The 57,671-nt window shown below is 45.4% G+C and carries 46 protein-coding genes (2 of these 46 cut by a window edge); 38 read left to right on the top strand and 8 right to left on the bottom strand.

The genetic code is table 11. The features are described from left to right. Positions 1–2,020: the 3' portion of a TIM-barrel domain-containing protein gene (locus GC093_RS15250; RefSeq protein WP_512699092.1), read on the top strand. Its footprint begins 221 nt before the window's first position; only the last 2,020 of its 2,241 coding nucleotides appear in the window; the start codon falls outside the window, past its left edge; its stop codon occupies positions 2,018–2,020. 86 nt (positions 2,021–2,106) lie between these two features. Here GC093_RS15250 and isdG read toward each other — a convergent pair whose 3' ends face one another. The 4 genes from isdG to GC093_RS15230 are packed head-to-tail and all read right to left on the bottom strand — an operon-like array spanning position 2,107 to position 5,215. Further along, on the bottom strand, positions 2,107–2,442 hold the full coding sequence (gene isdG / locus GC093_RS15245) for a heme oxygenase (protein WP_171652743.1): 336 nt from the start codon (positions 2,440–2,442) through the stop codon (positions 2,107–2,109). A 1-nt stretch (position 2,443) separates the two neighbouring features. Continuing rightward, a complete protein-coding gene (locus tag GC093_RS15240; RefSeq protein ID WP_171652742.1) occupies positions 2,444–3,235 on the bottom strand; it encodes an ABC transporter ATP-binding protein in 792 nt (263 codons plus the stop codon). Further along, positions 3,235–4,230 carry a FecCD family ABC transporter permease gene (locus GC093_RS15235; RefSeq protein ID WP_171652741.1) on the bottom strand — a complete coding sequence of 332 codons (996 nt, stop codon included), beginning with the start codon at positions 4,228–4,230 and terminating at the stop codon, positions 3,235–3,237. The genes GC093_RS15240 and GC093_RS15235 overlap by 1 nt, the downstream gene beginning before the upstream one ends. A 7-nt stretch (positions 4,231–4,237) precedes the next feature. Next, positions 4,238–5,215 (bottom strand): ABC transporter substrate-binding protein, encoded by a 978-nt coding sequence (locus tag GC093_RS15230; protein WP_171652740.1) that lies wholly within the window; start codon positions 5,213–5,215, stop codon positions 4,238–4,240. 466 nt (positions 5,216–5,681) lie between these two features. Here GC093_RS15230 and isdC point away from each other — a divergent pair, with 466 nt between their 5' ends. The 8 genes from isdC (at position 5,682) to GC093_RS15190 (ending at position 18,893) form a co-directional block, all read left to right on the top strand. Further along, on the top strand, positions 5,682–6,443 hold the full coding sequence (gene isdC / locus GC093_RS15225; RefSeq protein ID WP_171652739.1) for a heme uptake protein IsdC: 762 nt from the start codon (positions 5,682–5,684) through the stop codon (positions 6,441–6,443). Positions 6,444–6,528: 85 nt separating this feature from the next. After that, positions 6,529–13,086 carry an NEAT domain-containing protein gene (locus GC093_RS15220; protein ID WP_216624646.1) on the top strand — a complete coding sequence of 2,186 codons (6,558 nt, stop codon included), beginning with the start codon at positions 6,529–6,531 and terminating at the stop codon, positions 13,084–13,086. Positions 13,087–13,217: 131 nt separating this feature from the next. Further along, the gene (gene isdE / locus GC093_RS15215; RefSeq protein ID WP_171652798.1) at positions 13,218–14,105 is read left to right on the top strand and encodes a heme ABC transporter substrate-binding protein IsdE; all 888 of its coding nucleotides are present in this window, start codon (positions 13,218–13,220) and stop codon (positions 14,103–14,105) included. Positions 14,106–14,170: 65 nt separating this feature from the next. Continuing rightward, on the top strand, positions 14,171–15,154 hold the full coding sequence (locus tag GC093_RS15210; protein WP_171652737.1) for a FecCD family ABC transporter permease: 984 nt from the start codon (positions 14,171–14,173) through the stop codon (positions 15,152–15,154). Further along, positions 15,144–15,914, top strand: a complete 771-nt coding sequence (locus tag GC093_RS15205) for an ABC transporter ATP-binding protein (RefSeq protein ID WP_171652736.1) — start codon at positions 15,144–15,146, stop codon at positions 15,912–15,914. Before GC093_RS15210 ends, GC093_RS15205 begins: the two co-directional genes overlap by 11 nt. Positions 15,915–15,926: 12 nt before the next feature. Further along, entirely contained in the window at positions 15,927–16,865 is a 939-nt protein-coding gene (gene srtB, locus GC093_RS15200) for a class B sortase (protein ID WP_376768654.1), read from the top strand. 14 nt (positions 16,866–16,879) lie between these two features. Beyond that, the gene (locus GC093_RS15195; protein WP_171652735.1) at positions 16,880–18,070 is read left to right on the top strand and encodes an S-layer homology domain-containing protein; all 1,191 of its coding nucleotides are present in this window, start codon (positions 16,880–16,882) and stop codon (positions 18,068–18,070) included. Positions 18,071–18,287: 217 nt separating this feature from the next. Further along, the gene (locus tag GC093_RS15190) at positions 18,288–18,893 is read left to right on the top strand and encodes a hypothetical protein (RefSeq protein ID WP_171652734.1); all 606 of its coding nucleotides are present in this window, start codon (positions 18,288–18,290) and stop codon (positions 18,891–18,893) included. A gap of 170 nt (positions 18,894–19,063) precedes the next feature. On the opposite strand, the gene GC093_RS15185 is transcribed toward GC093_RS15190, so the two are convergent. Next, positions 19,064–19,450 (bottom strand): ArsR/SmtB family transcription factor, encoded by a 387-nt coding sequence (locus GC093_RS15185; RefSeq protein WP_171652796.1) that lies wholly within the window; start codon positions 19,448–19,450, stop codon positions 19,064–19,066. A 1-nt stretch (position 19,451) separates the two neighbouring features. Then, positions 19,452–19,877: an SRPBCC family protein gene (locus GC093_RS15180; protein WP_171652733.1), complete on the bottom strand. Its 426-nt coding sequence runs from the start codon at positions 19,875–19,877 to the stop codon at positions 19,452–19,454. 218 nt (positions 19,878–20,095) lie between these two features. Between GC093_RS15180 and GC093_RS15175 the strand changes: the two genes are divergently transcribed. From GC093_RS15175 to GC093_RS15090, 18 genes are all read left to right on the top strand, one after another. Further along, complete coding sequence (locus GC093_RS15175) at positions 20,096–20,347, top strand: DUF7667 family protein (protein ID WP_171652732.1); 252 nt, start codon at positions 20,096–20,098, stop codon at positions 20,345–20,347. Between the two features lie 211 nt (positions 20,348–20,558). Further along, positions 20,559–22,502 carry an ATP-dependent DNA helicase gene (locus tag GC093_RS15170; protein ID WP_171652731.1) on the top strand — a complete coding sequence of 648 codons (1,944 nt, stop codon included), beginning with the start codon at positions 20,559–20,561 and terminating at the stop codon, positions 22,500–22,502. A 240-nt stretch (positions 22,503–22,742) separates the two neighbouring features. Next, a complete protein-coding gene (locus GC093_RS15165; RefSeq protein WP_171652730.1) occupies positions 22,743–24,548 on the top strand; it encodes a sensor histidine kinase in 1,806 nt (601 codons plus the stop codon). Beyond that, the gene (locus GC093_RS15160; protein WP_171652729.1) at positions 24,523–26,205 is read left to right on the top strand and encodes a response regulator; all 1,683 of its coding nucleotides are present in this window, start codon (positions 24,523–24,525) and stop codon (positions 26,203–26,205) included. Before GC093_RS15165 ends, GC093_RS15160 begins: the two co-directional genes overlap by 26 nt. Positions 26,206–26,347: 142 nt before the next feature. Then, positions 26,348–28,060, top strand: a complete 1,713-nt coding sequence (locus GC093_RS15155) for a type 2 periplasmic-binding domain-containing protein (protein ID WP_171652728.1) — start codon at positions 26,348–26,350, stop codon at positions 28,058–28,060. Between the two features lie 97 nt (positions 28,061–28,157). After that, complete coding sequence (locus tag GC093_RS15150; protein WP_171652727.1) at positions 28,158–29,054, top strand: ABC transporter permease; 897 nt, start codon at positions 28,158–28,160, stop codon at positions 29,052–29,054. A 16-nt stretch (positions 29,055–29,070) separates the two neighbouring features. Next, positions 29,071–29,955, top strand: coding sequence for a carbohydrate ABC transporter permease (locus GC093_RS15145; RefSeq protein ID WP_171652726.1), 885 nt, complete (start codon positions 29,071–29,073; stop codon positions 29,953–29,955). A gap of 50 nt (positions 29,956–30,005) precedes the next feature. Continuing rightward, positions 30,006–31,094: an amidohydrolase family protein gene (locus tag GC093_RS15140; RefSeq protein ID WP_171652725.1), complete on the top strand. Its 1,089-nt coding sequence runs from the start codon at positions 30,006–30,008 to the stop codon at positions 31,092–31,094. Then, complete coding sequence (locus GC093_RS15135; protein ID WP_171652724.1) at positions 31,091–31,447, top strand: Rieske (2Fe-2S) protein; 357 nt, start codon at positions 31,091–31,093, stop codon at positions 31,445–31,447. The genes GC093_RS15140 and GC093_RS15135 overlap by 4 nt, the downstream gene beginning before the upstream one ends. Before the next feature lie 20 nt (positions 31,448–31,467). Continuing rightward, positions 31,468–32,544, top strand: a complete 1,077-nt coding sequence (locus GC093_RS15130; protein ID WP_246314414.1) for an amidohydrolase family protein — start codon at positions 31,468–31,470, stop codon at positions 32,542–32,544. Next, entirely contained in the window at positions 32,541–32,891 is a 351-nt protein-coding gene (locus GC093_RS15125) for a Rieske (2Fe-2S) protein (RefSeq protein WP_171652722.1), read from the top strand. The genes GC093_RS15130 and GC093_RS15125 overlap by 4 nt, the downstream gene beginning before the upstream one ends. 41 nt (positions 32,892–32,932) lie before the next feature. After that, a complete protein-coding gene (locus GC093_RS15120) occupies positions 32,933–34,441 on the top strand; it encodes a glycoside hydrolase family 88 protein (RefSeq protein WP_171652721.1) in 1,509 nt (502 codons plus the stop codon). Between the two features lie 274 nt (positions 34,442–34,715). Then, entirely contained in the window at positions 34,716–35,615 is a 900-nt protein-coding gene (locus GC093_RS15115) for a PEP/pyruvate-binding domain-containing protein (protein WP_171652720.1), read from the top strand. A 119-nt stretch (positions 35,616–35,734) separates the two neighbouring features. Continuing rightward, on the top strand, positions 35,735–37,363 hold the full coding sequence (locus GC093_RS15110; protein ID WP_171652719.1) for a PEP-utilizing enzyme: 1,629 nt from the start codon (positions 35,735–35,737) through the stop codon (positions 37,361–37,363). Beyond that, positions 37,350–38,672 carry an MFS transporter gene (locus GC093_RS15105; RefSeq protein WP_246314411.1) on the top strand — a complete coding sequence of 441 codons (1,323 nt, stop codon included), beginning with the start codon at positions 37,350–37,352 and terminating at the stop codon, positions 38,670–38,672. Before GC093_RS15110 ends, GC093_RS15105 begins: the two co-directional genes overlap by 14 nt. A 339-nt stretch (positions 38,673–39,011) precedes the next feature. After that, a complete protein-coding gene (locus GC093_RS15100; RefSeq protein ID WP_171652718.1) occupies positions 39,012–41,555 on the top strand; it encodes a winged helix-turn-helix domain-containing protein in 2,544 nt (847 codons plus the stop codon). A 405-nt stretch (positions 41,556–41,960) separates the two neighbouring features. Then, positions 41,961–42,437: a GNAT family N-acetyltransferase gene (locus GC093_RS15095; protein ID WP_171652717.1), complete on the top strand. Its 477-nt coding sequence runs from the start codon at positions 41,961–41,963 to the stop codon at positions 42,435–42,437. 226 nt (positions 42,438–42,663) lie between these two features. Further along, positions 42,664–42,846, top strand: coding sequence for a DUF3934 family protein (locus GC093_RS15090; RefSeq protein ID WP_171652716.1), 183 nt, complete (start codon positions 42,664–42,666; stop codon positions 42,844–42,846). A gap of 809 nt (positions 42,847–43,655) precedes the next feature. On the opposite strand, the gene GC093_RS15085 is transcribed toward GC093_RS15090, so the two are convergent. After that, the gene (locus GC093_RS15085) at positions 43,656–43,862 is read right to left on the bottom strand and encodes a DUF2536 family protein (protein WP_171652715.1); all 207 of its coding nucleotides are present in this window, start codon (positions 43,860–43,862) and stop codon (positions 43,656–43,658) included. Between the two features lie 280 nt (positions 43,863–44,142). Here GC093_RS15085 and GC093_RS15080 point away from each other — a divergent pair, with 280 nt between their 5' ends. The 11 genes from GC093_RS15080 (at position 44,143) to pruA (ending at position 57,034) form a co-directional block, all read left to right on the top strand. Beyond that, entirely contained in the window at positions 44,143–44,784 is a 642-nt protein-coding gene (locus GC093_RS15080; RefSeq protein WP_171652714.1) for a GntR family transcriptional regulator, read from the top strand. A gap of 157 nt (positions 44,785–44,941) precedes the next feature. Then, complete coding sequence (locus GC093_RS15075) at positions 44,942–45,838, top strand: DUF1932 domain-containing protein (protein ID WP_171652713.1); 897 nt, start codon at positions 44,942–44,944, stop codon at positions 45,836–45,838. 27 nt (positions 45,839–45,865) lie between these two features. Then, positions 45,866–46,918 carry a tripartite tricarboxylate transporter substrate binding protein gene (locus tag GC093_RS15070; RefSeq protein ID WP_171652712.1) on the top strand — a complete coding sequence of 351 codons (1,053 nt, stop codon included), beginning with the start codon at positions 45,866–45,868 and terminating at the stop codon, positions 46,916–46,918. A gap of 15 nt (positions 46,919–46,933) precedes the next feature. Then, positions 46,934–47,392 carry a tripartite tricarboxylate transporter TctB family protein gene (locus tag GC093_RS15065; protein WP_171652711.1) on the top strand — a complete coding sequence of 153 codons (459 nt, stop codon included), beginning with the start codon at positions 46,934–46,936 and terminating at the stop codon, positions 47,390–47,392. A 24-nt stretch (positions 47,393–47,416) separates the two neighbouring features. Further along, positions 47,417–48,943, top strand: coding sequence for a tripartite tricarboxylate transporter permease (locus GC093_RS15060; RefSeq protein WP_171652710.1), 1,527 nt, complete (start codon positions 47,417–47,419; stop codon positions 48,941–48,943). Positions 48,944–49,057: 114 nt separating this feature from the next. Beyond that, complete coding sequence (locus GC093_RS15055; protein ID WP_171652709.1) at positions 49,058–49,945, top strand: DUF6282 family protein; 888 nt, start codon at positions 49,058–49,060, stop codon at positions 49,943–49,945. 19 nt (positions 49,946–49,964) lie between these two features. Continuing rightward, complete coding sequence (locus GC093_RS15050; RefSeq protein WP_171652708.1) at positions 49,965–50,696, top strand: PIG-L deacetylase family protein; 732 nt, start codon at positions 49,965–49,967, stop codon at positions 50,694–50,696. After that, a complete protein-coding gene (locus GC093_RS15045; protein WP_171652707.1) occupies positions 50,696–51,400 on the top strand; it encodes a 4-carboxy-4-hydroxy-2-oxoadipate aldolase/oxaloacetate decarboxylase in 705 nt (234 codons plus the stop codon). The genes GC093_RS15050 and GC093_RS15045 overlap by 1 nt, the downstream gene beginning before the upstream one ends. Positions 51,401–51,554: 154 nt before the next feature. Beyond that, the gene (locus GC093_RS15040; RefSeq protein WP_171652706.1) at positions 51,555–54,041 is read left to right on the top strand and encodes a WG repeat-containing protein; all 2,487 of its coding nucleotides are present in this window, start codon (positions 51,555–51,557) and stop codon (positions 54,039–54,041) included. 238 nt (positions 54,042–54,279) lie between these two features. After that, the gene (locus tag GC093_RS15035) at positions 54,280–55,479 is read left to right on the top strand and encodes an ornithine--oxo-acid transaminase (RefSeq protein ID WP_171652794.1); all 1,200 of its coding nucleotides are present in this window, start codon (positions 54,280–54,282) and stop codon (positions 55,477–55,479) included. Positions 55,480–55,483: 4 nt separating this feature from the next. After that, complete coding sequence (pruA, locus tag GC093_RS15030; protein ID WP_171652705.1) at positions 55,484–57,034, top strand: L-glutamate gamma-semialdehyde dehydrogenase; 1,551 nt, start codon at positions 55,484–55,486, stop codon at positions 57,032–57,034. A gap of 582 nt (positions 57,035–57,616) precedes the next feature. On the opposite strand, the gene GC093_RS15025 is transcribed toward pruA, so the two are convergent. Beyond that, on the bottom strand, positions 57,617–57,671 hold the 3' end of the coding sequence (locus GC093_RS15025) for a hypothetical protein (RefSeq protein ID WP_171652704.1). Its footprint extends 104 nt past the window's final position; the window shows 55 of its 159 coding nt (coding positions 105–159); the start codon falls outside the window, past its right edge — the gene reads right to left on this strand; its stop codon occupies positions 57,617–57,619.

Here is a 57,671-nt window from a genome sequence, read left to right as displayed (position 1 = left end):
TGAGGCTTTGGAGCAAATGCAGGGGGCGACGCTTCCTTTTGCCATGAGTGATATCGAATTAGAAGCTACAGGCTCCTCGCGTATTTTACGTCTTCCCCTTCAGGAGGATGAAAAGCTTTACGGTCTGGGCTTGCATTTTATGAAAATGAACCATCGGGGGAGGACACGGTTTTTACGTGTTAACAGCGACCCCAAGCAAGACACTGGAGAGACGCATGCACCAGTTCCCTTTCTGGTTACAGACCAAGGCTATGGGTTGCTTGTCAACACATCCCGAATCGTAACGGTACACTGCGGTTCAACCGTCAAATTGAATGAAACGGTCTCGGAGAGGGTCAAGGACCGGAATAATGATAGAAGAAACTGGAAGGCTACTCCTTTGTCGGACTGCATGGAAGTCGTATTGCCCCAGGAAGGCGCTGAGCTGTACCTTATCGGGGGACCTACCGTGATGGATGCAGTCCGTAGGTATAATTTGTTATGTGGCGGCGGGACGCTTCCTCCCAAATGGGGTCTTGGTTTTTGGCATCGGGTTCCTACCCTGTATACCGACAAAGAGGTTCAGGAGGAAGCGATGGAATTCCGTAATCGTGACTTTCCTTGCGATGTTATTGGATTGGAGCCTGGCTGGCACAGTAAAAGCTATCCTGTCACCTATGAATGGGCAAAGGAACGATTCCCTGAACCTAAGAAAACGTTAGATGCGTTGACGGAGGCCGGATTTCGTGTGAATTTGTGGGAGCATCCGTATGTTTCACCGGAGTCCAAGCTCTATGAACCCTTAGAGCCTCTCTCGGGCAGCTACTCGGTATGGGGAGGGCTTGCACCGGATTATTCATTGCCTGAGGCGCAGCGATTATATCAGGAGCAGCATCTGCAAGAGCATGTTAGTCTTGGTGTCTCGGGATATAAGCAAGACGAATGCGACGGTAGTGAACTAACCGGTAACTCTTGGATGTTTCCCTCTCATACACAGTTTCCTTCTGGACATGACGGAGAACAAATGAGGCAGATGTATGGTCTGTTATTTCAGAAAATGACAGATGACTTATTCAGGAGTCAGAATCGCCGTACATACGGGTTGGTGAGAGCATCTAATGCTGGCGCTTCATCCATGCCTTATGTGCTGTACTCTGATTTGTATGATCATAAACAGTTCATCCGTGCACTGTGTAATTCATCCTTCAGCGGATTGTTGTGGACGCCTGAAGTACGGCGAGCCTCAAGTGCAGAGGATTGGGTACGGCGTATGCAAGCGGTATGCCTATCCCCACTGGCTATGCTGAACGCTTGGGGAGATGGGACGAAGCCATGGTCGTATCCTGAGGTGGAGCACATTATTCGGCATTATATTAAGCTTCGTATGAGATTGATTCCTTATCTTTACACGACTTTTGCCCAATATCGCTTCCAGGGTATTCCACCCTTCCGTGCGATGCCGTTGGTGATGGATATGGCTGATGGCATTACGATCAATGAAACCGGACGGGCGCTTAACACAACAGATGGAGCTTATGGGAAAAAGACAGAGAAGCTATGGGATGACCAATTTATGCTTGGTGATAGTTTGCTAGTAGCCCCCATGTTTGCGGGTGAAGCCAGTCGGGAGGTACTCCTTCCACAAGGGGGATGGTTCGGATTAGAGACGGGCGAGCGATATGAGGGAGGGCAGGTGATTCAGGTTGAGCCTGGGTTGGAGCAAATGCCAATTTTCGTTAAAGAAGGCGCCATCCTGCCTACCATTCCAGCACTTGCTCATGCCCAACTGCCTGGTGAAAAGGTTCAGCTGCATCTCATTCATTTCGGCAATAAACCAGGGCAAGCCTTATTATATGATGATGATGGTGAAACCTTCGATTATGAAAAGGGAGACCACCGCTGGGCACAGATTGAAGTTTCTGGTACAGGGGAACAGGGGGATCAGGCTTTTAAAGGCTCAATCTCTGAAGAATTTGAAGCTCTCTTTAGCTACGACCAAGTGAAATGGACCTTTGGTGCAAACCGATTACCTGAGGAATGACTTACTGCAAAAACAACCAAGCTCCATTAAGGAGACTTGGTTGTTTTCACATTTGGTACGGTAAAAATTCTGCTGTATCAATGCCTTTAAGCTGGTTTATCTTGGCCTGCTGCAATCGGCTGTCTTACAATTTTTACTTCATAGAATGAGATTTTGTTCGAGACAATATACTCAGGGATTTCTCTGCCATGTGCATGGGACTCTTTGAATGCGTCACTGCGGGTCCAGGCTTGAAAGTTTTCTTTCTCCTCCCAACGGGTAACTACAGTAACCTCATCATGCTCACGCGTGTTCTCAGTTAGAAGAACCTCTAGGCCTAGAAAGCCTTCCATGTACTCTACTTTACCTACCTTATCGAAACGTTCAATAAGCTTGTGTGCATTACCTTTTGTAATTTGGGATGTGTTTGTTATGATGATCATATTAATTCCTCCTATTATTGTTTAAAGTTTTTATTGGGATAATAATGGGGTATGTATCTACGAATGTTACTTTGGCTTCAATGTTGTATACGTCTTCTAGAAAATGAGAAGATAGGATCTCGTTCGGTTTGCCAGTTACCATGACTTTCCCATTCTTCATTGCGATCAAATAATCACAGTAACTGGCAGCCTGCTGAAGATCGTGAAGCACCATGACAATCGTGATCTTAAATTCCTGATTAATCTTTTGCAGCATCTCCATCACATCTAACTGGTGGGCAATATCCAGGAATGTGGTAGGTTCATCAAGCAGGATGATAGTTGTTTGTTGTGCTAGTGCCATCGCTATACGCGCTTTTTGTTGTTCACCTCCAGATAAAGTATGGAACATGCGGTTCTCATGTTTTTTAGTGCTGGTAACTTCCATTGCCCAATCAATAATACTTGTATCGTCGGACGTTATTCGGTCGAATAACCGCTTGTAAGGGGAACGCCCATACGTAATTAACTCTCTGACTGTCAGCTCAGGAAGCGAGTGTTTGGATTGGGTAAGCATAGCTAATGTTTGGGCCAGCTCTATTGTTTTATATTCCTTAACAGGCTTGTTATTAATGAGAACTTTTCCCTTATCGGCATGAAGCAGCTGCGTAATAATTTTTAATAAAGTCGATTTACCTGAACCATTCGGGCCCACTATTGCCGTCACTTTCTCAGCTGGAATTGATACGGATATATCATGAAGCTGAAAGGAGCCTACATGAAGCTCAAGATGCTCTGTCTGAATAGCTGTCATCACATGATTCTCCGTTTCTTTAATAGATATAGAAAGAACGGGGCGCCCAAGCCTGCCAACAATATACCGACAGGAAGCTCAATGGGATCAAACCAAGAACGGGCAATCGTGTCTGCAAGGACAACCAATGTGGCTCCACCAACGATAGATAAAGGGAGTAAATAACGGTAATCTTCACCGGTCAGCAGACGTATTGCATGTGGGACTACTAATCCGACAAAACCGATTAAACCAGCTACACTGACAGCAACCCCAGCTAACAGAGCAGCTAATAAAATAATCAGCACCCTATGGAGCTCGACCTTCTGGCCGAGCAGCTTGGCTGAGTCATCCCCCAATAGCAGCAGGTTAGACGATTTAATTGAAAATGCAGATAATACAAGACCTATAATTGCATAAGGGGCCATGAACTCAAGATGATGCCAGCTCCGTCCGCTTAGTCCGCCTGCCAGCCAAGGCAGTACAGCTTGAACCCGGTCGCTGAATAAGACCATAATTCCGTTCATGATGGCTCCTAATAGAGCATTAATCGCAACACCGGCTAGAATAATTTTTAAGGGGGATGCCCCTTTATCCCAAGCCAACATGTAAATAATAACAGCGGTGATAAATGACCCAGCGAATGCTAGAACAGGAAGCAGGTAGCTGAATTGCGGTAATACAATCATTGCTATAATGGCTGCCAGACCTCCGCCAGCAGAGACTCCGATAATTCCCGGGTCAGCTAACGGGTTCTTCATAACTCCTTGAAGCAGAGCTCCGGAAGCAGCTAAGCATGCTCCAGTTAATAGTCCAATCAGCACTCTTGGGAGTCTTAAATTCATGATGATTTTTTCATGGACGGGTTGGCCGTGAGAGGTGAACACCGCCCAAATTTCTTGGAATGATATAGGAACTGAACCATAGGTCAGGCCATAAAAAGCTACAATAAGAAGGAGCAGTGGAGCCGCAATTAAAACAAGTTTTCTTCGAGAATTTCGCTGTTGTATATTCATATTCTCATCACTTCACAGCTTGAAGCAGCTTATTCATCATATCAAGTGCCTCAATTACTTTAGTACCTGGATTCGTGCCGAACAGATCAGCAGGTAAAATTTCGATTTGATTATTTTTTACAGCATCCATACTGCTCCAAGCTGCATTCTGCTGCATTTCCTTTAAAAATCCATCTCTCACTTTTTCCGGATTCCCATGGCTCATAATCAAAATAAGCTGCGGGTTCGATTTCATAATTTTCTCTGTATCTAACTGGGCATATTGCGGATAGCTATCCAGCTTGGGGTAGTCGGCTGCAATATTCTCTCCCCCAGCCGAGACTACTATATTGCCGCTCAATGAATTGTTTAAAGCAGCCATATAGGTACCGGGAGCGCCATATACTAGTAAGACTCGCGGCTTAACTGTGGCAGAGTTCGATTTCAGATCTTTCAATTTTTGATCAATCGCTTGGTTCAATTGCGCAGCTTTATCGTCTTTTTGCAGCATTTGACCGAATAGTTGAATTTGCTTCATCACTTCTTCTATAGAATTTGCATTAGTTAAGACCATCTTAGAGCCGATGCCCTCAAGAGCAGGGATATCTTTGGTATTTAGCGGATTATTGCCTAGCACAACATCAGGACTAAGGTAGGCTACTTTCTCCAGATCCAGGCCATGTGTTGAGCCGACTTGCTCCACATTTTTGGCTTCTTGTATGGAAACAGGGCCAGTTGCAGTTGGTCTGCCGACAAGTGTACCTCCAAGAGCATAGATAATATCCATCTCGCCGTTGCTTAATGCTACTATTTTTTGCGGCACCGTATTGAAGGTTACCTTGCGGTTGGCAAAGTCTGTAAGGGTTACAGCCTTAGAGCTGGACGGGTCCTGAGTGGAATTGGTGATATTGCTAGCCGTATTGGCTGAACTATTAGATGCTGTTTGGCCACAGGCTGTTAATCCTATCAGTGAAATAGCCATGAGGATAAACAAAGATTTCTTCATAGGAGTTCTCCTGTTTCAGTTAATTGTTATTGTTGATAATGAATATCATTATTAACTACAGATTGAATGATAATGAATATCATTATTGATGTCAACGTATATTTTTGGAATCAACTGGAATCTTCGTTTATGAGTGAATTCATACTAAATTAATAAAATGGGTTGACAGTTTTCCAGAATTTAAGCTAATATCTACTCGTGACTGTTGTTATCTGCCTAAATTTTACCATATTGAACAAGGGGGTTAGAATGGCTTAGGTTAAAAAGCTCAAAAACAGCATTGGAAAGGACATTTTTTTTGATCATATAGTGAGAATGGTTATCGTTTGGATAGTTGCTTTGAGGATTGAAATGGGGTAAATGCGAAGGAGTTAATATTTTTTTTGAGATTTATTGATAATGATTATCGTTATTATCGAATATCATTTTTAAAATTTGTCGTTAGAAATGATGGAGGAAAACACAAGTGAAAAGATGGTTAGCTGTTTCAACTTTATTATTTACGTTACTAGCAACGCTTTTTGCACTACCGGAGGCGTATGCTGCTGCCAAATTGTCCGATGGGACTTATACCGTTGATTACTCCGTAAAAAAGGCAGAGAATGATTCGGCTTCCATGGCCAACGATTATTTCGAAAAGCCAGCCAAGGTATTTGTCAAAAATGGTGAAATGAATGTTCAGCTCCAAATGAATCACAGCAAATGGATTACCCTATTCAAGGTTCCAAGTGGTGCAAGCTTTGTAGATGCTCCTGTAGTAAGCAGCGACAAGGCTGAAGACACACGAGTAGTAAGCTTCAAAGTGGATGACTTGTCCAAACCTTTACTATCGAAAATTCACGTTACAGTCGAGTCAATTGATTATGACCATGACTACACGATTCGTTTTGTATTTGATGAGAAAAGCATCAAGAACATAGGGGCTAGCGATGCGGCTGCAGCGAAGCCTGCTGTAGAAGCTCCGGCAGCAGCAAGCTCAAGTGCAAGCAAGGTAGTGGAGCCTGCGTCGAAGCAGCAGCCGACAGCAGTTGTGAAGGATGCGTCCGCGAAGAAAGCTTTAACTGCAGCAGCAGGCAGCCAAGCGGCTTCCAGCGCGGATAAAAGCAAGCCAGTAGTTGTGAATCCGCAAACAGGCGACACGGCACCCATCACTATGCTGATCCTTTTGTTGGCTGTATCCGGTATGTTCCTTGGCTACAAAATTAATTCAAGAAAGTCCAAGGTATAATCTCGGATACAGATAGTACCATCCTAGAGAACTTTAACTTCGGGAAGGATTTATCAGACTTTATAGGCAGAAGGAGAGAATCATATTGAATAGGCAATTCAAGAAAATAATGTCCAGTTTACTCATATTTTTTGTATTACTGGCGGGGATTCCGTTACCGGCTGCTATGGCAGCAGATGAACCTGTTGTTAATTTAACATCCACCACAAGTTCAGTTTATGGAGGGAATAAGCTAACGGTATGGCAGTCTATTGGTAATATAACGAACAGCGTGTATCAGCAAGTCTATGGATACGAAGCAAAAGTTTCCTTTGATTCGAGTAAGCTGGAATTATCCACTGTTTCAACGCAAACCAAATTTAATACCCCGCAAAAAGTCGAAATTTCATCAGGCAGCTATAGGTTTACTACAGATCTGAAGAATGTTAATTCGCCTATTGCTCTGACAACAAGCTCGATTAACTTTTTAGGAATAACTGTCCAATCTAAAGCAGTAACACAGGTTACGACGGCTACAATCACTGCGAGTGATATTTATATTATTAATAAAGATGGCAACAAATTGAAGGTTGCGGATGTCTCTTATACCGTGACAATTAATCCAGCAGGAAATAAAGACCAACTTAAGGTGTTGGTTGCAGGTACAGGCACAGCTAGAGAAGGAGTTTGGAATGGACAGTATCCGGTTGGCTCCATGACAGCCTTCACGACCGTTTATAATGCATCCCGATCCCTTGCAACTGGTAATGAGACCTCGCAAGAAAAGATAGATCAACAGTATGCTGCACTGCAAGCGGCTTATACAGCGTTGCAAGCTAACGTCATTACAAATAATCCTGTTCCGACACTTCCTGACGGCGAATACAGTCTTGGATACACGATTTATAAAGAACTAACGAATGAGCAATCAGTTATGAACTCTTACGTTGATCCTAACAGCGGAAAGCTAACAGTTCAAGGTGGTAAAAAGTACGTTTCGTTCACCTTGAAACAACATGCAGAAATTTTATCATTGAAGACTAAACAAAACGGTATTTTGGTCGAAACAGATAAACTAAACGAGAACACAGCCAACAATACCAGGATTGTTAAATTTGAAGTTACCGATTTGTCCAAAAGAATGGATGGGTGGGTTAAGATTTATTGGGATCTAGGTCCGCCTATTGGTATCTATGACAATGAGTACAATATTGAAATTGGCTTTAACAATATTGGCTTGGCTGAAAAAGGACAGCTGAATTCGACTATTGCTGACGCGCAAGCGAAGCATGCTGCAGCAGTTGAGGGATCAGCGAATGGAGAGTACCCTGTAGGTTCAAAGGCTACATTGCTTACAGCTATCACAGCAGCACAAACGGTGGCTTTGAATACAACATCAACACAAGCACAGGTGGATCAAGCAGTAGTGACGCTGCAAGCAGCGGTAACGGCATTCACAACTTCAGTGGTTAATCCAAGCTTGGCAGACGGCCAATATATAATCGATTTTGCAACGCTAAAAGAAACTACAGATGCAGAGTCGACGATGAACAGCTACTTCCTGAGACCAATCAAATTAAACGTACAACAGGGAGTTAAGAAAGTATCGTTCACATTGAAGGATACCAAGACGGTAACAAGCTTGAAGGTGGAGAAAGACGGTGTTTTTACAGAAACCGACATATTAAGCACCGATACAGCAGCCAACACTAGAGTTGTAGAGTTTGAAGTCGCAGACCTCAAGACAATTCTGAGAGCCAAGGTGCATGTATCGACTCCTATGGGTAATGGTACATTTTACGAAATGGATCACATCGTCCGCTTGAAATTTAATTCCATTGACACAGCAATTAATGTGACGACTTTAAAAACGTTAATCGCTAGCGCTCAAACGAAGCATGACGCAGCAGTCGAGGGAACGGCTAACGGCCAATATGCAGCAGGCTCCAAAGCGATTTTGTTGAGTGCAATCACAGCTGCAAATACAACACTATCGAGCACAACATCAACACAAGTACAGGTAGATCAAGCAGTAGTGACGCTGCAAGCAGCGGTAACGGCCTTTAATGCTTCCGTTGTTACAACACAACCAAATACCGATGTTTATGATATTGGTTTTAAAATCTTTAAAACCAATTCAGATGAAGCATCCGTCATGTATGACTATGTAGATAAAACAAGCGGTAAGCTGACGCTGAAAAACGGTAAGAAGTATGTATCCTTTGTTTTAAATCAAAATGCGGAAATATTGAGTTTCAAAACAAAGCTGAACGCGAGCTCATCCTTAGTTGAAACAACAACAGCTAGCACCGATACAGCAGCTAATAAAAGAACGGTTGAATTCGAAGTCGAGGATTTGACAAAAAAAGTTGACGGTTGGGTGAAGATTTACTGGGTACTTCCTGCTCCAATCGGTATCTACGATCACGAGTATGATGTTCAAGTTGGTTTCAGTAACCTGCCTTCAATTCCTGAACCAGCAAATAAAGCTATACTGAGCACTCTGATTTCAAGTACGCAATCGAAGCATGACACAGCTGTAGAAGGAACATCAGATGGTCAATATCCAGCGGGCTCGAAGGCTGTATTGCTTACGGCTATCACAGCAGCTCAAACGGTGGCTTCAAATGCAGCAGCAACGCAAGCACAGGTGGATCAAGCGGTAGTGACGCTGCAAGCAGCGGTAACGACTTTTACTTCATCGGTTATTAAAGTCAGCATTACAGACGGTGAATACATAATCGATTTCACCACACTCCAAGAAACTACAGATACAGCTTCCTCCATGAACGGTTACTTCCTAAGACCAATCAAGCTAAACGTAAAGCAGGGAGTTAATAAGGTATCGTTTACGTTGAAGGACAGTTCGATAGTAACGAGCTTGAAGGTGGAAAAGAATGGTGTTCTTACTGAAACCTCGATACTTAGCACGGACACAGTGGCCAACACAAGAGTCGTGGAGTTTGAAGTAGCGGATTTCAATGCCATTATGAAGGCTCAGGTACATGTATCGACAATGAATAATGGAGCACCTTACGAAAAGGATCACAATATTCGCTTGAAATTCAATTCGGTAGGTACAGAAGTTAATATTACTGCTTTAAATACACTTATTGTCAACGCTCTAGCGAAGCACGATGAGGCTGTGGAAGGAATAGCAGTCGGCCAATATCCAGCAGGTGCTAAAGCCACGCTGCAAACAGCCATTAATCAGGCCAAAGCAACAGCAGGAAATGCAGCAGCAACGCAAACGCTGATTGATCAAGCAGGAGCTGCACTACAAGCTGCACTAACTGTATTCAATGCTTCTGTCATTAGTACTAGTCCCGGAGGAGCGGGATCTCTGGGTGATGGCGAGTATAACATTGATTATACGATCTACAAAAAAGGTACGAATGAAGAATCCGTCATGTATGAGTATGTCGATCCCAAAAGCGGCAAATTAGTAGTTCAAGGCGAAAAAAAATATGTCTCATTTACATTGAAGCAAAGCGCCGAAATCTTGAACTTTAAGACAAAGAAAAACGGTGCGCTGGTTGAAACAACAACGGTAAGCAGTAATCCTACATCGAACACAAGAGTCATTCAATTCGAAGTAGATGATCTGAAAGCAAGACTGGACGGATGGGTGAAGATTTACTGGCAAGTGAACCCTACATTCCTCTATGACCATGAGTACGATGTAGAAATCGGGTTCAGCAATATACAGGTAACCGATCCGGGAACAGAATACAGCTTGAATTTCACAGCACTGCATGCGACTAAAGACGAAGTTTCATCGATGAACGGTTATTTCATTAAGCCAGGTAAATTAACCGTCCAACAAGGCAAGAAGAAGGTAAGCTTTACTGTAAATCAGAGCACGATAGTTCCTAGCTTCAAAGTAGAACAAAACGGTGCCTTAGTTGAAACAGCCGTTGTTAGCACAGATACAACAGCGAATACAAGAGTGGTTGAATTTGAAGTAGGTGATTTAACTGCACTGCTCAATGCTAAGGTACATGTTTCCACTAAGCTACCTAATGGTAATCCTTATGAAATGGATCATAGTATTCGGTTGAGGTTTGATGTAGGCAGCAATACACAATTGAACGCTCTAATTACGGATGCACAATCGAAGCATGACGCAGCTGTGGAAGGAACAGCAGATGGCCAGTATCCTGCAGGTACTAAAGCCACGCTCCAAACAGCAATTAATCAGGCCAAAGTAACAGCGAGTAATGCAGCAGCAACACAAGCACAACTTGATCAAGCGGTAGCTGCACTTCAAGCAGCACTAACGACATTCAATGCTTCTGTCATTAGTAGTAGTCCTGAAACGTTGCCGGAAGGCGAATACAACATAGCTTATACCATTTATAAAAAAGGCACGAATGAAGAATCCGTTATGTATGAGTATGCCGATCCAAAAAGTGGAAAGTTATTAGTTCAAGGTGGTAAAAAGTATGTCTCATTCACATTGAAGCAAAGCGCCGAGATTTTGAACTTCAAGACCATGCAGAATGGAGCTTTGGCTGAGGCAGCTACTGCAAGCAGCGATGCACTAAATAACACTAGAGTCGTTAAGTTCGAGGTCAATGATTTGAATAAACGTTTGGACGGATGGGTGAAAATCTATTGGCAGGTGTCCCCTACGTTCCTCTATGACCATGAGTACGATGTTGAAATTGGATTCAGGAACATAACCGTAGATATGACCAAACCGGTAAATGATGGTCAATACAACTTTGAGTTTACCGCAGTGCCAGATGACCCAACTGCAGCTCCGGTGAACACCTATGTCGATACTGCTGGTAGCCTAAAGATTCAAAATAGCAAAAAAACAGCAACGATTAAATTAAAAAACGGAGTAACAGTTAAGAAAATTTTGCAGCTGAACTCTGACGGTACGGTTAACAAGGAACTTACACCACAGTATTCCGCAAAACAATCAGGTCTTGTAAGGGTACTTGCTAATGAGACGGGTACTTCAAATTATCAATTTGAATTGGAGGATCTGACTGCAAAGTATGAAATGCATTTACTTTCAGGAGGCGTAGAGACATCCTATAAGCTGCAATTCAGCAGCGTGTCTCCAGTCGGTAAACTTGAGGATATAACAAAACCGGATGGCAACGGAAGCAATCCAGGAAATCCAGGGAATCCAGGGAAATATATAGCTGACGGCACATACAGCTTAAATTACAGGGTTTTAAAATATGAAACGGATCGAAATTCGGTTATGCAGGATTACGTTGTGACTCCAGGGTACTTGACAGTTTCAGGAGGTAAGCAGTATTTCTCCATGACGCTAAAACAAAGCAAAGAAGTTACAGCGTTAAAAACAGAAAATAACGGTTCCTTAACAGACGTTGAGGTAGTTGAAAGGAACAATGAAAAAAATACTCGCCTAGTTAAATTTGAAGTCAAGAATTTGTCATCGAGGTTAAAGGGTTGGGTTAAAGTCGACTGGGCGGAAATTAATTATTTCCATGAGTACGATGTGGAATTTTCCTTCGACGAATTAAGCCTCAAGAAGATTAGCTCAGACGCTGTATTAGGCGGTGGAGCAGGAGCAGCTGTAGCATCGTTGAAGAATGGTGAGTACGATCTGGGCTTCCAAGTATTGCAACATAAAAACACTCTGGAATCCAAATACAATGATGTAGTAGCTCATCCTGCCAAATTGATTATCAAGGATGGCAAGAGAAGTGTGGCTATTACAATAAATGATCATAAGTTAGTTGACGATTTCAAAGTTGAAACGGAAAAAACAGCTGCAAATACTTCAGACTCAAGCGCAGCTGCTACTGTAACAAAGACTATGGAATCTGCAACTGTAGTAAGCAAGGACGAAGAAGCTAACACACGTGTTGTAAGTATGGAAACAAAGGATTTAACAGCTCCAGTTCATGTTCAGTTAGACATTGTTATACCACCGACTGAAGCTGACTTGGAGGAGCATAAAAAAGCTGTAGAGAAAGCGGCGGCAAACAATTCGGATGATGGTTATATCCCTATGCTTCAGAAGAAGCTTGAAAAGGTAGATGTTGATTTCATCTTTGATATGGATGCGCTTGGCAAAAAGGCTGAGGAACAATTGACTGCAACAGAGCCTTCGACTGAAAATCCAACTGCACCGGTTGCACAAGCAGGCTTGAATGATGTTCAAGGACATTGGGCAAAAGCGTCGATTGAACGTGCGGTCGGGTTAGGTATTGTCAACGGATATGAAGACGGTAGTTTCCGTCCTGACGGTGAAATAAGTCGTGCTGAATTCACTGTATTGATCGGTCGTGCGCTTAAACTGGAAGGTAAGCAATCAGAGCTGAATTATACCGATCTTGCCAGCATTCCAACATGGGCTAAGTCTAACCTGGAGCAAGCCGTAGGCGCAGGTATTATTAGCAGCTATGAAGACGGTACCTTCCGAGCTGAGCGCAAAATCACGCGTTCAGAAATCGCGGTTATGATTGTTCGTGCCTTGGGGCTTCCACTTGATTCCAAGGAAAGCATGTCTTTCACAGATGCGAAGCAAATTCCAGATTGGGCTTCTTCCCAAGTTGCAGCAGCAGCTAAGAAGGGGATTATCAACGGAAGAGACAACAATCTGTTTGCTCCGAATGCGAGTGCAACAAGAGCGGAAGCTGTAACCTTGATCTTGGCTCTTCTTAACCACAAGTAGTTTTGATAATGATTCATACAAACCTTAGGTAGCTTATATGAACGGGGATGCCAGGCAGCTGGCGTCCTCGGTATTTTTTTGCTTATACGATAAAGGGCTTTTAATTGAAGTGAAAGGAGATAGTGTAGGTGATAAACAAACTCATTAGTGTTGTGGTGATTACTGCCTTGATATTCGTAATTGCGGGCTGTTCATCAGGTATGGAAGGCGCGACTGCGGATATGGCTCCGAATGCAGATGGTCATACAGCAAAGCGTGTCATAGCGACTACTGTAGCAGCAACCGAAATTATGGATGCACTCGAGGTTGAATTGATCGGTATTCCGAAGAGCTACAAGAAGCTTCCCGAACGTTATAACAGCGTTACTCAGGTAGGCAATCCGATGAGCCCTAGCATGGAAGTGGTTAAATCACTCGATCCGTCCGAGGTCCTATCTGTAACAACCTTGGAATATGACTTGGCGCCGATGTTTAAAAATGCGAATGTGGAAGCCAAATTTTTGGATTTAACAAGTGTTGACAAAATGAACAAGGAAATTATGGGACTGGGAAATAAGTATGACAGAGCTAAACAAGCGGAAGCCCTTATCAACAAATTTAATGTCAAGATGGCTCAAATCAAAAAGGATACGGAAGGTAAAAAAGTACCGTCTGTTCTCATTTTATTGGGAGTGCCGGGCAGCTATTTGGTTGCAACGGAGAACTCCTATATCGGGGATCTTGTGAAGCTGGCGGGCGGTAAAAATGTGGTGCAAGGTGAAAAGGTAGAGTATCTCGCATCCAATACCGAGTATTTGCAGCAGGCTAATCCCGATGTGATACTAAGAGCTGCTCACGGAATGCCGGAGGAAGTCATCATCATGTTCGACAAGGAGTTCAAGAAGAATGACATCTGGAAGCATTTTGATGCTGTGAAAAATAATAGAGTTTATGATTTAGAGGAAGAGTTATTCGGAACGACGGGAAATCTGGCTGCTACGCAAGCGCTGGATGCTCTAGTAAAGATGCTGTATCCATAAAGGTACGGAATCGCTTGACAGCAGGCGGATCGGGTATCTTATTTTGTGTAAAAAGGAAGTTAGCAATGAACAAAAAATGGTTGAGTGTGATAGCAGTCGTCATCCTGCTGGTTGTAGTGACCCTTATATCGGCAACTACAGGGAGCATAAAGGTGAGCAGCCTGGACCTGATCCAAGGATTGTTCACCGGCACGAATAAAAGTGTTCAGATCATCAAAGACCTGCGTTTACCACGCATTATTATTGCCTTATTTGTTGGGGCGGCATTGGCTGTATCGGGTGTACTTCTTCAAGCTGTTATGAGAAGCCCACTGGCGGATGCGGGAGTTATTGGTATATCCTCGGGCGCTGGCTTCTTGTCCTTGCTGTTTGTCACCCTATTTCCGAAGTTTTTCTTCTGGCTGCCGTTGTTCGCTTTTGTAGGAGGGGCGATTGCTTGTTTCCTCGTCTATTCGCTCTCATGGAAAGCAGGACTTAGTCCGATCCGGATTATTCTAGTGGGAATTGCGGTCAACGCTACCTTTACGGGATTAGGACAATCGTTTAATTATAGGGGCAGCTATGCAGTAACAAGCATTAATCAGGCGACAACCTCTATATTTACGATGAAAACCTGGAATGACGTTGAAGTGATGGTCGCCTACGGCTCTATCGGATTAATCCTATCTCTGATGCTATGCTCCTGGTGCAATCTTCTATCCCTGCAGGATAAATCGGCTAAAAATTTGGGGCTAAACGTAACGCGGGCCCGCTTGATTGTTTCCATAGTAGCTGTAATGCTGGCGGCTATTGCTACGGCTATCGGTGGCCTTATCGCTTTTGTAGGGCTACTTATTCCTCACATTGCGCGGCTGCTGGTCGGCTCGGACCATAAAATTCTGATCCCGTTCTCAGCGCTTGCTGGTGCACTCCTGATCTTGTCAGCGGACACCTTGGGACGTACAATCCTTGTCCCGTCAGAGGTTCCTGCCTCTATTATTATGACGGTTATCGGCGGCCCCTTCTTAATATTTCTACTTAGAAAGAGTGAACGAATCCATGGAAATTAAAGATGTTACGTTTTCTTACGATAAAAAGACCGATCATCTGAAATCTGTGAGGAGCCTCATTGAAATTGGAAAAATAACAACAATTATTGGCCCGAATGGCTGCGGCAAATCTACGCTTCTGGGAGTTATGTCTCATAATAACACCCCTCGCAGCGGGCAAGTGATTCTAGACGGCAAGTCTATTAACACCTACAAGCCCAAAGAGCTTGCCAAGAGGCTGGCCGTTGTTCACCAGCATAACGATGCCCCTTCCGACCTGACGGTTGAAAAGCTGGTTAGCTTCGGACGGATGCCGCATAAGAACTTATTTACCCCAAATGCGGATGAGGATGAAGGAGCTATCGAGCAAGCGTTAACCGCCACGAATCTATTGGCTAAACGTAAATTGACCATTGATCAATTATCGGGTGGCGAGAGGCAAAGAGTATGGATTGCTATGGCATTAGCGCAAACGACACCCTTTTTATTTTTAGATGAGCCCACCACTTATCTTGACATTTATTACCAATATGAATTGCTGGACTTAATAAAAAGCCTGAACGCCGAACATGGCTTAACCATTGTGATGGTCCTACATGATATTAATCAGGCAATTCGTTACAGCGACAGCATTATGGTTATGAAAAGCGGACAGATTGTGTTGAGCGGTTCACCTCAGGATGTAATCACGGAGGCCACGATCAAAGCGATATATGGGGTGGACGTGATCATTAAGCAGGATCAGGCCGCAGGCTTGTACATGGTACCAATAGGTATTTAAAAAGGTGATGACGTGAGTAAATTTCATTGGATAATATCTCTTAAAGCCAAACTTTCGTATAGCAAAAAAATCGGCTTCCCGGAATTAGTAACGCTGCTGGCGTTAGGCGTGTTTCTATTCTCGTTCATCGAGCTGAGCAGTGTGGCGATGGGTTACTTTGAGAATCGAAAAGCTTTGACCGAGGCACAATCGGTTTATTATAGCAGCCTTGAGGGGACAGAGCAGGACGCCGCTTCCGAGGCCGCTATTAAGGTCGAAGATAAGTCCGATACCCGACCCTTAACTGTCCGACCATCGTTCCATGGTTTGCTTACGGTCAACCCGGATATTACAGGCTGGTTAAAAATTGCCGACACTCTAATCGATTATCCAATCGTTCGGGCTGAGGACAACGAGTATTATTTATCCCGTAATTATAAACGTGAGGATGCGAAGGCCGGGAGTATTTTCATGGATTTTAGGAACGATGTGACTACGGATAGCTCGAATACGATTTTGTATGGTCACCGAATGAAGGATGGCTCGATGTTTGGAGATTTGAAGAAATATATGAACCGGGATTTTTTTGAAACCCATCGACGGATCTCTTATGACACGTTATATGCGAGTTATGACGTCGAAGTTTTCTCCGTCTACTATACCACAACAGATTTTAATTATATTGAGACGGAATTTAGCGGCCCTGAAGATCGGCTCCAGTTTTACGATAGTATCCGCCAAAGGTCCATGTACAAGTCGGAAGACACACTGACTGAGCAGGACCGTTTATTAACCTTATCTACCTGTGATTACACCTTGGACCCGAATGAGGGAAGACTCGTTGTGCATGGAAGGCTTGTGGAGAAGCAGAAAGAAATGCATAGCGGAAATGATGTGAGATATGCAAAAGGAGAAGTAAATGCTAGCACATCCGGTGCTGTGGCAGTAAACAATGAGGCAGTAAAACAATGAAGGAGGCAATCCATATGAAAAGTCCATTTAACAAAGTTATGTCCAGTGTATGTCTATTTTCTCTGCTGGTTTCAGCAGCGCCAATCTGTACGGTGTGGGCCGCAGACGTACCGTCATCCGCATCCGTTGCCAATTCGAGTTCGAGTACCAGTTCACTAAAAGACGGTATATATTCAATGAATTATGTAATCAAGAAGTTCAGTACTGAACAGAATTCGGTTATGCAGGATTATGTGATTAACCCCGGAAAGTTAACCGTAACGGGAGGCAAACAATATTTCTCGTTCACTCTTAAGCAAAGTAAAGAGAATACGGCATTCAAAACCGAGTTTGACGGCGTATTGAAGGATACGAAGATCATCGCCACCAATGAGGTGAAAAATACGCGAGATGTTCAATTTGAGGTCAAGGATTTGTCTAAGAAGCTTAAGGCTTGGGTCAAGGTTGATTGGGCTGCGTTCAATTATTTCCATGAGTATGATATAGAGATTTCCTTTGATAAAGCTAGCGGACAACGGATAAGCGATGTTTCAGTTGATAAAGGAGACTCAGCGGCAGGCTCAGCACCAAGTACAGCACCAGGGGGAAGCGGCCAATCAACATCTAAGGATCAGCCGAAGGCTATCGAGTCAGTAACACCAACTCCCGCCAAACCAACAGCACCAGCTCAAGTTTTAATTGACGTAGATAGCCACTGGGCTAAAGCATCAATTGAACAGGCGGTAGCATCAGGTATTGCCAATGGTTACGAGGATGGTAAATTTAAGCCTGAAGGCGAAATTAGCAGATCCGAATTTACAGTACTAATAAGTCGCGCCTTAAAGCTGGAAGGTAAAAAAGCTGAATTAAATTATTCGGATCTTAACCAAATTCCGCAGTGGGTTAGACCTCATCTTGAGCAGGCTATCGGTGCAGGAATTATTAGCAGCTATGAAGATAATACCTTCCGCCCTGACCGTAATATTACCCGAGCGGAAATCGCGGTTATGATTGGGCGTGCACTGGGGCTTCAACCTGATGGGAATGAGAAGTTAACATTTGCAGACGAACAGCAAATTCCACAGTGGGCCTATGCCCAGGTTGCAGCAGCGTCGAAGCTCGGCATTATTAATGGCAGAGATAATAATCTCTACGCTCCCAATGCCAGTGCTACCCGAGCTGAGGCGGTTACATTAACTTTGGCGCTTTTAAAAAATGTGAAATAAAGTGAATCTTTAATAAACAACCGCAAGTATTGGCCAAACCTCTTCATATATCCCTTGATCGTTCGTGATTCTGTTAGGGCAAGTGGGATCTGGCAGGACTATAGGTTTAATTCAGGTGAACTATAGACAATCCGGGCTCAGTTTATTAAAGTTAAATTAGCTATGCGCTTGATTCATAAATGCAGAGCTATTCTTTAAGATCAGAGGAGAACGATGTATGAAACAGATGTTTAAAAAGGTCATTATTCCTACTATAGCACTTAGTCTGGTGTTTATGCTTCCGGCAAGAGCGGTTGAGCCTTCGCTATCTGCCAGCACACAGCAGCAAGCAGCACTGCCGAGCGAAATAGCCTTTCAAATTCCTATGAACACATATTGCAGCTCGGAGAACTCGCTGGATTTTTCATTCCAATTATCCAATGCTTTATCGACAACGTCTGATTTAACCTTGTATTTGTATGGTCAAGATGGGTCCTCATTTAATGAAGAAGGTTCTTCATACCGTGAAATACAATCCAGTATTGTGCCTGGAAAAGCCTTTCAGTTGAAGGCGAACGCTACTGGGACCTACCATATCAATTTCGGCAATCACAAAAAGTGCAGCGAACGATTGTATATGGGGAAAATTGTAGCTAATTCAGGTCAAGCCTCCGTGCTGGCAAGGGGATGGGTTGAAGTAAACGGCAGATTTGAAGATGTCACCGTAAATGGCAACAACAAAGTGGACCTTGCTGTTGCGGCCCCCGCAGCTTCTGCGGCTCCCAAAGCACCTACAGCAGAGCCAGCTGCTGCTTCCGCAGTAGAGACTACTTTACAGCCTTAGAAACATCTATTAACCGCGGCGACAGGGGCGAGATTTAGCGCTCCGCATTACGCAGCAACAATGGTAATATCGATTAAAAGAGCGCCAAACGAAATGGAAACCCTCCTAACCCACTTTTAAAGTGGATTAGGAGGGTTTTTCGTAAGTATACTTCTATGGGTTGAAAGGGTTTAGTCAGATTTGTCCTTAGCTCGTCCCTCGATAACGCTGAGTCCTTCGGGACTCCCGTTATCAGATGCTTCATTTTCCACCAAGTGCTTCAGTACATTCAGCTTATTTTCCCAGAAGCGTTCATAATAGGCAAGCCAGCGCTTCAGCTCTAGCAGAGGCTCCGCCTGAAGACTATACCGCGTTTCGCGTCCAACCTTCTGCTCCTTCACAAGTCCAGCATCCGACAGTATGCGCAGATGCTTGGAGACAGCCGTACGGCTCATCGGAAAGTGGCCGCTGATAACCGTAACCGGCATTTCTTGATCGCTGAGCAATTGCAGCAGCTTGCGGCGGGTTGGATCAGCGATGGCTTGAAACACATCATGCTTGGGAGCAGCGTCAGCCATCTTAAGCCTCGACCAGCTTGGCAAGCTGTTGGGTAATGCCTCCCCAGCCTTGGTTCATTCTATCTCTTACAGCCTCATGAGGCATATTGAATTCTGTAAGCTTTCCAGCTTCCCATCCGGAATGAATAAGTGTGAACTCCGTCTTGCCTTCCAGATCTTTTAAATCAAAGGAAATCTGCCAATCCTTGCCCCATGAGAAAACAAGCTTGTTTGGCGGATCGATCTCCGTTACTTTGCAATAAGAAGTGCCGAAATTCTTGTCATTTAAAGTAAATTCATATCCGAGCACGGGTTGAAAATCATTAGGCATAAACCAAGCCGCGATGCCCTCTGATGTGGAGACGGTGTCCCAAACCTTTTGAATAGGTGCATTCAAAACCAGTGTATGTCGTATATCCGGTATTGTACCTTGAGTATTTTCCTGCATATGCATGTACCTCCATGTGAAATATAATATGAAACCAAATGGTTTCGCATTTGTATTATACGAAACCATTTGGTTTCGTGTCAAGTCTAACTGGTTTTCTTAACTCAGGTAATGGGAGCGGGAGTATTTATTTTATTATTGTAAAATGACTTTGCGTCTAAATTGTGCCCTCTTTGCCCATAATAGTTACTATAAATAGGCAGAAGTGGGGGAAATACATGCTATCGGTACATTGGAGGCTTGCTGAGCTATGGACGATTGGGCGGCAAAGGGAATTAACAGTGGATGAACAATCGGAAATGTCAGCCTGCATGCATTATAATGCTATATTTGCCCGAAAATTATCCAGTCTTTACAATTTATCACTAGTGGCTTCAATGTCTAACGATATGGAGTGGCAGCATGAGATTTGCAAACAGATTGAGAAATTAGAGAGTCAGGGGAATCTGCACCTGGATTTTCGCAAATAGAAGGCGGTGCAGCAGCTTGTACAGCGTGTTGCGCTATCAGGAAATGTAAACGCTTTAAAATATTTAGACTCATAGGAGCTCATAGGGGCTTGAATGATTGTGTAAAAGCTTTGCTTTTATACAGGGATCATGTGATAATATTATGTTCAGCCATACACGCATTGCGGTGTACGGGTTTATTGGAATTTGATCTCATGGAGGAAAAGTAACAGTGGAGAAGTATCCTTTTTCATATAATCATTCACAGCCTTTTATTCAACAAGTAAGCGAATGGATAGCGGATGTATTCTACGATATACTGCCGGAAGCGGGCTTTGAGGTTCGCGATGAGCAGATTTATATGGCGTTTCAGCTGGAGCGGGCATTCGCTGAGAAGCAGACGATTTTTGCAGAAGCCGGAGTGGGAACAGGGAAGACGCTGGTATATTTGTTGTATGCGATTTGTTATGCGCGTTATACGCGCAAGCCAGCTATTATCGCCTGTGCGGACGAGTCTCTGATCGAGCAGCTGGTCAAGCCGGAAGGTGATATTGCGAAGCTAGCTAAGCATCTTAGCCTGGCTATCGACGCGAGGTTAGGCAAATCTCCAGACCAGTATGTTTGCCTTGTGAAGCTGGATGAAGCGCGTCTTGGGCACGAGGAGGTAGGGCTGTATAAGGATTTATACGAGGGCCTGCCAGAGTTTGTTCATTCCTACGATGCACTGCAGTCGTTTCACGCTTATGGAGACCGGAAGCAGTACCCGAATATGAACGATGAGCAATGGTACAATGTCAGCTGGGATGTGTTTCAGGATTGCTTCGTTTGCGATAAGCGGCACCGGTGTGGGCAGACGCTTTCACGAGACCATTACAGGAAGTCCACAGAATTAATTATTTGCTCGCATGATTTTTATATGGAGCATGTGTGGACGTATGAGGGACGCAAACGCGAGGGACAATTGCCGCTGCTGCCGGATCACTGTACCGTTGTTTTCGATGAAGGGCATTTGCTGGAATCGGCTGCGCAGAAGGCATTGACCTACAAGCTGAAGCATGTGGTTTTCGAGGAATTAATTACCCGGCTGCTTAAAGGTGAAGTGAGAGAAACATTAGCCGTGCTTATAGATGAAGCGATTGAGCAAAGCGAGACGATGTTCGACTTATTGGAGCGTCAGAGCATAGCAATTCCTGGATCCGATAGGAAACAGATTATATTGAACGAGCAGCTGCTCAACGAGATACTTCAGTTTCAAAAGCTGCTTGCGGCCATAGAGGAAGAGCTGGTTTTCGAGAGTGAGATGTACACCTTGAACGAGTATCAGCTGCGCATTGTTGAGGAGCATCTGGAGATGATGCAGAAGGCACTGAATCTTTTTCACCAATCAGAGACTTTGATCTGTTGGGTGACGGAAAGTGTGAATGGACTCAGTCTGGTCATTATGCCAAGAACCGTCAAAGAAGTGCTCAGTGAAAGAGTGTTCAATTCTGGTATTCCGATTATTTTTTCATCAGCTACTTTATCGGTAGAGGGATCGTTTGATTATGTAGTGGACAGTCTCGGGATTGAGAAGTATTTATCCTTTTCAGTCGACTCTCCGTACGATTATGAGCACCAAATGAAAGTGGTAGCACCCAAATGGTCCTATGGAGGAACATTTTCCGAGAAAATGAAGACCGCTGTTCGACTGCTGGAGCGAACGGAAGGAAGAGCATTGATACTGTTTCCGACTAAGGATGAGCTGCAGCGGTTTAAGAAAGAAATTTCCCATTATCCGGAATGTGCTGCACTTCGCTTCTTGTTTGAGGGTGATCAAGAAATAAGCGGCTTAATTTCCTCCTTCCAGCATGATGAGCTGAGTGTTCTATGTGCGGTCAGCTTATGGGAGGGACTCGACATTCCTGGTCCTTCGCTTTCGAATGTGATTATATGGGCGCTTCCTTTTCCTCCTCAAGACCCTGTATTTATGGCCAAACGGCAAGCTGCCGCATCGCCCTTCGAGGAAGTGGATCTTCCTTACATGCTGCTGCGACTTAAGCAGGGGATGGGCAGATTAATTCGTTCGCGCGAGGACAGCGGTATTATAGCCATTCTCAGTGAGGATCTGGAGCCGATAAGGCATCACATCGAGGGTGTGCTTCCGCCCGGAGTTCACTTGGTAGATACGCTTGATTAGCTTGGAATATTAATGCGACCCCATTGTTAAAGGGACTTAACCCTCTGGCAATGGGGTTTATTCATTTTTTCAGCTAAATCTTTTCTTATAACGTATGGCAAGAAGTAGGCTTGGGTGGGGGATATACACGGACCGTAAATTTTCGGGTTAGGCTAAGTTGGGGCTTGATATTGGATCAGTGAATCATGGTACACTGTTAAAAAGATCAACGTTTCGTGTAGAACGTGAGGGGGATGCAACATGTCTATGAAGTTAAATTGGCAGAATTGGAGGTTTTCCATATTTACTAAGCTGCTGGCGATGTTCTTTCTAGTGATGGTTCCCGTCTATGCGCTGGCGATGCATATGAATGATGTCGGTTCCGGAATCGTCCGAAACGAAATTTCAAGCTCACTACAGTCGCAGATCCATTTCTATAACAATTCATTGAATAAAGAAATCGATCGGATGATTCGGCTGCAGCGCGAATATGTGAATGACGACGGATTGGTCTCATTAGGGGTTATTGCGGAAAACCTCGATTATTACGAGCGTTCGTCCATCATGAGGCAATTTCAGCAAAAGCTTAATTTGATGAAAAGTTCAGGCATTTACGTAACAAAAGCAAGCGCTTACATTCCACCAATTCAAAGAATCGTATCCACTGACGAGCTGTCGGATGAGCTTCCTGCCAGTGTGATAGACCGCCTGAAACGTTCACGCGATAGGACAGGTACTTCTCCTTTGGAATATGAAGACGGAAGATTATTTCTCCGGGAGTTTTACCCGTCCTTGCCTGTTTCACAGCAGCGGGATCCTATATTTGTGCTGGAAACGGAAGTATCTGTCATTCAACTGCAGCAGTTTTTGCAGCAAATTTCCGGCTTTGAGCAAGGCGGAGCGGCGATTGTAAGCTCCAAGTGGATGATTGCGGGTGATACGGACCAACAGGTGATGAAACCGATTGCCCAAAATGTATGGGAATGGGTGAAAAGTGAACAGGGCAATCACAATGGAATCCAAACCGTCCGGCTGAACAAGCAAAATTACATTACCGCGTATGAATATGCCCCCGAAACGGACACCGTACTTCTGGTTTATGTACCTGAGTTTGAGATATTAGGTTCGTTAAAAAAATATAAGGGCTTCCTTATGCTCATGTCGTTAGTAACAGCCATTCTTATTGTGCTGGTTTCGCTGTGGGTGTATCAGGTCATACATAAGCCGTTAGCGAAGATGGTGCGGGCTTTTCGAATGGTTGAATCCGGCAATCTGTCTATCTCCCTGTATCACCGGAGCAGAGACGAATTCAGCTATATGTATAAACAGTTCAATGAAATGACAACCAAGCTCAGATTGCTTATTTACGAGGTATATGAGCAGAAGCTGCAAACGCAGCAAGCGGAGTTAAACCAGCTGCAGTCCCAGATCAACCCCCATTTTTTATACAATAGCCTATACTTGCTATACCGGATGACCAAGGCACAGGATTACGATAACAGCTTGAAATTCACGAAATATTTGGGCGATTATTTCCGTTATATTACTAAGAAAACAGGGGATGATGTCCCGCTGGAGCAGGAATGGCACCATGTCCGGATGTATATGGAAATTCAAAATATCCGTTTCTCCAACCGGCTTAAGGTAACGATAAGTGACCTGCCGGAGGGGCTGCGTTCCCTGATGGTACCCCGTCTAATATTGCAGCCGCTGGTGGAGAACGCTTATCAGCACGGACTTGAAAATACGGTAACGGAGGGGCTGCTGTCTGTCTCTATAGAGGCGGATGAAAAAGGGATGCGAATTGTGACGGAAGACAACGGAGCTGGTATGTCTGAGGAGCAATTTGCGGCCTGGAGAAGCAGGCTGGCATCTGACAAGATGAATGCGGAGGTTAGCGGCATTATCAACGTGCACCGACGGCTCCAGTTGAAATTCGGCGCGGATTCGGGAATTAGCTTATCACCTGGATCCCGGGGCGGGCTTAAGGTGACCATGAACATTCATTTTGCGGAGGATAAGGATAAGGAGGAAGAACACTATGCTGCACTTAATGCTAGTCGATGATGAACCGTTAGCGGTCGGTTATTTAGCCGATGCTATACGCGAATGGGATAAATACGAATTGGTCATACACAAAGCTTATACAGGTATGGAAGCTATGGATAAAATGCGCGGCATGCGCTTGGATATCCTGCTCACCGATATACGAATGCCCGGAATGGGCGGGCTTGAGCTGGCTGACCTGGTGCGGGAGCAATGGCCGCGTTGCAAAATCATTTTCCTGTCCGGTTACAGTGATTTTGACTATATCCAAACAGCTATAAGGAAAGGAGGAATGGATTACGTTCTAAAAACGGAAGGCGACGATTCGATCTTCCAAGCCATCGAGAAGGCGGCGGAAGAAATTGTTATGGAGCTGCAGGAGGGAGACATCGTCATTAAAGCCCACCAGCTGCTGCTGCAGTCCATTCCTACCCTTCGCCGGGACTATTTGCTCGATTTACTGACCGGGGAAGCGGAGTCGGACACAGGACGCGCGAAACGATTTACAGAGCTGGGCATCGGATTAGAACCGGATCAACCCGTATATATCGCATTTGGGCGGGTGGACGACTGGGGGGCTTACCAAGCCTTGACAGATAAATCATTGATGCTTTATTCCATTCAGAATATAGCAGAGGAGTTTTTAACGGATAAAACCCGGTTTCTCTTCGTTCCAATCGACCGGTTCCGCTTTGTTTGGCTTATTCAGCCGAAGTCGTTCCATTATCAAGACGGTACTCCGGAGGGTGAGGGCTGGGAGCGGCTTGGTTTGTTTGTGAAAGGGACTTCGGAATCCGTTCAGGCAACTTGCCGCAAGCTGTTGAAGCTGCCGGTTTCGCTCATCCTAAGCTCACAGCCGTGCGAATGGAAAGAAGCGGCCCGCCAGTTCGATACCTTGAAGCTGATGCTAAGCGGCGGCTTGGTTCGCAGCAAAGAAATGCTGGTAACGGAATCAGGAGCAGGAACGGCTGCAGGCGGAGAAGGTCGCTCCAGTCAAACTTACTTTGCGGAGACGATGCTGCGCAACCGTATGCGCAAGCTTGATTTGCTTGAAGCGCATTTGGATAACGGGGATAAACAGCAGTTTGTACGCATGTTTGAAGAGCTTACGCGTTTTGATGCGCTGGAGTTGACGGAGGCCAAAATCACTTATTTGACATTAGAGCTGTTCGCCAACCTGTCCGCATTTTTTCTGTCGTATGTGAACCGCCGCAATCTGGTTTCCGTTATTGCCGCCAAGGCGCAGCTGGATAAATATACGCAGATGGAAAATCACGGCTCGTGGCAGGACGCGATCGCCTATTATGAACGGCTGGGGGAAGCCATTGCCGATTACAACGGCGCTATGCAGCAGGAAAGAACGAACGATATGATTCGGCTTATTCATCAATACGTGCACGAGTTTATCCGTGAGGAGCTATCTCTGACGCGGTTATCCGAGGTCGTGAATCTGAGTCCTCCTTATTTGTCCCGTATCTACAAGCAGCTTACGGGCATTAATTTACTGGATTACATTACAGAGGTCCGTGTAGCCCGCGCCAAGCATCTGTTGAAAAACAGCAGCTTAAAGATTCATGAAGTCGCGGCTGAGGTCGGTTTCGAATCGGCTCCCTACTTTACCCGCTTATTTAAGAAAATAACCAACACTACTCCAGTGGAATACCGGGAATTGACCTGAACGGGCAGTCTTCCGGTTTTTATTTTCGTGGAACATCAATTGCGCAATATAAGATAAGGATGTTAATAAAGTCTTCTATGTTTCATGAAATTCCCGTTTTATAATCGAGACGTAAGCTGAAAATAGTTAAGGGGGAACGTGTATGAAAGGAATAAAGCGAAATTCACTTGCTGTAACGGCAGCGCTTTCATTTGCTATGCTGCTGAACGCCTGCAGTTCAAGCAAGGAAGCGGAGCCGCCTAAACCGGCAGCACCTAATACGCCTGCGGAAACGGCTGACAACAAGTCTGCCGACCCGTTCGGTAAATACAATCCGGCTATCGAGTTGTCTACGGTCCGCTCCATTGATGCGAGCTACAAGTTTGCCGAGGGGGAGTCGCTCGACAAAAATATATGGACACCGATTATGGTCAATGAGCTGGGCATCAAAATAAAAAATCTGTGGGTCATCGATGCATCGCAGTTTGCACAAAAGCTGAATGTAACGCTTGCCTCAGGCGAGCTGCCTGATTTTATGGCTGTCGACCGTGTAGTCATGCAGCGACTGATCGACTCTAACCTAGTCGAGGATCTTACATCCGCGTATGACAAATACGCAACTCCCTTTACTAAAGAGGCATTGCTCAAGGACGGTGGAGCGGCGATCAAATCCGTTACGGTAAACGGCAAGCTGATGGGGATTCCGCAAACGTTCGAGAATAACGGAGTCGCGTCTGCAAGTATGGTTTGGATCCGAGCCGATTGGCTGCAAAAGCTCAATCTGCCGGAGCCCAAGACGATGGATGACGTCATCAAAATTGCAACCGCTTTCGCTAAGAACGACCCTGACGGCAACGGCAAGGCGGATACCATCGGTCTCGGAGTCAACAAGGATATATTTAAAGAATCCAATAACGGAGTAACACCGGCTTCACTAATCGGTTTCTTCAATGCTTATCATGCCTATCCGACCTTCTGGGTTAAGGATGCCTCCGGCAAGCTTGTTTACGGCTCGGTGCAGCCTGAAATGAAGCCGGCTCTTGAGAAGCTGCAGCAATTATACAAAGACGGCGTTATCGATAAAGAGTTTTCGGTAAAGCCTTGGAAAAAGGTCGCGGAGGATGCCGCAGCTGGCAAGCTTGGCGTGGCGTTCGGTTATGTGGCTGATGCTACAACGTTCTATAAGGATAACCGCAAAAACGATCCGAAAGCCGATTGGAGGGCGTTCCCGATTGGATCTGCAGACAGCAAGCCGGTTATTCTGCAGGCTAATGATGCAGCGACAACATTCTTTGTAGTGAAGAAAGGTATTAAAAATCCCGAAGCCATCGTTAAAATATTGAATTTGTACAATAAGCATTATTTCCAAACGGATTACAGCGGTTCGAAAAATCCGTTTATCATTGATACGGCGACTGGCATTTATCCGGGCAAGTACTTCCCCATTCTGATTAACCCCGCCGATCTGAATATCAATGCCCATTTAAAGGTTGCCGAGGAGCTGAAGAACAAGGGTGACGGGAGCAAGCTTGATTTCCCTGCATCGCTGCATTTCGGCCGGATCACGAATTTCCGTAAAGGTGACGACAGTCTGTGGTTCTCGGAACGGACCTTTGGACCGGAAGGCTCTTTTGGAGTTATTGCCAACTACTTGAAAAATAAAAACTACCAGTTCAACGCTTTTACTGGCGCACCGACAGCTACGATGGTGGAGAAGGAATCGACGCTCCAGAAAATCCAGAACGAAACGATAACGAAAATAATTATGGGCGCAGCTCCGCTCAGCGATTTCGATAAATTTGCAGGTGAATGGAAAAAGCTTGGCGGCGATGCCATTGAGAAGGAAGTCAATGATTACTTCAACAAAAACAAGTAATCCGGTTCGTTGATCAGAGGGCAGGGAGCGGTCGGTACATGCCGCTCTCCCTGCGTCACCCTCTCTTAACCAACGATGCGAAGGGGAGATATACCGAATGAATAATAAATGGAGGCTGCAGCTTCCTTTGCACCTGATGATCATCCCTGGCCTCGTGCTTGTGCTTATCTTCAGCTATGGCCCGATGCTGGGCATTGTTATAGCTTTTCAGAAGTTCACGCCGACCCGGGGGATATGGGGCTCGCCTTGGATTGGCCTCGACAACTTTGCTTATGTTATGCAGCTTCCGAGCTTTTTTCAGGTGATCTGGAATACGGTTTACATTGCCGTAATGAAAATAACCGCGGGATTGGCCGTACCGCTTACAGTAGCTGTACTTATGAATGAAATACGCAAAGAGTTTGTGAAGCGGACCGTACAGACATTGGTTTATTTACCGCATTTTTTATCTTGGGTTATTCTTAGCGGTATCTTAGTGGACATCTTGTCTCCTTCCAGCGGCATTGTGAACCAAGGATTGAAGTGGTTAGGAATTGAGCCTGTGTTTTTTATGGCGGATAACAGCTGGTTTCCCTTTACCCTGGTACTTTCTAATGAATGGAAGGAGTTCGGCTTCAGCTCGATTATTTATTTGGCGGCTATCACAAGCATCAATCCGTCGCTTTATGAAGCTGCAGTCATTGACGGTGCGAACCGTTGGAAACAAACGTGGCATGTGACTTTACCCGGTATGGCTCCGATCATCGTATTGATGGTGACCCTAAGCATAGGCAATGTGCTGAATGCGGGGTTTGAGCAGGTTTTTAATATGTATAGTCCTGTAGTTTATGAGAGCGGAGATATTATCGACACTTTTGTATACCGGATCGGGATCGTGGATGCCCAGTACGGTGTAGCTACGGCCATTGGTTTGTTTAAGTCTATTGTGTCTTTCGTCTTGCTTTCTGTCTCGTATTTGCTCGCATACCGCTTCGCTAATTACAGAATTTTTTAAGGAAAGGAGGAAGGTTATGGTTGAACGTTTGTCGGCCTCGAGATGGTTGTTTATTGCTTTCAATTATACGCTTTTGCTCGGACTGGCCATTCTGTGCATTCTGCCGCTTGTTAACGTGTTTGCGATATCACTGAGCTCAAGCTCCGCTGCCGCCGCCGGATATGTTAAGCTGTGGCCGGTAGATTTTACATGGAAAGCGTACGAATTTATTGTTCAAAAGCCGGAATTTCTGCGGTCGCTAACGGTAACCCTACAGCGGGTCGCGATTGGTGTTACGTTGAATATGGTGCTGATCATTCTGGTTGCGTATCCTTTGTCCAAAGAATCCTCGGCCTTAAAAGGGAGAACGTTCTACGCCTGGATATTTGTATTTACCATGCTGTTCAACGGTGGGCTTATTCCGCTCTATATGACGATAAAAGCTTTGGGCTTGATCGATTCGATATGGGCGCTTGTGCTGCACCATGCTCTCCCGGTGTTTAATATTCTCATCCTGCTCAACTTTTTCCGGGGGCTGCCGAAGGAACTGGAAGAGGCGGCGTTCATGGACGGAGCCGGCCATTGGACTGTGCTGTGGCGCATCTTTGTTCCTCTCTCGACTCCGTCTTTGGCAACCTTAACGCTCTTTTCGATTGTCGGGCAATGGAACGCTTGGTTTGACGGTATTATTTTCATGAATTCGCCGCAAAACTACCCACTGCAAAGCTATTTGTACACGGTCATTACCGCAGTGGATACGCTCTTGGCAGGCAGTGTAGATATGGAAATGCTGGCGGAGGTATCCGACCGTACGGCGAAGTCGGCGCAAATCTTTCTGGGAGCGCTGCCGATTTTGCTGGTGTATCCGTTCCTGCAGCGGTTTTTTATGAAAGGGATTGTGCTGGGGAGTGTTAAGGAGTAGGGATAGCGGTCGAAATCGCTGACAATTCTGAATAAAGGACGGGATTAACCATGTCTGAAAAGCCTATAGTAGTGGATTCTGATGTACACAATGGTATGAAAAGCTTGAGTGAGCTGCTGCCGTTTCTTCCGCGGGTCTGGCATGATCAATGGCTGGAAATGGGGATTGGCGCAGCAAGGGTCTATTACTCCGGAGTCGGTGGGGCGATGAAGGATGCCGTTCCGGACAATGGCGGCGGGCCGGGTAGCGACCCGGATTTTATGCTGAAGCATTTGCTTGAGCAATATCATATCGACTATGCGATCCTGAATTCCGGGATTGAAATATCGCTGTACCCCGATCCGGATTATGCCACTGCGGTTGCTTCCGCATGGAATGATTGGATGGCTGAAGTATGGCTCAAGGCTTCGCCCAAATTCAGAGGGTCTATCCTGATTAATAATACCGATCCGTTGGCTGCAGCCCGGGAGATTGACCGTATGGCAGCCAATCCGAATATGGTGCAGGTCATAATGACAAGCGCATCCAGCATGCTGTATGGGCAGCGGTTCTTCCATCCGATATACGAAGCCGCGGAGCGGAACGGACTTCCTGTTGCCGTCCACCCCGGCGGGGAAGGCCGCGGTATTTCACCGGCTCCTACCAATGCGGGGTATCCGACACGGTATCTGGAATGGCATAACATTCTGCCAACCGGTTATATGGCCCACATAAACAGCTTAATCTGCGAAGGCGTGTTCGAGAAGTTCCCCGGCTTGAAATTTGTCGCAATTGAAGGTGGCATCGGATGGCTGCCTCACCTGATGTGGCGGATGGATAAAAACTATAAGGCGCTCCGTTCAAGTGTGCCTTGGTTGAAGCGGAGGCCTTCGGAATATATTCGCGAGCATGTATATTTAACGAGCCAGCCCATTGAAGAGCCGGATGATCCGCAGCATTTGCTGCAAATTTTCCAAATGATCGGGGCGGATAAAAGGGTGATGTTCTCAACGGATTATCCGCATTGGGATTTCGATAATCCGCTCATGGCTTTGCCGCCAATGCCTAAAGAAATGAAGCGGCGTGTGATGGGAGAGACGGCGATGGAATTGTACCGGCTTCCCGGACGCAATGGAGAGCAGGCGGTGACAGCACAATGAACAAGTACTTGGCTGCTACTGTAGAAGAAATAAACGTGGCCGGCAAAAAAATCGTCACCGTAAAGGAAATGGAGATCGGCGTCTTTTATATAGGAGGACAATATTATGCTTGGCGCAATATGTGTCCCCATGCCGGCGCGCCCGTTTGTAAAGGGTTAATTAACGGAACGACACTGCCGACCCATGTATATGAATATGAATTCGGCTGTGAGGGTCAAATTTTGCGGTGTCCTTGGCATGGCTGGGAATTCGACTTAACGGACGGACGTCATCTGGCTGCTGACTCCAAGGCAAAGCTGCGGGGGTATCCGACTGCCGTGGAGGAAGGCCTAATTTATATAATGATGGCTTGAAAATGGAGGGGAATTCAGTCATGGACAAAAGAGTTATTGTAGACATTGATGTGCACCATGCGCCTAAAGATAAAGATGACCTGCTGCCTTTTTTACCGAGAACCTGGCATAACGAATGGAAGGCTATGGGGATTATTCCGGCACATTATTATTCGCTAATCGGGGCTTACCGCAAAGACGCTCAGCCTGAAGACGGACCTCCCGGAAGCGACCCCGGGCTGATGAGAAAACAATTGCTGGATGGGAATGGAATTGATTATGCCATTCTGACCTCGGATGCCATTAACATTTCCGTGTATTATAACCCGGATTATGCGAATGCCGTCGCTTCTGCCTACAACGAATGGACGGCCGGATATTGGCTGCCGCAAGACAGCCGGTTTAAGGGCTCGATTCTCATTAACAACAGCGATATTCCCGCTGCCGTGAAGGAGATTGAACGGTGGGGCGATCATCCGGATATGGTGCAGATCGTGATGCCGAGCGCTTCGCGGACGTTGTACGGGCAGCGTATTTTTCACCCGCTGTATGAAGCGGCGGAGAAATACGGCTTGCCGATTGCGATTCATCCTACTGCCGAGGGCCGAGGAATAGCGCCGGAGCCGACCAATGCCGGTTATCCGACCCGGTACATGGAATGGCATGCTGGACTTAGTCTTAGCTACATTGCGCATTTGCTGAGCTTGGTTTGCGAGGGCGTATTTGAGAAGTTTCCCGGCTTTAATCTCATTGGGATGGAAGGGGGCATATCGTGGCTGCCTAACGTGATGTGGACGCTGGATAATCACTATAAGGCTCTGCGGTCATCCGTACCTTGGCTGAAAAAATACCCTTCCCAATATATTATCGACAATGTCTATTTGACGACTCAGCCGCTTGAAGAGCCGGAGAAAAAAGAGCATTTCACGCAAATTCTGGATATGATCCATGCGGATAAAACATTACTGTATTCATCCGATTACCCTCACTGGGATTTCGATGCGCCGAAAACGGTGGAATTATCCCTTCCGAAGCATCTGCGCGATGCAGTTATGGGTGAAACGGCATTGGAGCTGTTCGGCCTGAAGCGTCCCTCCGGTAAGGGGGCGTCGGTATGACCAAGCATTTTGTCGCAACCTTGGAGGACTTACAGGCATCCGGGAAAATACTGGTCACCGTTGACGGCATAGAGCTTGGAGCGTTCTATGTGGAGCAGGGAGTACACATCTATCGGAGCGTATGTCCTCACCGCGGTGTGAGTGTTTGCAAAGGTCTTGTTGGAGGGACGAACCTGCCGTCCAATGTGTATGAATATCATTACGACCGGGAGCAGCAAATTTTACGCTGCCCTCTCCATGCATGGGAATTTGATTTGTTAACTGGACAGCTTCTGCTCGATCCGTTGGTCAAGCTGAAAAAGTATGAAGCCGTTATTGAAGAAAACAGCGTTTATGCAGTGATTTGAAAGTAGCTTGCTTAGGGGGAAATGCAATGGGAACGAGCAACATGGAGTTACCTTGGAGGCGGCTGTATCTGTTCGCGGACGCAGTTGATGCTCCCGGGCTGCACTTTCCGGGACTTCAAATACCGTCAGGGTTCCAAGCGGTAGCGGTTGTACCTGCTCCTGACGAGTTGGCACGGCTTCAGATTCCCGGAACTGGTCCGGCTACACGGTTTTTCTTTGCAGGGGCAACGCCGAGAGAGCCGGTTAGGGTTCAAACTCTGCGTATAACATTCGCCTCGAATATTAAGGGAGAAGTGGAAGTAGAGGCGTTTCTTCCGGAAAGCAAACGGCGCATCGGGCTTTTTGATGTCAGGTATGCATACTCGAAGCAAATGTTTGAAATTGCTGTTGATCCCGGAATGGTGGACGGGATATACCGTGAAGGGATAGGGCTGCGACTAACCAAGGGAACGGAAGCGGTCTGGATATTATGGGGAGAGGGGAAGGATTGCTCCGTATTTGCTCCGCATCTGCTCGTTCTACCAGAGACAGAGGATTTCACAAGTAAGAACCGGTTGGCGTTGTTCAATCACCATCTTAAGTCACAGGTTTGCTATCATCGATCAGGGTGGATGGAGGGCTGTGTACTCGATGGTCTGTATGACCTGTACCGGCAGACGGAGGATATTACCTACCTGCATGCTGTGAAAAATCATCTTCAACAGTTTTTGGCCGATAACAGCGGGTCGGAGGAGCATAGCGGACCGCGGGTGCAGAACGGCAAAATTGTCGCTGATGTTACTGAACGAACGTTGCCCTATGCAGTGCTGGCTCGGATTGAGCCTGATCATCCTGCAATCGGTGCATTGATAGAGCATTGGTACGCTGATAAGCGGGAGGACGGTTCGGTTTACGATAGGGAAACTGATACCATTACCGGCGAGGGTGTATATACGGCGGGCTATCCTATGGCTGCAATAGCTGCAGCGTTGGACCGCGATGATTTGGCTGAGCTGGCCTTGCGTCAGCTGCTGTCACGTAAGGAGCGTCTTGCTGCGGAGGCTGGTATTTATTTACGTGCCGATGTGCAAGGCCAGCGTACTTATCTGAACTGGGCGCGCGCATGGGCCTGGTATTTGCTTGGTGCGGCTCGGATTTTAATTGAGCTTAAGGATTGGAGCCTAAAGTCTCCAAACCTCTATTATGAGGAGGCTGCTAAGGAGTTTGTCCGCGCAGCCGTGATTGCCGCCTCAATGCAGCAGGAAGACGGTCTGTGGGCCGTGTTTACGGATGACCCGGTGACCGGGGCTGAAGCGGGAGGATCGGCTGGGATTGCGGCAGCGCTGGCTCTTGGCGTCCGTTACGGCTTCCTTGAAGAAGCATTCCGCAGCAAAGCTGAAACAGCGTGGGACGGATTGCTTCTCCATTTGACACCGGACGGCTTACTTGGCGGGGTATCGCAAACGAACCAAGGCGGAGAGGAGCTCCAGCGCAGCGGCTACCGTGTGTTATTCCAGATGGGTATGGGCTTAATGGCTCAGCTCGGGGCAGCTTTAGGTAAATCCCTATGATTTAAGGGCATTTCCTTTTACATTGTTGATATAACCCGAAAAGGCATCATTAATAATAGAGATTACCGTCAAAATACATATTCGGCACCGTCACGCAGCAGCCTTCAGTACTTCAGGGTGATCCCTTATCTAATCCCGTTAACTGTATCATGGTTACCGGGATTTTTTTCTGTTCATTTCCAGAAACCATATTTACAAAAAAATAACAATTGGAGATCGCGATTTGATATATTTAGATGGAATGTGAATATTTTGTAAAGAGGTGATTCGGAGGATGTATACACTCGCATTAAATGAGGCCTGTCATGAGCAAAAAGGACGCATAGGTTCGAAAGCGCTGCAGCTCGCGAAATTGACAGGTCACAATATCAGAATTCCGGGTGGATTTGTCATTACCTCTGAAGCGTTGGACCGTTTTTTGGCAGACAATGGACTTAAGCCTGAAGAATCGATGTCAGATATTGAACACCAGTTTATTCAAGCTGCGCTTCCTGATGAGGTGCGTAATGAAGTAGTCGCGGCGTTTGAGCAGCTTCAGGGTGAAGAAAGCAGAGTAGCCGTTGCCGTAAGGTCATCCTCCTCGGCAGAGGATTTGGAGGAAGCATCGTTCGCAGGACAATATGAAACCATTTTGAATGTTACAGATTTACCTCATCTGTTGGAAAGCTTGAAGCGCTGCTGGGCGTCCCTGTTCTCAGCTCGTGTGAGAGGGTATGCGCTGCAAAAGAACATTGGGGTTCATATGAACAGTTTACCCATGGGTGTGCTGGTACAGCGAATGGTGCAGGCGGATGTCTCGGGAGTTATTTTCAGCATGAATCCGGTGACGAAGAACAAGGACGAAATCATAATTAACGCCAGCTATGGACTGGGAGAGGCCATTGTTTCTGGACTGGTAACCCCGGATGCCTATTATGTCGGAAAGACCGATGGCAGCATCCGGAAGGAGCTGGGCCTTAAGGAAATGAAAATCGTTGCTGCAGCCAAAGAGACGGTGGAAATGGAAACGACGGATGAAGAGCAGAATCGCTTCTGCCTGTCAGATCGGCAAATCGATGAACTGGCGGAGGAGACTCGAAAGATCGAAGCGTTCTTCAACATGCCTGTCGATATCGAGTTTGCTGTACAAGACAGCCACGTTTTCATACTTCAAGCTCGTCCTATAACGGCTTAGTGCATAAAAGCATCCCCCAAAAGTGACGTAAACCATCAAAGCCCTATTACTTCTGGGGAAGCCCCCGAATATCGATAAAAACCAGGATTCACCATCCCCTAAGGAGGCATGTTCAAGCCATGACAGTCCAAACATTATTTCAAAGCACATTAATGTTAAATGAGGAAGACAAGAAGCAGAGCTTCTGGGTCCAGGATGAAGTCCATCTGGCACACGCGTTAACGCCCTTATTTGCCTCTTTTATGGTACCTGCGGTTACGGAAGGCACGAAGCTTGCTTTTGAAAATTTGAAGATGCCGCTTCTCCAATTTAGATTTAAGGTAGCGGACGGCCGTATTTATCAGGATACCGTACCATATCCCGGAGATCCTCTGCAGAGGCTTGAGGAGCACAAGGGGACTGTAGGTCCCATACTCCCTGTTCTGAAAAAAATGCTGCAGGATTACGTCGATGGCGAGTTTTTGACATACTACCGTCAACTGGACGAATACCGGAATCAGACGCTAACTCTAAATGAAGCGAAGGATAAAGTGCAAGAGCTGCATGACTTCTATCGCAGAGCTTGGCAGCTTCACTTTGAAATTGTTATGCCGCGTTCCGCATTCTTTGTGTTGGAACAATTATATGGCCAATTGACCGGAGAGACCCATACAACGGTTATTTACGATATGCTGTCCGGTGTAATGAACAAGTCGCTCGAAACGGATAGAGAGCTGTGGAGGCTTGCTGATTTAGCTAATCAGTCAGCGGATACGAAGGCAGCTTTTGCTGGACCGGCAGACGTGGGCTACAAGGCAGCATTGGAACAATCAGAGGGGGGTAGAGTGCTGCTTGAGCACTTGCAAACCGTGCTGGAAACCTACGGATACCGCTCGTCTAATTCCCATGAGTTCAATGATGAAACGTGGGTGGAGAATCCGGAGCACGCGTTGCGCATCATTGCCGCTTATACGCAGAAAAGCTATGATTTTGACCGTGAATTTGCCGAGACTGTACAAGAAAGAGAAGCCAGAACAAGAGAAGCGCTTGCCAAAATGCCTGAAGGCGAATTGAAGCAAACCTTCATCAGGATGTATCAATGGGCGCTTGATTCCTGGGGGTTAGATGAGGACCACCACTTCTATATAGACGCGATGCTGCCTGCCAAATCAAGACTGTTTCTCCTAAAGGTCGGCGAGCTGCTGGTAGAGCAAGGTGCGTTCTCCGATAAGGAAGATATCTGCTACTTGTATCTCGATGAGCTGTTGGAAGCATTATCCGCTCCGACACCGCTTCATGGCACAGTAGAACAGCGAAAAATCGAGCATGAAGCTAATAAACAAAAGCAAGTCGCGCCGTTCTACGGTGTACCCCCTGAACAGCCAATGAACCCTGTATTGGAGCGTATTTTTGGTGGCAAGCCTCCTGAGATTCAAGAAAAAGAACAGACGTTTACAGGCTATGCAGCTTCCCAGGGTACTTACACGGGAACAGTTAGGGTAGTCCGCAATCCAGAGGATTTTGCCAAAGTACAGCAAGGAGATGTTCTCGTCTGTAAAACGACAACTCCGCCGTGGACAGTGTTGTTCTCTATCGTGGGAGCTATCGTTACCGATGCTGGGGGAATTCTCTCACACGCGGGAACCGTGGCGAGAGAATACAAACTGCCCGCTGTCGTAGGATCCAAGGTTGCGACCTCCGTTTTAAAGGATGGAGACAGAGTGACGGTGGACGGTACTAAGGGAGTTGTCCATTTTGGCCAATTCTAATTACCGGCTCGTCTTATTATCTATTTTAACAGGAACCTTCTTGGTTCCTGTTAACTCCACCATGATTGCCGTAGGTTTGCCAACTATTGCGGACGCTCTTGGCGTCCCTCTATCACAAGCCTCTTGGGTGATTACGATTTACTTGATTGTTATGGCCGCCTTACAACCGATTGCCGGAAAAATGGGCGATATTTACGGGAAACGAACGATGTTCCTGCTAGGTATGCTGCTGTTTCTAGTTGCTGCGGCAGCCTGCATGTTTTCGTTCAATCTGATTTGGCTCATTATATTCCGTGCGCTTCAGGCGATTGGAGGAGCCATAGCGGCCCCAAATGCGAGCGCACTGATTCGAGATGTGGTTCCGAAGGAAAAGCTGGCCCAGACATTCGGAATGTTCGGACTGCTAATGGGACTAGGTGCAGCCATAGGGCCTTTAATCGGTTCTGTCCTTATAGGTTCATTAGGGTGGACGTCCATATTCTGGATCAACATTCCGTTCGCTCTTTTTAGTTTAGTTGCGGCTTACATCTATTTGCCCGGTACTCGCAATAGCACGGGGATATCATTGGATATTCTAGGCTCGGTGTATTTGATTATCGGGTTAACCATATTGACTCTTAGCGTCACCCATCCTGAATATTTCAATGTGTGGACGATGGCTATACTAGCTGTTACAGTTTTTCTGTTTATACGCCAGGAATTGCGGTGTAGGGAGCCGTTGATTCAATTTACTTTATTTAAAATCCCAATGTTCACCAGTGCGAACCTGGCTATTTTACTAAGCAACGCGATCATGTACAGTACGATTTTAGTCATGCCTGTGCTGCTGCAAAAGACATACCATTATTCTGTACAAACCGTCGGGGTTCTGCTGTTTATTTTTTCATTAGCGATGTCGGCCTGCTCATGGTTCGGAGGCTCTTTGACCGAGAAGCTTGGGAAGAAGAAGCTGGTATTGCTGTCATTCCTGATTTCGGGAGCGGCGGTGATTGGATTTTTGGGCATCTATCAATATCCGACATTTTTGTACATAGCGGTTGTATTGCTTGTAGGAGGTATTGGAGCTGGGATCGGGACGCCCTCCATGCAGGCTGCATCGATGCAAGCGGTGCCCAAGGAAATGTCCGGTGTGGCTTCAGGGATATTCTCAACCTTTCGTTATATAGGTGGGATGGCTGCTTCGGTAATGGTCAGCCTGATGCTGGACTATCACTGGCTGTTCTATTGTTTGATCGTTATGGCGGTAATCGGATTGCCATTGTCCCGAGGTTTTGCTGAAAATCGGGGTGAGAGGGCTAAGACGAATTAGATTTTTTGAAGAGCAGGGGCTGTAACTGTTTTGCTGAAAATGTTGGCGCATGATCCCTCAAGCAATGAAACAGCTTGAGGGATCTATTTTATGATGACAGGAAGTTGGACAAAGCTGCTATTAAAATGATGCAGCATGTTTGCAACTAATCAGACTCGGGAGCGTAATAGTTGAAGTAAACATTCAAATTCAAAACTGAATTCATCTTGAAATATTCTTTACATACTAAAGATGATGTTGTACAGTTCTCGATAAACAATAACGGAGCATCAACAGACAGAGAAGGCAATCGGATTGTATGGAAAGTGGCTTGATGCTTTAAACACGGAGGGTATTCCCATGATTGTATCTACTAAACTCCATATCCCTTCAATTCGTACCTCTTTGGTATCTCGGCCGAGGCTGATTAACAAGCTTAATGAAGGAATGAAAGCCAAGTTGACGCTTGTTTCCGCACAGGCCGGTTACGGAAAAACAACAGTGTTAAGTGAATGGGTGAAGCAATGCAATGCACTTGTGGCATGGGTTTCGCTAGATAAGCTGGATAATGACTGGATTCGGTTTTGGAGGTATGTCACTGCTTCTATTCAGGAGGTAGTTCCCGGCTTTGGCGGTGCGATGGGAGCTCTTCTTGAGAAAGGCCCTTCGATGTATATGGAGCCTGCGACCATGGCACTCTTAAATGAGCTGAATGGATTAACCGGGGAACTGGTGATCATTCTCGATGATTATCATCTTATCGAGCTCCCTGCGATTCACCATACATTGATCTATCTTCTTGAGCATTTGCCCCCGCATATTCATTTTTATGTGGCCAGTCGTTCTGATTTGGCCATTCCTACCGCTCGACTTCTGGTAAAAGGTGAATTACATCGAATTATTATGCAGGATTTGCGTTTTCAACTGGATGAGGGACTTGTCTTTTTTCAGGATACAACAGATTTGATGCTAACGAAGGAGCAAGTGACAGAGCTGTTCCATCGCACAGAGGGTTGGATCAGTGGGCTGCAGCTGGCGGCGATTTCTCTGAAACGCAGCGATAATATAGCTGAATCCATTCATCGATTTAGCGGTCAGCAGCACGATATATCCGATTATTTGCTGGAAGAGGTGCTTCATCATCAATCGGAGTCCATGCGCGCTTTTTTATTGGAAACATCCATTCTAAGTCGTATGAACCGTACATTATGTCAGGCTGTAACGGGTCAAATGAACAGTCAAGAACAATTGGAAAAGCTAGAGCAGCTGAATTTGTTCACCATCCCTTTAGATGATAAAAGAAATTGGTATAGGTATCATCATTTGTTTTCCGATTTTTTGCAACGTATATTATTCCAAACAGATCCTGCAAAATGGATGCAAGCGCATATTCATGCGGCGCATTGGTTGGAGAGCCATGGATTTAAAGAAGAAGCGGTGGAGCATTTCTTAGAGGGAAAACAGTATGCAGATGCCGTTCGGTTGATCGAGGAAAATCTTCATACCTTGGTGCAATCAAAGAGTGTTGCATTGAATAGATGGATAACTGTTTTACCGGAAAATTCCTTTGTTGAGAAGCCTATGATTGAAATGTTCTACATCTCCGTGTTGCTGGGGGTCGGAGAATGGGAAGCCGCTTTTAGAAGAGTGGGTCAAGCAAGGATGAGATTTCAAGGGATGCAGGGGGAATTGAGTGATGAGCAATGGCATCAGGCAATGGGCAATATCTACTTCTTCAGTTCGATTACTACTTATCTTCAAAAGGATTTGGAGCGAACCTCTGAATATTTAGAGTTAGTTGAGCGATATATGCCGGAAGGTAGTTTCTTTCAAACTATGGGGCGGAACAGATATCAAGGCTATGATTCGTTTGATGACCATTTGGCGTTTATCAACGATCTTCATGCCGCGGATATATTTTTGTTTAAATGGATTAAAGCTTGGGGCGCCAAGAAGGAGTATCCTTTTAATGGAAGTTTATATGCTTCTTACAGTAAATTGCTGTATGAGTGGAATCGGTTGGAAGAAGCAGAGTTTTATATAAGTCAGGCACTGGGACGCAAGGATATTCAGCCTTTTGCACGGATTTTGATTCAAATTTCGATCAGCGCTTCGCGGATTCAGCAAGCTCAAGGAAATTCAAGCCGAGCCTCTGAGCTGCTCACGCAGTTGAAGTCGCAGATTATCTCCCCCGAGTATGAATTATTTATGCTGAATATTGAAGCAGAACAAGCTTGTCTATCTCTACAGCAAGGCTCAGTCCAAGATGCAATGCGTTGGATGGAGAAATGTGGTCTGGCGCATACGGATGAGGTTTCGCTGTTTCGTATGGTAGAGCATCTAGCTTTCGCTAGAGTGCTTGCAGCGTGCGGACGCGTCGAAGAATCGTTGTATCTATTGGAACGGTTGTATGAGCTATTATACAAGGAAGATCGTCTCCGGGATCGAATCAAGGTATTAATTTTGCAAAGTTTGACGCTTCATCGCTCGGGGCAAGCAGAGGCTGCTTTTGTTCAACTGGAGACAGCGCTGCACTTGGCGGAACCAGAAGGGTACATCCGCAGTTTTATTGATGAAGGCACAATGATGGCGGCTATGCTGTCTGATTATTTGAACAGTCGATTAAGAGCTCCCTCGGCTCCCTTGGCTTATGTGAAGCAGCTGCTTCAAGCTTTGAACATCACGCCAGAAGAGGATCTGTCTCTTAAAGAACTGCTAACCGAGCAGGAAACGAGAATTGTACTGTTGGTCGCAGATGGATTGTCGAACAAGGAAATCGCTCTTCGTCTGAACATCACGGGTGAAACCGTAAAGTCGCATATTAAAAACTTGTATAGAAAGCTTAGCGTAAACAATCGAGTGCAGGCGCTCCAGCGCGCCAAAGAAATAAACATATTGATATAAGCCATTGGATAGGGCGCTTCTTTCAAATCAAATTCTGAAGTGGAATTAAATTGAAAGAAGGGCCTTTTTTTCTATTTCCTTATTATGGTTAAAATTATAGAATTTATCGCCAGCTTGTTGAATAAATAAAGGGGTTTTACTACACGTCATAAGGTGGGATGATTGCTATTTTTTAGAGTCCAAACAGACTACTGAAAAAAGAGGAGTGAGCGCCATGTCGCGTGAAATTGATTTAGAGATTGAGGCATACAGATTTGACGGCAGGAAGCTAATAAGTTAGTCTTAAATACGCTTAATGTTAATAGACGATACTGATTAAACTAGAAGAAGTAGGGATCGAACTAGCACCCTGCTTCTTTTTCTTAGGAGACTATACACGCTATAACAAGTAAAAGGAGATTAGCCATGCCTACGATTACTGCAAAACCATTTGATCAAGAAATGCAAGCCCAATTAAGTGAAATAAAATCTACTTACCATGCGGCGGAATTGAGCAAGAAAGATGTCTCGGAAATTCCTGATAATATTTATATCATTGAAGATGACAATACCATGGTCGGGTATGGTGTGATATGGGAGTACAATAGCGGGAAGCAGTTAATTCATAAAGCAGAAACCGATTATTTCGACATTGAGGATAAATACCTGGAAAAAGATTTCTACATTGATATTAAAAATAAAACCGATATTGTATTTATAGAAGCTTTGGATGTGCTGAAGGAATTTGAACGCAAGGGCTATGCAAAGTTCTTTATAGATTGGCTTAAAGTGAAGTACCCTAATAGAAAAATGTATGTATATTCGATTGAGAAATCGAAGAATTTCTGGTACAAGCAGGGCTTTGAGGTTGTGGGGAATACGATTTGGATGTCCTATAATTAGATGTGAAAAATGGGGCATAAGGGATTGAATTATCCCCCAGCCCCGAGTGTATCTATCAGGGTCGACACCGATTAAAGAAAATTTAGCGTTATTGGAGCTTTGTTCTGTACATGCGGTGTGCTATGAGGTATATTTCTTCATGCTTGATTAAATAATTAAGCAATAAGGATAAAACTAACCTAGGTCAGGTTATTTTCATATACAAACAATAACGGAGTGATGTAATTTGAGTAAAGCTAAGGGTAAAGGCGGAACAGGTAGAGGAACAGACCGTAAGGGCTGGAACCGATGGCAAGCTAGTGCCAATAGAGCCAAGAACGCTCCGAAGCCTTATACCAGCAAGGGTACTAAGAAAGCGGATGGAGCAACGACCACAAGCAGTAATAAAAGTAACAAATCCGAAGGGTAGGGTATTGAACTACCACCAAATTATCTCCCATTTTTTGCGGGTACTCCCCCAAATGGGGGATTTTTTTTTTGTTGAAATAGACTTAAAGTAGATAAGAAGGAACGATAAGGTAAAGGATTGGAAAGGCGAGTGAAAGATAACAATGATTAGACGCAGTGTTTCTTTAATATCGGAATTATTTCTTCTAGCAGGAATCATCTCTACTTTTGCATTTTCTGCTTCTCATAGGAAAGGTGTCAAATGACGCGCCTGCGACCATGTCTTTGATATTTAGATGTTGATGGTTATTCTCCCAAAAAAGCAGTCCCTGTGAACAAACAGGGGCTGCTTTTTATTAAGATATCATGAATAGTTGAGCGGAACTGAGAGTTCCTTTATTCAATCTGCTGCTTCCAATTAAGACGACAACGGAAGCCGGAATTCCTTTATTTAGGCAGAATGGGAGCGCTATGCACAAAAACAGAGAAATAAAGGAACCAGCAGTTCCGTTACTTCTCTGTTTTTGGTGCTTCCCAGACGATAAAGGAACAAGTACTTCCGTACGTTACTAGGGTGCTTTCCTCGAGTACTCTCTACTATGATCGTTAGAGCCATTTTTCCCTTAGATACATTTTAGCTGATAGCGTGGGGTGGAGGAGCGTGAGCGTCCACCTTGGAAGATCATGTTCCAACTGCTCCCAAGCCATAAATTCAAAGGAACATGAGTTCACAGCGGCCGGAATCCCACATCCATCCCTCCAAAACGCACAAACGTAGATCGTAAACCAAGGACGCTGCAAGGCGGTTTTTTTATGAAGAATAAGAGCTATTTATTTCACTTTATAGTGTATCAGGGCGGTGTATAACATCTTGTTCCGGTTGGGGTCGAAGGTAACATGATGCTGAACAGAGTGCACATCCAGCAGCAATGCTTTATTCATGTTGATTTGCTCTTCCATTTTTCGTTCAAGCGTTGTAAGATCGTAAGCTTCAAAAAACTCGATCTTGGTTTCCATTTTATCCAGTATGAATTCCATTGTCTATCACTCCTGAAGTGGGGGATGCCAAACAAAAAAGACACCATAGGGTGTCGGTTATACGTATGTAGATTCTTTTAAATAAGGGTTCCCTTAAAGCGGGTTCCTTATAATAGCAGTATAAACTCTGGATTATTATAAGTCTATACTTCTGGGGAAAATTCCTATACACGCATTCAATTGCTCATTGACAACAGGTAAAAAAATACGTACGATAATTGTGAACAAAATTGTATTACAAAATTGTCTAATCAAATAACAAAACATAGGGGAAATAATAATGAGCAATCAAACTGAGTATGCCTATAAATATATTCGCGAACGAATTTTGGATGGAACCTTCAAACCGACTCAAAAGCTGATTGAAAGCCAGCTATCGGAATTGATAAGCGTAAGCCGAAATACTGTGAAAAAGGCTTTATTGAAGCTGGAGCAGGAGAATTTGGTCAAAATTGAAAATAACAAAGGAGCGACCATTAAATCGTTTACTTTGGAAGAAGTGAAAAACTATCTTGAAATAAGAGAGGCTTTGGAAGGTCTGATTGCTAGATCGGCAGCCAAACATATTACGGACGCAGAAGTTGATGCACTGGAGCAGCTCTTATTAAGAATGGGAGATTTCCTGAAGCAAAATCAGTTTGACGAATATTCAAAATTAAATAAGGAATTCCATAGCATCATCTACAAAGCATCCAGAAATATACAAGCTACAGAAATGGTGAATATGATAAAAACGCAGTTAATGCGGTTCCAATTCCGAACATTGCTTATTCCTGGGAGAAACGAAAGTTCCTTTAATGAACATCAAATGATCTTTACTACTTTGAAAAATCATGACTCAGAGAAAGCGGAGGAAGCCATCAAGCAGCATATTTCTAATGTCCGAACAACAATAGAAAATAACTATCAATATTTGTTATAACCGGCCTCTATATTTGACTTTTTTAGCTTGGTTATTGACACTATTTTGCAGATACGTTATATTCTTAATTGTGCACATAATTGTTGAACAATTTAGAGGGCAATATTAATTTTTATTCTTATCCGCTTGTTTACTTACTTAAAAGGGGGCCAGAACATTGAACCAGCCAGGCATAGGCTTCATCGGATTCGGTGAAGCTGCATTTCATATTACCAGTGGCTTAGTGTCCGAGGGAGTTACAGATATCTTCGCATTTGACGTTATGTCTACAGATCCGGTAGTTGGACCCATCATAAAAGAACGGGCTGACTTGGCTAATGTGACTTTAACTTCGTCGTTGAAACAATTAATAGAAAGCAGCCAAGTTGTTTTTTGCGCGACCAGTGCGAAGTATGCACTTGCGATCGCTCAAGAATCGGCTGCTTTTTTGCAGAAAGAGCAAATCTACGTGGATATGAATTCAGCATCTCCAAAAGTGAAGCAAGAAATTGCTAAGTTTATGGATGATGCAGGTGCAGGGTTCGTAGATGCAGCAGTTATGGAAGCGGTTCCACCACATCGTCATAAAGTTCCGATCTCAGTCAGCGGTACAGGTGCGCGTAAGTTTACAGACCTCATGGGTACATACGGAATGAATATTACCTATATCAATGATGAAGCTGGAAGCGCATCCGCAATGAAAATGGTTCGCAGCATTTTCATGAAAGGGTTTACAGCTTTGCTTCTGGAAACGCTCACTGCAGCTTATAAATCAGGCATTGAACAAGAAATTTTATCATCGATCCGGGGCACTTTATCTAACCATTCCACGGAGGAATTAGCTAATCTTCTTCTTACACGTACTGCTATTCATGCCGAGCGAAGAGTGGCTGAGATGGGAGAAGTCATCAGCACATTGAAGGATCTGGATTTGGATTATTCTGTATCCTTAGCGACCAAGGGCAAGCTGCAGCAGCTAGTTGATCTGGATTTAAAATCTTACTTCGATATGAAAGCTCCTGAGCATTTTACACAGGTACTTGAAGCATTAATTAATAAATCCGTGCATCAATAAATCATTCATTATGGAGGAGATTCTGCTATGTTGAAAGCAGTAACTGGAAAAGGTTTTCAAGTTTTATTAGCTGGAGTATTGACCCTTAGTTTGGCTGCGTGCGGAAGTACAGGGACAGGAGGAGCAGTAAGCACCGGCGCCAAAAAGGAGCAGTCAGGGGCTTCAAATTATCCTACAAAGCCAATTGTTTTCGTTGCTCCATCAGGCGCGGGCGGTGCATTCGACAAAGCGGCAAGGTCTGTTACAAAAATATTGGCAGAAGAGAAATACGTTAATCAAAATATGACGGTTGAAGTCAAGCCTGGAGGCGGCGGCACTGTTTTTATGACAGATTACGCAGTCAACGATACCAAAAACAATTACAAGTTTTTTGTTAATTCCCCTTCGATGCTTATCAATAATTTGAAAAAGGACGGCGGTATCCCATACAGCTATAAAGATACGACACCGCTTGCACAGCTGTTCAGAGATTATGGCATAGTTGCGGTAGCTGCCAATTCCAAATACAACGATTTGAAAACGCTTTTTAACGATTTGAAAGCAGATCCGACTAAATTAACATTAGCTGGAGGGACGGGGCCAGGAACTGTAGACCATTTGACTTTCATTTATCCGGCTTCTAAATACGGCATCGATCCCAAGAAAGTCAAGTATGTTTCTTATGATGGTAAAGCACAATCCATGACAGCGCTGCTCGGGGGCAATGCGGATATATTGGCAAGTACTGCTGCGGAAGTAGGAGAATTTCTGGAATCAGGAAAAATTAAAGTGCTTGCTGTTAATTCCCCTAAGCGTTTATCCGGTGTATTTAAAGATGTGCCAACTATGAAAGAGTTAGGCATTGATGCGGATTTCAATATTTGGCGAGGCGTGTTTGGAGCGAAGGAAATGAGTGCCGACGCCAAAAAATTCTGGGATGAAAATTTGAAAAAGCTGTCCGAATCTGAGAAGTGGAAAAAGGAAATGGCAGCCAACGGCTGGGAGGCAGATTACAAAGATTCCGCCAGCTTCAGCAAAGCATTGGATGAGCAGAATAAAATCATTCAAGATTTGCTAAAAGTACTGGAAATGGGAAAGTAAAGTAGGAGGAAAAGCATGGCCAATAAAATGTTTGACCGTTACGCGAGCATCGCTTTTCTCGCCATAGGCGCCTTTTTCGTGGTGGATAGCCGTAATATTTCTCAAAGCGCTTACGGCAGCAGCGTGGGCTCCAATATATTTCCCATGGGTCTTGGTATTATTCTAATATTACTAAGCATACGGTTATTTTACGAAAATTTGCGTGTGAAGAATGATAAATCGGAGGCCAAGCTTGATTACAAGCGATTTGGCATCATCTTTGCTGCTATGGTTTTATATGTCTTTTTATTGGAAAAAATCGGATATGTGATTGCAACGTTCCTATTTTTGCTGATCGGATTTCAGACACTGGAACGGAAGAAGCTGTTATTTTCCATCATTATTTCTGCGGCAATTTCAGTGGGTGTGTATTACGTTTATGTAACCGTACTGCAAGGAACGCTCCCGGCACTTCCGGAATGGCTCGGTTTCTGAACCTAGGAGAAGGAAGGAAACATAATGTCTACACTTGAATTTTTAGGAAACGGCTTTGCCGTAGCTTTTCAATGGCATAATTTACTCTTTGCTTTTTTTGGTGTATTGATTGGAACGGCCGTAGGGGTGCTTCCAGGAATTGGACCGATGAGTGGGGTCGCTCTGCTGATTCCAATAACTTCAACCTTGACGGGAGGATTAACTCCAGAGGAAGCAGCTACCAGCTCCATCATCATGCTCGCAGGTGTGTATTACGGGGCCATGTACGGCGGATCGACGACTTCTATATTAATCAATACACCTGGTGAATCAGCTTCAGTTATTACCACCTTGGACGGCTATCAAATGGCCAAGCAGGGTAGAGCAGGAAGCGCTTTATCCATTGCAGCGATCGGTTCATTTATTGCGGGTATTGTTGCTCTGATTGGACTGATAGCGGTGGCGGAGCCGATGGCCAAATTAGCTATCAAATTCGGTCCGGCCGAGTACTTTTCACTGGTCGTGCTAGGATTGGCGGCTGTTACGGGATTGGCTGGCAAATCGATGACTAAAGCCTTGATAATGACCGTAATGGGTTTGCTGCTAGCTACAATTGGAATCGATGCCGTCTCAGGAGTTGCCAGATTTACTTTTGAACTTCCTGTTCTATATCAAGGAATTGACTTCTTAACCGTTGCTGTAGGACTTTTTGCATTGGGCGAGGTGTTCAAAACCATTCTGGAGTCGGATATTCAATCGAATATTTTTCCGAAAATTAACCGTATACTGCCCACTAAAAAAGATATGAAGGATAGTGCAATGCCTATCGTACGCGGCTCTGTGTTAGGATTTTTTGTCGGTATCCTGCCGGGCGCCGGTGCTTCTATCGCCTCCTTCTTCTCCTATAGTATGGAGAAGAAATTAAGCAAGCATCCGGAGAAGTTCGGACACGGGGCAATTGAGGGAGTAGCAGGACCGGAATCGGCTAATAACGGTGCCTCCGGAGGCTCAATGATTCCACTTCTCACGTTAGGGATACCCGGTTCCGGGACAACGGCTATTCTGATGGGTGCTCTATTTATGTACAATATTCAACCAGGTCCCCTTTTGTTTGAGAAGCATCCTCAAGTCGTTTGGGGTTTGATTGCAAGTATGTTTATAGGCAATGTTATGCTGCTTATTTTGAATATGCCCTTGGTAAAAGTTTTTACCAAAATCATTCAAACGCCTCCCAAGTATTTGCTGCCTATTATATTAGCCATTTCCGTGTTCGGCGTTTACGCGGTGCAGGTAAACACATTTAACTTATATGTGTTGATGGGCTGCGGTTTAGCTGGGTACTTCCTTGCACGCAATGATTTTCCGCTTGCCCCGTTAGTGTTAGGGCTTGTTCTGGGACCTATGCTCGAAAATAATATGAGAAGGGCATTAACTGCCAGCAATGGCGATTTTATGATTTTTTTAGAAAGACCTGTTTCAGCCGTATTGCTGATAGCTGGCATTTTATGGCTTGCTGTTCCTCTGTTGTTAAAGCTGCGGGGGAAAAAGGTCATTGTGAGTGAAGAAGGATAAATATCAAAATAAATAACATTGACACACAGGGAAATCTAGTGTAGCTTTTCTCTGTAGCCATAATTGTTGAACAATATTGATCTACTAAAATGTTTTGAAAGCGAGGAATTGGATATGGAAGCTGCAGAATTGCTTATTGGAGCCTATGATCTTCACGTCCATTCAGGTCCCGATGTGATGAACCGAAAGCTGGATGACCTAGAGATGGCGGAACGGCTGCAGAAGCTAGGAATGAAAGGTTACGGGATTAAATCCCATTACTTCTGCACAGCCGAAAGAGCGAAGCTGATTAATAAAATAAATCCGAACTTTAACGCCATCGGAGCGGTTTGTTTGAATAACGCAGTTGGAGCTCTGAATCCGATGGCCGTTGAAATGGCTGCAAGAGCCAATGCCAAAATCGTTTGGATGCCTACTTTCGATGCTGCAAATGAGCAGGAGCACTTCAAAAGCAGCAAGCCTGCCAAGCTGCCATTCTGGGCTAAGCTGCAAATGCAATTAATTGAACAAGGGAAAACACAGTCTAGTATTTCTATCTTTGAAGATGGAGCCCTTAAAGAGAGTGTGTTTGATATTCTCGACATTATAAAGGAATACAATCTGGTGCTTGCAACAGGACATTTAAGCAAACAAGAGATATTCGCACTTGTTCGAACTGCAGTAGACCGCCAAGTGAAAAAAATCGTAATTACTCATCCGAACTTTCCTTCGGTCAATTTGTCAAAAGAGGAACAAAAAGAGCTCGTAGAGCTGGGAGCTATAATGGAATATTGCTTTACTACCCCGCATTCCAACAAAACAACATGGGAAAAGGTATACGAGGAGATCCGTTTTGTCGGTCCCGAGAATAGTATTATTTCAACAGATCTTGGTCAACCGGATGGTTTATATCCCGATGAGGGAATGCAAATTTTTGTTACAAACTTGCTGAATAATGGTTTTACAAAAGAAGAAGTGAAAAGAATGATTGTAAAAAATACAGCCTTCTTAGTAGAAGGCTGATAGGAGAGGAGATGAACCTATGATTGACTCAAATGTGAATTTATTGGTTGTCAGCGCCCATGCTGCGGATTTTGTTTGGAGAAGCGGAGGTGCGATAGCCAAATACATCAAGCATGGTGCCAATGTCACGTTAATCATATTAAGCTATGGTGTTAGAGGGGAATCGAACGATCTTTGGAATATCGAAGGGCAGACTGTGGAAAATGTAAAAAAAATCCGAAGAGAGGAAATCGGGCAAGCTGCGGGGCATCTTGGCATCACTCAAATGGAAATTTGGGATTATGAAGATTATCACATGAAATTAACTGACGAGCGGATGGAGCAAATGGTTTGTAAAATCCGTGAAACGGCTCCGCATCATATTTTGACACATGGCTTTAAAGACGCATTTAATCCGGATCACGAGGCAGTTGGGAAGTTCGTGTTTGATGCAAGTGTTCTTTCTACCTCGAATGGTGTGCGATACGATGGGTATCCGACTACTAAGCAGGCGCGGCTGTTTGGCTTTGAGCCCCATCAATCCGAAATCAGCGACTTCAAACCCGATGTGATCATGGACATTACAGAAACGTACGAGCAGAAGGAAGCTGCGATGAACTGCTTTAAAGCTCAGAAGCATTTGATTGAATACTATGGGGCGAAGGCCAAGCTGCGGGGCAATCACGCACGCAGGGTCTCAGGCAACAACCAATACCAATATGCGGAGGCCTTCAGCCGCTGCTTCCCTTATGTAGGGGGCGAGTTCAACTGATGGAAAGGTACGTTGTAAGAAACATTGAACGACCTGATAAAACAATTATTGAAGATTTCTCCAAGCTTGATGTCTCTACTGTGTATGAGGCCCAAGGAAAAATCGGACTTGTAAGTCATGAATTGAAGACGGTCAGACAGGGCAATATGATTTGCGGTCCGGCGGTTACAGTCACCTGCTTTGCGGGAGATAATTTAATGATTCATGCGGCCATCGAGGTTTGCAAGCCGGGTGATGTTCTAGTCATTACGACAATTGGAGAAAGCACCACCGGTATGATAGGAGAGCTCATCATCAACGCGCTCATGAAACGCGGGGTTCAGGGTGTCGTTTCCGAAGCGGGAATCCGAGATGCATCTAGAATAAGGGAATGCGGATTTCCTGTTTGGTCGAGAGCTATTCATTCGCAAGGCTCAACGAAATCACGCGGTGGTTGGGTGAATGCACCAACAGTATGCGGCGGCGCTTCCGTTAACCCTGGGGATCTTGTGATGGCTGATGATGACGGTGTTGTTTTTGTAAAAAAAGAAGACCTTAAGTTTGCCCTGGAGAGCTCCAACCGAAGAATGTCCAAGGAAGAAGATACCAAGGCTAGAATCGAAAGAGGAGAGCTGAGCCTTGACTTTTATAGCTTGAGAGGCATTTTAGAGAAGGAAAATGTAGTGTATTACGAGAGTGAGGAAGCGAGAGCTTCGAAGAAATAGTGTCCATAGCAGCTTAAACAACGTCCTCAGCCATGTTGCTGGGGGCGTTTTGTTGTTAGTTCATCCCTCTTCACGTATCAATTGATTATTAACTGTCATAAAATCCACTTATGCCCAATATGATATAGCCGGACTAATTAAATGGGGTGTGGGAATGGATGCTAATCTAATACAAGTAACACAGCTTGTGCGGGCTTTTTTGCCCCGAGGTGCGGAGCTACTGACTATAGAAGGATATGGAAGCCCCCAACCGGCCGTTTATGCGGTCGATCTGGATGGAGACGGGGTTGATGAGGTCACAGCCGTCTATCGCTCACAAGGTGAGGTCTATCTTCTCGTGTTGAAGTACAGCGATAATGTTTGGTCTACGGCTGCCAACGTGAAGGGTACGGGCTACCAAGTCAGCGTCCTGACAGCGGCACCGGTTACAACCCCCGGCATTAATAATCTTATTGTAGGCTGGAGAGTCGGGTCCATTTGGTCGCAGTTGTCTGTATATGAATGGACTGCCGATGGACTGCGAGATATTCTAGCTCCGCCCGATGCCAACTTTAGCTATATGCAAGTAGAGGATATGCCGAGCGAACAGGGGAAGGATGGCCTTGCCGAATTTGCGTTATGGATCCATGACACTGGAGAAGCCTATATCGTTGAAGTAGTGAGATGGCATGAGGGCAAGCTTGTTCCTGCCCCCGATGTATACTTATATTATTATCCGAAAGTTGTTCGCTACTATGAGCACTTGGTTCGCCAGTATCCGGATTATGCATTTTATTGGTATTACTTAGCTGATGCACAGATCAAGGCTGGGATGAAGCAGGCCGCTGCTATTTCCATTAAGAAGGGGCTTAGCTTAAATCATGAATACCCATCCAAGGAGAAATGGCTTGAGCTTCAGCAGCAGCTTCAATCCGTACGTATGGCACGTGACATTCCAATTTTACTGTTTCCGGCTTCGGTCAAAACAATGGATGGAGTGAGATGGGGGTTTATAGACAGCAAGGGGACTATGGTCATTCAGCCGCAGTACGAATATGCTTCTGATTTTCAAAATAACGGTCTCGCAATTGTACAGATGAATGGACGCAATGGCTTAATTAATTCAACGGGCCAATATGTAGTGAAGCCAATTTATGACTCCATTAGTCCTTTCTCGGAAGGCCGGGCTGTTGTTATCGATGGCCAAGGCTTCAAGGTGATCGGTGGGGATGGGCACATTATTACTAAGAAGGCTTACAACTATATAGCGCCTTATAGCAATGGAAGAGCTATGGCATCTGTTGCAAATCCCGATGGTTCCAGCTTGTATGGGTTTCTTGATCTGCAAGGCAACGAAATTATCAAACCCCAGTTCCAAGAAGCAGGAGACTTCAAGCATAACAAGACGGTAGTTAAAGTAAAGGATAACGACTTTGCATTGATTGGCTTGGACGGCAGCAAGCTTGCATCCTATCCTTTTGCCTCTGTGGGTCCGCTTGGTGACGGTCTACTTTCTTTTCAGCAGCAGCTTCAGGGCAAATACGGCTACATCGATGAAAAAGGGAGCATTGTTATTCAGCCGGCTTATACTTATGCCAATGTTTTTATGGATGGAAGAGCAGTTGTGAATACGGCAGAAGATTACGGAGCCCGCTATGGTCTAATAGACAAGCAAGCTAACTATATTATAAAACCAGCCTATAATGACATTCGGACGCTTGGAGAACAGCGACTGGCGTTGGGCAAAGCAATCGACGTTCAGCAGCCCTTCATAGGCTCGATCTATGCCATTGCAGATTGGAATGGACAGCTTCTGACCTCTTTTAGATATCATGATGTGGGTGATTTCAAACAAGGGCTAGCCTCTGTAAATGATCAAAAGCAAACCTTCTTCATTGACCGCAGCGGCAAAGCAGCTGATGGTTACCCGAAAGTGGCGGGGAGCGGTGTTCTTATCCTTGTGCCACCTTTGATACAAGCCAATGTCGATCAACGGATATCCTATCTCGACCGCGCAGGGCATGTCGTTTGGCAGCAAAATACGGTGATTCCGCTGAATCCACCTTTGAAGGTTAGAGAGGAAAAATTCAAGCCTAACAAGGATTATTTAGTCTATTTCCCGCAGATCGAAGGCATGGCTAATAAGGCGGCGCAAAGGAAGGTCAATGCCGTGCTTAAGGAGAAGTCTCAAGTTAAAAAAGTGCCTGGCAATGTGCAGCTGGGTTATTCCTATACGGGAGATTTTAATATTGAATTTTATAAAAAAAATCTTCTCGTGCTGGAGCTGACCGGCTATAACTTCCCATTTGGCGCTGCTCACGGTATGCCTTCCAAGCAGTATGTCCATGTGAATCTGGTCAATGGCCAGATCTATGAATTAAAAGATTTGTTCAAGCCCGGCAGCAACTATGTCAAAGTATTGAGTGATATCGTTGGCAAGCAAATTAAAGAGGATCCGCAGTATTCGTATGTTTTCCCTGACACGTATAAGGGTATCAAACCCAATCAGCCATTTTTCATCTCCGACCATGCACTGCATCTGTATTTCGAGCCGTATGAAATTGCACCTTATGTAGCGGGTTTCCCGACTTTTACGATCCCATTCGCAGAGATTATAAGTATCATTTCGGTTCATGGGGATTTTTGGAAATCATTTCATTAGCGAACAAGGCAGCCCATTCAGTCCAAAAGAGCCGGTTACAGCAACGGTTCTTTTTGTTATTAAGGCCATTCATGAACAGTAGATTTCCATAGTGAGGTTTGAGTCTTACGAACGAACCCATAGACGCCCGCATATAATGAGGCATATAATCAGAAATTTCAGTTTTTTTAAAAGGGAAGTTCGACAATGCTTGCGAAGCCAGTTTTGCTAAAGCAAAACTCGTAGGAGGCCCAACATGATGGAGCGTACAGAACAAATAATTGGGCAAACAGAGCGGTATGGAGCAACAAATTACAATCCCTTGCCTATTGTCATTGTTCAAGCCGAGGGTGTTTGGGCGGAGGATGCCGAAGGGCGCCGTTATCTCGATATGCTGAGTGCGTATTCTGCAGTTAACCACGGGCATAGGCATAAAAAGATCATCAAGGCGCTTCTCGACCAGGCTGATCGAGTAACCCTGACATCCAGAGCATTTCACCATGATCGGGCGGGAGAATGGTATGAGATGCTGAGTCAGCTTACGGGCAAAACAACCATACTTCCGATGAATACCGGAGCCGAGGCTGTGGAGACTGCTCTCAAGGCAGCCCGACGGTGGGCATACCAGGTGAAAGGCGTACCAGATATGCAAGCGGAAATCATCGTCTGTGCTAATAATTTTCATGGGCGCACCTTAAGTATTACTTCGTTCTCAACCGAACCGGCTTATAAATTCAGGTTCGGCCCGTTTACGCCTGGCTTTGTGACGGTTCCATTTGGTGATGCAGAAGCGTTGCGGCGAGCGATTACGCCTCATACGGCGGCCTTCTTATTCGAACCGATTCAAGGTGAAGCCGGAGTCATCATACCGCCTAACGGATATTTGCGGGAGGCTGCGGCGATCTGTAGGGAGCATCAAGTGCTGATGATGGCTGACGAGATCCAGACCGGACTCGGACGGACCGGGCAGCGCTTCGCCTGTGACTGGGAGAATGTTGTCCCCGACGTATACATTCTTGGTAAAGCGCTTGGCGGAGGGGTGCTGCCAGTATCCGCTGTTGCGGCCGACCGCGAAGTGCTAGGCGTGTTTAATGCAGGCTCGCACGGGTCTACCTTTGGTGGAAACCCGCTGGCCTGCGCCGTTTCTATTGCTGCCTTGCAGGTGCTGGATGAAGAAAAGCTGGAGCAGCGCGCGCGCATTTGGGGCGATTACATGCTGAAGCGGCTGAAGCGGATACGATCGCCAAGAATTCGGGATATCCGTGGTAGAGGACTGCTGATTGGAATTGAATTGGATGAGGAAGCAAGGCCCTATTGCCATAGGCTAATGGAGCTTGGTGTTTTATGTAAGGAAACACATGCAAACATTATACGGATTGCTCCGCCACTTACGATCATGAAAGATGAGATCGATTGGGCCTTAATGAGAGTAGAATCCGCATTGACGGAAAGGGGATAATGCCATGATGCCATATCGTCCAGAGCCTTTTACAGACTTTAACAATGAGTCGGAGGAGAATCGCTTTAAGCAAGCGCTGGTGCAGGTTCGCACACAGTTGGGCCGGGACTATCCGCTGTTTATTGGAAACAAGACGGTGGAGACGAAACGACGTATCTTATCCGTCAATCCATCGAACTTCAACCAGGTAATCGGGTCCGTGTCCCATGCAGATGCTGTTCTTGCGGAACAAGCCATACAAACGGCGTACTCAGCTTTTGCCACATGGTCGGGAGTCAGTCTGGAAAGCCGTGCAGATTGTCTGTTTAGAGCAGCTGCCGAGCTGCGCCGCCGCAAGCATGAATTTTCGGCGTGGCTGATGGTGGAAGCGGGCAAGGTGAGGACTGAAGCCGATGGGGAAACGGCCGAAGCTATCGATTTTATGGAGTATTATGGCAGGCAAATGCTGCAGCTAGCCCAGAGGGGTGAGCGTGAGCTAATCGGGATGAGTGGGGAAAGAAACCGGCTGGACTACTTAGGACTTGGCGTTGGAATCATTATCGCACCATGGAATTTCCCCCTTGCGATTCTGGCAGGCATGACGACCGCAGCGTTAGTAGCTGGAAATACCGTAGTAGTAAAGCCTTCCAGCCTTACGCCTGTTATTGCAATTAAGTTCGTAGAGCTGCTCCGGCATGCAGGCATTCCGACTGAAGCCGTCCAGCTGCTGCCAGGAAGCGGCAAGGAGATTGGGCAATATCTTACGGCTCATCCATTGACTAGATTCATCTCCTTTACTGGCTCCAAGGATGTAGGCCTGCATCTGCATGAGCTGTCATCCCGTCAGGTCTCCGGTCAGCGTTGGCTGAAAAGGTTTGTCGGTGAGCTGGGCGGCAAAGACGCGATTATTGTTGATCGTGATGCTGATTTGGAGCAGGCTGCACAGGGTATTGTAGCGTCAGCCTTCGGCTATTCAGGTCAAAAGTGCTCGGCCTGCTCACGCGCCATTGTGCATCGTGATGTGTACGATGCTGTGCTGAAGCGCTGCTCGGAGCTAGCCGACGAGCTGAAGGTAGGAGACGTTCAGGACTTCTACTGCGGTACGGGCCCAGTCATTAACCAAAGTGCTTATGAATCCATTCTTGGCTATATTCATATTGCAAAAACAGAGGGGCGCATCACCGCCGGGGGAAGTGCTGCCGGGGGAGATGGGTGGTTTATCCGACCTACCGTGGTAGCGGATGCCGATCCAGGCTCTCGGATTATGCAGGAGGAAATATTCGGTCCTCTGCTTGCTTTTACGAAGGCGGATGACTTTGAAGACGCGCTGCGTATTGCCAATTTTTCGGACTATGGTCTTACTGGCTCTGTTTACACACACAATCGTAAAAACATCGAGCGTGCCAGGGATACCTTTGCCGTAGGAAACCTGTATATCAACCGTAAATGTACAGGGGCTATCGTGGGGGTTCATCCATTCGGAGGGTTCAACTTGTCGGGAACAGATTCGAAGGCCGGAGGGCCAGATTATCTGCAATTGTTCACCCAGCCCAAGCTGACTTCAGAGCGGCTGTGAGCAGCATCTTTGCTAAGGCAGGGCAGAGGAATAGTAAGGGATAGTGAGGGATAGTGAGGGATAGTGAGGGATAGTGAGGAATAGTGAGGGATGATGAGGGATGATGAGGGATGGTGAAAAATAGTAAGGAATAGTGGGGGGAATTGAGGGAAAGTGAGAGAGATAGCGAAGAATAGTGAGGAATAGTGAGGAAAATTAAGGGGAAGTGAGAGATAGTGAAGAATAGTGGGAATTAGTGATGGATAGTGATGGATAGTGATGGATAGTGAGAGATAGTGAGAGATAGTGAAGAATAGTGAGAATTAGTGATGGATAGTGAGGGATAGTGAGGGATAGTGAGGGATAGTGAGGGATAGTGAGGGATAGTGAGGGATAGTGAGGGATAGTGAGGGATAGTGATGGATAGTGAGGAATAGTGAGGGATAGTGAGGGATGGTGAAAAATAATAAGAAATAGTAAAGAATAGTGAAGAGTGAAAGAAGAGTGAAAACTAAGTAGAAGGTAGGCAAAGTTAAGTAATTGCAAAGAAAAAGTAGAACGAAATCTAAATAAAAGTAGTGTGAAAGAGGCTCAAAACCGATATCAGTGCTTGACGAAGTCATTCGATTTCGGTTCCATATCCAGCTCATCGCTTAAC

Origin of the sequence: Paenibacillus foliorum (assembly GCF_013141765.1) — a bacterium.
In the GTDB taxonomy this organism is placed as follows: Bacteria; Bacillota; Bacilli; order Paenibacillales; family NBRC-103111; genus Paenibacillus_S; species Paenibacillus_S foliorum.
This window is presented reverse-complemented; position numbering and strand designations above follow the sequence as displayed.

Excerpts from the sequence above, each read along its gene's own strand:
- isdG (WP_171652743.1), bottom strand. The coding sequence starts at position 2,442 with ATGATCATCATAACAAACACATCCCAAATTACAAAAGGTAATGCACAC.
- GC093_RS15240 (WP_171652742.1), bottom strand. The coding sequence starts at position 3,235 with ATGACAGCTATTCAGACAGAGCATCTTGAGCTTCATGTAGGCTCCTTT.
- GC093_RS15235 (WP_171652741.1), bottom strand. The coding sequence starts at position 4,230 with ATGAATATACAACAGCGAAATTCTCGAAGAAAACTTGTTTTAATTGCG.
- GC093_RS15230 (WP_171652740.1), bottom strand. The coding sequence starts at position 5,215 with ATGAAGAAATCTTTGTTTATCCTCATGGCTATTTCACTGATAGGATTA.
- GC093_RS15210 (WP_171652737.1), top strand. The coding sequence starts at position 14,171 with ATGAACAAAAAATGGTTGAGTGTGATAGCAGTCGTCATCCTGCTGGTT.
- GC093_RS15205 (WP_171652736.1), top strand. The coding sequence starts at position 15,144 with ATGGAAATTAAAGATGTTACGTTTTCTTACGATAAAAAGACCGATCAT.
- GC093_RS15195 (WP_171652735.1), top strand. The coding sequence starts at position 16,880 with ATGAAAAGTCCATTTAACAAAGTTATGTCCAGTGTATGTCTATTTTCT.
- GC093_RS15190 (WP_171652734.1), top strand. The coding sequence starts at position 18,288 with ATGAAACAGATGTTTAAAAAGGTCATTATTCCTACTATAGCACTTAGT.
- GC093_RS15185 (WP_171652796.1), bottom strand. The coding sequence starts at position 19,450 with ATGGCTGACGCTGCTCCCAAGCATGATGTGTTTCAAGCCATCGCTGAT.
- GC093_RS15180 (WP_171652733.1), bottom strand. The coding sequence starts at position 19,877 with ATGCAGGAAAATACTCAAGGTACAATACCGGATATACGACATACACTG.
- GC093_RS15175 (WP_171652732.1), top strand. The coding sequence starts at position 20,096 with ATGCTATCGGTACATTGGAGGCTTGCTGAGCTATGGACGATTGGGCGG.
- GC093_RS15165 (WP_171652730.1), top strand. The coding sequence starts at position 22,743 with ATGTCTATGAAGTTAAATTGGCAGAATTGGAGGTTTTCCATATTTACT.
- GC093_RS15160 (WP_171652729.1), top strand. The coding sequence starts at position 24,523 with ATGCTGCACTTAATGCTAGTCGATGATGAACCGTTAGCGGTCGGTTAT.
- GC093_RS15155 (WP_171652728.1), top strand. The coding sequence starts at position 26,348 with ATGAAAGGAATAAAGCGAAATTCACTTGCTGTAACGGCAGCGCTTTCA.
- GC093_RS15150 (WP_171652727.1), top strand. The coding sequence starts at position 28,158 with ATGAATAATAAATGGAGGCTGCAGCTTCCTTTGCACCTGATGATCATC.
- GC093_RS15145 (WP_171652726.1), top strand. The coding sequence starts at position 29,071 with ATGGTTGAACGTTTGTCGGCCTCGAGATGGTTGTTTATTGCTTTCAAT.
- GC093_RS15140 (WP_171652725.1), top strand. The coding sequence starts at position 30,006 with ATGTCTGAAAAGCCTATAGTAGTGGATTCTGATGTACACAATGGTATG.
- GC093_RS15135 (WP_171652724.1), top strand. The coding sequence starts at position 31,091 with ATGAACAAGTACTTGGCTGCTACTGTAGAAGAAATAAACGTGGCCGGC.
- GC093_RS15130 (WP_246314414.1), top strand. The coding sequence starts at position 31,468 with ATGGACAAAAGAGTTATTGTAGACATTGATGTGCACCATGCGCCTAAA.
- GC093_RS15125 (WP_171652722.1), top strand. The coding sequence starts at position 32,541 with ATGACCAAGCATTTTGTCGCAACCTTGGAGGACTTACAGGCATCCGGG.
- GC093_RS15120 (WP_171652721.1), top strand. The coding sequence starts at position 32,933 with ATGGAGTTACCTTGGAGGCGGCTGTATCTGTTCGCGGACGCAGTTGAT.
- GC093_RS15115 (WP_171652720.1), top strand. The coding sequence starts at position 34,716 with ATGTATACACTCGCATTAAATGAGGCCTGTCATGAGCAAAAAGGACGC.
- GC093_RS15110 (WP_171652719.1), top strand. The coding sequence starts at position 35,735 with ATGACAGTCCAAACATTATTTCAAAGCACATTAATGTTAAATGAGGAA.
- GC093_RS15100 (WP_171652718.1), top strand. The coding sequence starts at position 39,012 with ATGATTGTATCTACTAAACTCCATATCCCTTCAATTCGTACCTCTTTG.
- GC093_RS15095 (WP_171652717.1), top strand. The coding sequence starts at position 41,961 with ATGCCTACGATTACTGCAAAACCATTTGATCAAGAAATGCAAGCCCAA.
- GC093_RS15085 (WP_171652715.1), bottom strand. The coding sequence starts at position 43,862 with ATGGAATTCATACTGGATAAAATGGAAACCAAGATCGAGTTTTTTGAA.
- GC093_RS15080 (WP_171652714.1), top strand. The coding sequence starts at position 44,143 with ATGAGCAATCAAACTGAGTATGCCTATAAATATATTCGCGAACGAATT.
- GC093_RS15070 (WP_171652712.1), top strand. The coding sequence starts at position 45,866 with ATGTTGAAAGCAGTAACTGGAAAAGGTTTTCAAGTTTTATTAGCTGGA.
- GC093_RS15065 (WP_171652711.1), top strand. The coding sequence starts at position 46,934 with ATGGCCAATAAAATGTTTGACCGTTACGCGAGCATCGCTTTTCTCGCC.
- GC093_RS15060 (WP_171652710.1), top strand. The coding sequence starts at position 47,417 with ATGTCTACACTTGAATTTTTAGGAAACGGCTTTGCCGTAGCTTTTCAA.
- GC093_RS15055 (WP_171652709.1), top strand. The coding sequence starts at position 49,058 with ATGGAAGCTGCAGAATTGCTTATTGGAGCCTATGATCTTCACGTCCAT.
- GC093_RS15050 (WP_171652708.1), top strand. The coding sequence starts at position 49,965 with ATGATTGACTCAAATGTGAATTTATTGGTTGTCAGCGCCCATGCTGCG.
- GC093_RS15045 (WP_171652707.1), top strand. The coding sequence starts at position 50,696 with ATGGAAAGGTACGTTGTAAGAAACATTGAACGACCTGATAAAACAATT.
- GC093_RS15040 (WP_171652706.1), top strand. The coding sequence starts at position 51,555 with ATGGATGCTAATCTAATACAAGTAACACAGCTTGTGCGGGCTTTTTTG.
- GC093_RS15035 (WP_171652794.1), top strand. The coding sequence starts at position 54,280 with ATGGAGCGTACAGAACAAATAATTGGGCAAACAGAGCGGTATGGAGCA.
- pruA (WP_171652705.1), top strand. The coding sequence starts at position 55,484 with ATGATGCCATATCGTCCAGAGCCTTTTACAGACTTTAACAATGAGTCG.